Annotated in this window: 57 protein-coding genes (2 of these 57 only partly in view); 31 read left to right on the plus strand and 26 right to left on the minus strand. The window is 45.5% G+C overall.

Features of this window, described 5'->3' with window-relative positions; genetic code table 11:
• From ygjK to LIX84_RS09785, 3 genes are all read right to left on the minus strand, one after another.
• A protein-coding gene (gene ygjK / locus LIX84_RS09775; protein WP_226421181.1) for an alpha-glucosidase crosses the window boundary here: on the minus strand, window positions 1-1,256 show its 5' end (the start). Its footprint begins 1,435 nt before the window's first position; only the first 1,256 of its 2,691 coding nucleotides appear in the window; the start codon lies at window positions 1,254-1,256; its stop codon lies off the left edge, out of view.
• 115 nt (window positions 1,257-1,371) lie between these two features.
• A complete protein-coding gene (locus LIX84_RS09780; protein WP_020841655.1) occupies window positions 1,372-2,139 on the minus strand; it encodes a hypothetical protein in 768 nt (255 codons plus the stop codon).
• A 455-nt stretch (window positions 2,140-2,594) separates the two neighbouring features.
• Window positions 2,595-3,731, minus strand: a complete 1,137-nt coding sequence (locus tag LIX84_RS09785) for an MBL fold metallo-hydrolase (RefSeq protein WP_226421182.1) — start codon at window positions 3,729-3,731, stop codon at window positions 2,595-2,597.
• Between the two features lie 180 nt (window positions 3,732-3,911).
• Between LIX84_RS09785 and LIX84_RS09790 the strand changes: the two genes are divergently transcribed.
• Window positions 3,912-4,157, plus strand: a complete 246-nt coding sequence (locus tag LIX84_RS09790; protein WP_020841653.1) for a Rho-binding antiterminator — start codon at window positions 3,912-3,914, stop codon at window positions 4,155-4,157.
• 96 nt (window positions 4,158-4,253) lie between these two features.
• Here the strand turns inward: LIX84_RS09790 and LIX84_RS09795 are convergent, their stop codons facing one another.
• The 3 genes from LIX84_RS09795 to ompW form a co-directional block, all read right to left on the minus strand.
• The gene (locus LIX84_RS09795; RefSeq protein WP_226421183.1) at window positions 4,254-5,744 is read right to left on the minus strand and encodes an MDR family MFS transporter; all 1,491 of its coding nucleotides are present in this window, start codon (window positions 5,742-5,744) and stop codon (window positions 4,254-4,256) included.
• Window positions 5,741-6,766 (minus strand): HlyD family secretion protein, encoded by a 1,026-nt coding sequence (locus LIX84_RS09800; RefSeq protein ID WP_226421184.1) that lies wholly within the window; start codon window positions 6,764-6,766, stop codon window positions 5,741-5,743. The genes LIX84_RS09795 and LIX84_RS09800 overlap by 4 nt, the downstream gene beginning before the upstream one ends.
• A 214-nt stretch (window positions 6,767-6,980) precedes the next feature.
• The gene (ompW, locus tag LIX84_RS09805; protein WP_005391962.1) at window positions 6,981-7,625 is read right to left on the minus strand and encodes an outer membrane protein OmpW; all 645 of its coding nucleotides are present in this window, start codon (window positions 7,623-7,625) and stop codon (window positions 6,981-6,983) included.
• Window positions 7,626-8,122: 497 nt separating this feature from the next.
• On the opposite strand from ompW, the gene LIX84_RS09810 reads away from it, so the two are divergent.
• The 3 genes from LIX84_RS09810 to LIX84_RS09820 are packed head-to-tail and all read left to right on the plus strand — an operon-like array spanning window position 8,123 to window position 9,752.
• Window positions 8,123-8,773 (plus strand): Qnr family pentapeptide repeat protein, encoded by a 651-nt coding sequence (locus LIX84_RS09810; RefSeq protein ID WP_005460782.1) that lies wholly within the window; start codon window positions 8,123-8,125, stop codon window positions 8,771-8,773.
• Window positions 8,774-8,781: 8 nt separating this feature from the next.
• Complete coding sequence (locus tag LIX84_RS09815; RefSeq protein ID WP_226421185.1) at window positions 8,782-9,093, plus strand: cupin domain-containing protein; 312 nt, start codon at window positions 8,782-8,784, stop codon at window positions 9,091-9,093.
• A gap of 38 nt (window positions 9,094-9,131) precedes the next feature.
• The gene (locus LIX84_RS09820; protein ID WP_048625535.1) at window positions 9,132-9,752 is read left to right on the plus strand and encodes an HAD-IB family hydrolase; all 621 of its coding nucleotides are present in this window, start codon (window positions 9,132-9,134) and stop codon (window positions 9,750-9,752) included.
• Between the two features lie 116 nt (window positions 9,753-9,868).
• Here LIX84_RS09820 and LIX84_RS09825 read toward each other — a convergent pair whose 3' ends face one another.
• On the minus strand, window positions 9,869-11,047 hold the full coding sequence (locus LIX84_RS09825) for a lytic polysaccharide monooxygenase (RefSeq protein ID WP_226421186.1): 1,179 nt from the start codon (window positions 11,045-11,047) through the stop codon (window positions 9,869-9,871).
• A 215-nt stretch (window positions 11,048-11,262) separates the two neighbouring features.
• Window positions 11,263-11,703: an Lrp/AsnC family transcriptional regulator gene (locus tag LIX84_RS09830; RefSeq protein ID WP_031813570.1), complete on the minus strand. Its 441-nt coding sequence runs from the start codon at window positions 11,701-11,703 to the stop codon at window positions 11,263-11,265.
• Window positions 11,704-11,817: 114 nt separating this feature from the next.
• Here LIX84_RS09830 and LIX84_RS09835 point away from each other — a divergent pair, with 114 nt between their 5' ends.
• The 3 genes from LIX84_RS09835 (at window position 11,818) to LIX84_RS09845 (ending at window position 15,565) form a co-directional block, all read left to right on the plus strand.
• Window positions 11,818-12,402 (plus strand): LysE family translocator, encoded by a 585-nt coding sequence (locus LIX84_RS09835; RefSeq protein WP_006740964.1) that lies wholly within the window; start codon window positions 11,818-11,820, stop codon window positions 12,400-12,402.
• 255 nt (window positions 12,403-12,657) lie between these two features.
• Entirely contained in the window at window positions 12,658-14,580 is a 1,923-nt protein-coding gene (locus LIX84_RS09840; RefSeq protein WP_226421187.1) for a S9 family peptidase, read from the plus strand.
• A 211-nt stretch (window positions 14,581-14,791) separates the two neighbouring features.
• The gene (locus LIX84_RS09845; protein WP_226421188.1) at window positions 14,792-15,565 is read left to right on the plus strand and encodes a siderophore-interacting protein; all 774 of its coding nucleotides are present in this window, start codon (window positions 14,792-14,794) and stop codon (window positions 15,563-15,565) included.
• A 99-nt stretch (window positions 15,566-15,664) separates the two neighbouring features.
• Here LIX84_RS09845 and LIX84_RS09850 read toward each other — a convergent pair whose 3' ends face one another.
• Window positions 15,665-16,537 carry a LysR family transcriptional regulator gene (locus LIX84_RS09850; RefSeq protein ID WP_020841645.1) on the minus strand — a complete coding sequence of 291 codons (873 nt, stop codon included), beginning with the start codon at window positions 16,535-16,537 and terminating at the stop codon, window positions 15,665-15,667.
• Between the two features lie 80 nt (window positions 16,538-16,617).
• Window positions 16,618-17,424, minus strand: coding sequence for an arylamine N-acetyltransferase family protein (locus LIX84_RS09855; protein ID WP_046875599.1), 807 nt, complete (start codon window positions 17,422-17,424; stop codon window positions 16,618-16,620).
• 293 nt (window positions 17,425-17,717) lie between these two features.
• Between LIX84_RS09855 and LIX84_RS09860 the strand changes: the two genes are divergently transcribed.
• The 5 genes from LIX84_RS09860 (at window position 17,718) to LIX84_RS09880 (ending at window position 22,191) form a co-directional block, all read left to right on the plus strand.
• On the plus strand, window positions 17,718-18,866 hold the full coding sequence (locus LIX84_RS09860; protein WP_005391984.1) for an S-(hydroxymethyl)glutathione dehydrogenase/class III alcohol dehydrogenase: 1,149 nt from the start codon (window positions 17,718-17,720) through the stop codon (window positions 18,864-18,866).
• A gap of 61 nt (window positions 18,867-18,927) precedes the next feature.
• Window positions 18,928-19,767 carry an S-formylglutathione hydrolase gene (fghA, locus tag LIX84_RS09865; RefSeq protein WP_226421189.1) on the plus strand — a complete coding sequence of 280 codons (840 nt, stop codon included), beginning with the start codon at window positions 18,928-18,930 and terminating at the stop codon, window positions 19,765-19,767.
• 451 nt (window positions 19,768-20,218) lie between these two features.
• Complete coding sequence (locus tag LIX84_RS09870; protein WP_226421408.1) at window positions 20,219-20,674, plus strand: oxidoreductase; 456 nt, start codon at window positions 20,219-20,221, stop codon at window positions 20,672-20,674.
• Between the two features lie 5 nt (window positions 20,675-20,679).
• The gene (locus tag LIX84_RS09875) at window positions 20,680-21,777 is read left to right on the plus strand and encodes a GGDEF domain-containing protein (RefSeq protein WP_226421190.1); all 1,098 of its coding nucleotides are present in this window, start codon (window positions 20,680-20,682) and stop codon (window positions 21,775-21,777) included.
• 9 nt (window positions 21,778-21,786) lie between these two features.
• Window positions 21,787-22,191, plus strand: a complete 405-nt coding sequence (locus tag LIX84_RS09880; protein ID WP_226421191.1) for a hypothetical protein — start codon at window positions 21,787-21,789, stop codon at window positions 22,189-22,191.
• Window positions 22,192-22,299: 108 nt separating this feature from the next.
• Here the strand turns inward: LIX84_RS09880 and LIX84_RS09885 are convergent, their stop codons facing one another.
• A complete protein-coding gene (locus LIX84_RS09885; RefSeq protein ID WP_226421192.1) occupies window positions 22,300-23,103 on the minus strand; it encodes an HAD family hydrolase in 804 nt (267 codons plus the stop codon).
• Between the two features lie 95 nt (window positions 23,104-23,198).
• Complete coding sequence (locus LIX84_RS09890; RefSeq protein WP_005391995.1) at window positions 23,199-24,086, minus strand: LysR family transcriptional regulator; 888 nt, start codon at window positions 24,084-24,086, stop codon at window positions 23,199-23,201.
• 126 nt (window positions 24,087-24,212) lie between these two features.
• Between LIX84_RS09890 and LIX84_RS09895 the strand changes: the two genes are divergently transcribed.
• From LIX84_RS09895 to LIX84_RS09905, 3 genes are all read left to right on the plus strand, one after another.
• Window positions 24,213-25,079, plus strand: coding sequence for an MBL fold metallo-hydrolase (locus LIX84_RS09895; protein WP_047009745.1), 867 nt, complete (start codon window positions 24,213-24,215; stop codon window positions 25,077-25,079).
• Window positions 25,073-25,693: a DsbA family protein gene (locus tag LIX84_RS09900; protein WP_226421193.1), complete on the plus strand. Its 621-nt coding sequence runs from the start codon at window positions 25,073-25,075 to the stop codon at window positions 25,691-25,693. Before LIX84_RS09895 ends, LIX84_RS09900 begins: the two co-directional genes overlap by 7 nt.
• A 117-nt stretch (window positions 25,694-25,810) precedes the next feature.
• Entirely contained in the window at window positions 25,811-27,490 is a 1,680-nt protein-coding gene (locus LIX84_RS09905) for an RluA family pseudouridine synthase (RefSeq protein WP_226421194.1), read from the plus strand.
• 97 nt (window positions 27,491-27,587) lie between these two features.
• On the opposite strand, the gene LIX84_RS09910 is transcribed toward LIX84_RS09905, so the two are convergent.
• Window positions 27,588-28,928 carry an MATE family efflux transporter gene (locus LIX84_RS09910; protein WP_104970335.1) on the minus strand — a complete coding sequence of 447 codons (1,341 nt, stop codon included), beginning with the start codon at window positions 28,926-28,928 and terminating at the stop codon, window positions 27,588-27,590.
• 533 nt (window positions 28,929-29,461) lie between these two features.
• On the opposite strand from LIX84_RS09910, the gene LIX84_RS09915 reads away from it, so the two are divergent.
• A complete protein-coding gene (locus tag LIX84_RS09915; protein ID WP_145472491.1) occupies window positions 29,462-30,610 on the plus strand; it encodes a GGDEF domain-containing protein in 1,149 nt (382 codons plus the stop codon).
• 3 nt (window positions 30,611-30,613) lie between these two features.
• Here the strand turns inward: LIX84_RS09915 and LIX84_RS09920 are convergent, their stop codons facing one another.
• Together LIX84_RS09920 and ppnP are read right to left on the minus strand one after the other, a co-directional pair.
• The gene (locus tag LIX84_RS09920) at window positions 30,614-30,895 is read right to left on the minus strand and encodes a hypothetical protein (protein WP_005392005.1); all 282 of its coding nucleotides are present in this window, start codon (window positions 30,893-30,895) and stop codon (window positions 30,614-30,616) included.
• A gap of 131 nt (window positions 30,896-31,026) precedes the next feature.
• Window positions 31,027-31,311 carry a pyrimidine/purine nucleoside phosphorylase gene (gene ppnP, locus LIX84_RS09925; RefSeq protein WP_005392006.1) on the minus strand — a complete coding sequence of 95 codons (285 nt, stop codon included), beginning with the start codon at window positions 31,309-31,311 and terminating at the stop codon, window positions 31,027-31,029.
• Window positions 31,312-31,636: 325 nt separating this feature from the next.
• Here ppnP and LIX84_RS09930 point away from each other — a divergent pair, with 325 nt between their 5' ends.
• Window positions 31,637-32,140 carry a DUF2850 domain-containing protein gene (locus LIX84_RS09930; RefSeq protein ID WP_054866862.1) on the plus strand — a complete coding sequence of 168 codons (504 nt, stop codon included), beginning with the start codon at window positions 31,637-31,639 and terminating at the stop codon, window positions 32,138-32,140.
• A 369-nt stretch (window positions 32,141-32,509) separates the two neighbouring features.
• Window positions 32,510-35,056 (plus strand): glycosyl hydrolase family 18 protein, encoded by a 2,547-nt coding sequence (locus tag LIX84_RS09935; protein ID WP_226421195.1) that lies wholly within the window; start codon window positions 32,510-32,512, stop codon window positions 35,054-35,056.
• A 174-nt stretch (window positions 35,057-35,230) separates the two neighbouring features.
• Here LIX84_RS09935 and LIX84_RS09940 read toward each other — a convergent pair whose 3' ends face one another.
• Window positions 35,231-36,088, minus strand: a complete 858-nt coding sequence (locus LIX84_RS09940) for an alpha/beta fold hydrolase (protein ID WP_226421196.1) — start codon at window positions 36,086-36,088, stop codon at window positions 35,231-35,233.
• Window positions 36,089-36,218: 130 nt separating this feature from the next.
• Entirely contained in the window at window positions 36,219-36,809 is a 591-nt protein-coding gene (locus tag LIX84_RS09945; RefSeq protein ID WP_005392013.1) for a TetR/AcrR family transcriptional regulator, read from the minus strand.
• 251 nt (window positions 36,810-37,060) lie between these two features.
• Here LIX84_RS09945 and LIX84_RS09950 point away from each other — a divergent pair, with 251 nt between their 5' ends.
• Both LIX84_RS09950 and nhaD read left to right on the plus strand, forming a co-directional pair.
• Window positions 37,061-38,086, plus strand: coding sequence for an acyltransferase (locus LIX84_RS09950; protein ID WP_226421197.1), 1,026 nt, complete (start codon window positions 37,061-37,063; stop codon window positions 38,084-38,086).
• A 420-nt stretch (window positions 38,087-38,506) separates the two neighbouring features.
• A complete protein-coding gene (nhaD, locus tag LIX84_RS09955) occupies window positions 38,507-39,937 on the plus strand; it encodes a sodium:proton antiporter NhaD (RefSeq protein ID WP_005392020.1) in 1,431 nt (476 codons plus the stop codon).
• A 35-nt stretch (window positions 39,938-39,972) separates the two neighbouring features.
• Here nhaD and LIX84_RS09960 read toward each other — a convergent pair whose 3' ends face one another.
• Window positions 39,973-40,368, minus strand: a complete 396-nt coding sequence (locus LIX84_RS09960; protein ID WP_006740934.1) for a GFA family protein — start codon at window positions 40,366-40,368, stop codon at window positions 39,973-39,975.
• A 201-nt stretch (window positions 40,369-40,569) separates the two neighbouring features.
• Between LIX84_RS09960 and LIX84_RS09965 the strand changes: the two genes are divergently transcribed.
• Entirely contained in the window at window positions 40,570-41,178 is a 609-nt protein-coding gene (locus LIX84_RS09965) for a YitT family protein (protein WP_226421198.1), read from the plus strand.
• 79 nt (window positions 41,179-41,257) lie between these two features.
• Here LIX84_RS09965 and LIX84_RS09970 read toward each other — a convergent pair whose 3' ends face one another.
• The 3 genes from LIX84_RS09970 to LIX84_RS09980 form a co-directional block, all read right to left on the minus strand.
• Window positions 41,258-42,076, minus strand: a complete 819-nt coding sequence (locus LIX84_RS09970) for a hypothetical protein (RefSeq protein ID WP_226421199.1) — start codon at window positions 42,074-42,076, stop codon at window positions 41,258-41,260.
• A gap of 100 nt (window positions 42,077-42,176) precedes the next feature.
• Window positions 42,177-42,659, minus strand: coding sequence for a methylated-DNA--[protein]-cysteine S-methyltransferase (locus tag LIX84_RS09975; protein ID WP_005392035.1), 483 nt, complete (start codon window positions 42,657-42,659; stop codon window positions 42,177-42,179).
• Complete coding sequence (locus LIX84_RS09980; RefSeq protein ID WP_226421200.1) at window positions 42,656-44,023, minus strand: AlkA N-terminal domain-containing protein; 1,368 nt, start codon at window positions 44,021-44,023, stop codon at window positions 42,656-42,658. Before LIX84_RS09980 ends, LIX84_RS09975 begins: the two co-directional genes overlap by 4 nt.
• A gap of 194 nt (window positions 44,024-44,217) precedes the next feature.
• On the opposite strand from LIX84_RS09980, the gene LIX84_RS09985 reads away from it, so the two are divergent.
• The 3 genes from LIX84_RS09985 (at window position 44,218) to LIX84_RS09995 (ending at window position 45,895) form a co-directional block, all read left to right on the plus strand.
• On the plus strand, window positions 44,218-44,421 hold the full coding sequence (locus LIX84_RS09985; RefSeq protein ID WP_017633816.1) for a hypothetical protein: 204 nt from the start codon (window positions 44,218-44,220) through the stop codon (window positions 44,419-44,421).
• Between the two features lie 325 nt (window positions 44,422-44,746).
• Window positions 44,747-45,190 carry a DoxX family protein gene (locus LIX84_RS09990; protein WP_005392037.1) on the plus strand — a complete coding sequence of 148 codons (444 nt, stop codon included), beginning with the start codon at window positions 44,747-44,749 and terminating at the stop codon, window positions 45,188-45,190.
• A gap of 9 nt (window positions 45,191-45,199) precedes the next feature.
• Entirely contained in the window at window positions 45,200-45,895 is a 696-nt protein-coding gene (locus tag LIX84_RS09995; RefSeq protein WP_054866741.1) for a pirin family protein, read from the plus strand.
• Window positions 45,896-45,976: 81 nt separating this feature from the next.
• Here LIX84_RS09995 and LIX84_RS10000 read toward each other — a convergent pair whose 3' ends face one another.
• On the minus strand, window positions 45,977-46,870 hold the full coding sequence (locus LIX84_RS10000) for a LysR family transcriptional regulator (RefSeq protein WP_005374436.1): 894 nt from the start codon (window positions 46,868-46,870) through the stop codon (window positions 45,977-45,979).
• 148 nt (window positions 46,871-47,018) lie between these two features.
• Here LIX84_RS10000 and LIX84_RS10005 point away from each other — a divergent pair, with 148 nt between their 5' ends.
• Window positions 47,019-47,372, plus strand: a complete 354-nt coding sequence (locus LIX84_RS10005) for a DUF413 domain-containing protein (RefSeq protein WP_005392041.1) — start codon at window positions 47,019-47,021, stop codon at window positions 47,370-47,372.
• A 154-nt stretch (window positions 47,373-47,526) separates the two neighbouring features.
• On the opposite strand, the gene LIX84_RS10010 is transcribed toward LIX84_RS10005, so the two are convergent.
• Entirely contained in the window at window positions 47,527-47,778 is a 252-nt protein-coding gene (locus LIX84_RS10010; RefSeq protein ID WP_005392042.1) for a DUF3081 domain-containing protein, read from the minus strand.
• Between the two features lie 374 nt (window positions 47,779-48,152).
• Between LIX84_RS10010 and nagB the strand changes: the two genes are divergently transcribed.
• A complete protein-coding gene (gene nagB / locus LIX84_RS10015) occupies window positions 48,153-48,953 on the plus strand; it encodes a glucosamine-6-phosphate deaminase (protein ID WP_006740926.1) in 801 nt (266 codons plus the stop codon).
• 91 nt (window positions 48,954-49,044) lie between these two features.
• Here the strand turns inward: nagB and LIX84_RS10020 are convergent, their stop codons facing one another.
• Both LIX84_RS10020 and gltS (LIX84_RS10025) read right to left on the minus strand, forming a co-directional pair.
• Entirely contained in the window at window positions 49,045-49,911 is an 867-nt protein-coding gene (locus LIX84_RS10020) for a glycerol kinase (RefSeq protein ID WP_226421201.1), read from the minus strand.
• A 157-nt stretch (window positions 49,912-50,068) separates the two neighbouring features.
• On the minus strand, window positions 50,069-51,295 hold the full coding sequence (gene gltS, locus LIX84_RS10025) for a sodium/glutamate symporter (protein ID WP_226421202.1): 1,227 nt from the start codon (window positions 51,293-51,295) through the stop codon (window positions 50,069-50,071).
• A 415-nt stretch (window positions 51,296-51,710) separates the two neighbouring features.
• Here gltS (LIX84_RS10025) and LIX84_RS10030 point away from each other — a divergent pair, with 415 nt between their 5' ends.
• Genes LIX84_RS10030 through LIX84_RS10040 form a run of 3 tightly spaced genes read left to right on the plus strand, consistent with a single transcriptional unit; the run spans window position 51,711 to window position 53,766 of the window.
• Window positions 51,711-52,082 (plus strand): GntR family transcriptional regulator, encoded by a 372-nt coding sequence (locus tag LIX84_RS10030; protein WP_005392046.1) that lies wholly within the window; start codon window positions 51,711-51,713, stop codon window positions 52,080-52,082.
• A complete protein-coding gene (locus tag LIX84_RS10035) occupies window positions 52,079-52,936 on the plus strand; it encodes an ABC transporter ATP-binding protein (protein WP_226421203.1) in 858 nt (285 codons plus the stop codon). Before LIX84_RS10030 ends, LIX84_RS10035 begins: the two co-directional genes overlap by 4 nt.
• Window positions 52,936-53,766 (plus strand): hypothetical protein, encoded by an 831-nt coding sequence (locus LIX84_RS10040; RefSeq protein ID WP_114322669.1) that lies wholly within the window; start codon window positions 52,936-52,938, stop codon window positions 53,764-53,766. Before LIX84_RS10035 ends, LIX84_RS10040 begins: the two co-directional genes overlap by 1 nt.
• Window positions 53,767-53,867: 101 nt before the next feature.
• On the opposite strand, the gene gltS (LIX84_RS10045) is transcribed toward LIX84_RS10040, so the two are convergent.
• Complete coding sequence (gltS, locus tag LIX84_RS10045) at window positions 53,868-55,103, minus strand: sodium/glutamate symporter (RefSeq protein WP_006740921.1); 1,236 nt, start codon at window positions 55,101-55,103, stop codon at window positions 53,868-53,870.
• 865 nt (window positions 55,104-55,968) lie between these two features.
• Here gltS (LIX84_RS10045) and LIX84_RS10050 point away from each other — a divergent pair.
• Both LIX84_RS10050 and LIX84_RS10055 read left to right on the plus strand, forming a co-directional pair.
• Entirely contained in the window at window positions 55,969-56,763 is a 795-nt protein-coding gene (locus tag LIX84_RS10050; RefSeq protein WP_226421204.1) for a DUF4344 domain-containing metallopeptidase, read from the plus strand.
• A 27-nt stretch (window positions 56,764-56,790) separates the two neighbouring features.
• Window positions 56,791-56,866, plus strand: partial view of a thiol-disulfide oxidoreductase DCC family protein gene (locus tag LIX84_RS10055; protein WP_226421205.1) — the start only. Its footprint extends 311 nt past the window's final position; the window shows 76 of its 387 coding nt (coding positions 1-76); its start codon is at window positions 56,791-56,793; its stop codon lies off the right edge, out of view.

Consider the following 56,866-nt stretch of genomic DNA (forward strand, 5'->3'; position numbering starts at 1 on the left):
ACAGGTTTGGTGTACGTCAACACATCCAGCAAATAGCCTTTGTCTTGCGGACGAATCTTGTCATCAGCTTGAACTTGTTCTTGGAATACCGTGCGAATGTTGTCCATCGCAACATCTGGGTTGAAATGCGCCATCGCGTACGCTTGTTTCCACGAATCCCACGGCCACGTTAAGTTACCAGAGAACCAACGCGCAGTGACCGATGGCGTGACTGTCGCTTGTTCAATATCGCCCGCCGCAGAGCGCCAGTTACCGTTTAGGGTTTCCATCGCTTTTACGGCCACACGAGCTTGGTCTGCTGTCGCTTCTTTGTTAATGAGACCATTCGCTAAATAGCCGTCCCAACGCGCTTTCGACGCTTCCATGTATTGAGTTGGATTCGCTAATACATCTTGCAATTTCAACGATTCTGACTGCACTTCTTTCGCATTGTGCAGGTTAGAATACGCCGTATAAACCACCGATGTTTGCTCAGCTGGTAGGCTCATCTCCGCGGTAGAACTGAATGAGGTTTCGTTGGTGAACGTCTTCGTCGGTAGAGAACGAGTAATGCGGAACTCGGCATCGCGATCATTACGGATCGCCCAGTTGTCTTTCATCTCGCTAAAGTTAATTTTAATGCCGCTCTCGATGGTCGAAATCTGGCGCTTGTAATCTGGGTAGTACTGCGCAACGGTTTGGTCTTTGCGCGTCGACAGCGCGTATTTCACCAACTCGCCGTCCCACTCCAACGCCAAGTTCATATCACGATCAGTTTTGTTAGTGATGAGCGTTTCCACCAGCGAAGAGCGATCAGTGACGAAGCGCAGCACCATTTGCACGTGAATATCCTCCAAGTCCAACACCTGCACTAACGCACCTGGAATGGAATAGACTTTCGCTTCTGCGTTCGATAAGTCGTAAGTTTGGCCACTCACTTTGTCGGTCAACGTGAGCTTGTCGAACGTTTGGCCAGACATAAAATGCGCGTACTCTTGCGTCACTTGCATAATACCGCCGAAAGCGCCATAACCCGCCGCATCTTCAGGTAGCAAATGGCCATGCCACGCGCCGTTATCCGTCAACGCGTTGTACTTCAGGTTCGAATAACTGTCGTAATCACGCAGGTAAGTTGGATTACCAGTACGATCAATCACGTTAGTAAATTCCGAAGTTGGCGCCTGTGGTAAACGGATTTCAGTTTTATCATTGGAACCACATCCAACAAGCGAAATAGTAGCCCCGATCAGAATGGCAAGTGTGCTCTTTTTAAACATACTTTTTCCCTATTATTTACGTTATTTTTATATTCTCATTTATATAAATGAGTGTTTTTAGTGTGCAGAAGCCCGGCTCGCACTAAATAAGCACAAGCTTCCGATAATTATTCTTTTATTTTTCTTTAGCGATAGTGATGGCTTTTAATAAATCGCCATTAATATTCGGAATTGTGTCAGCCAAAAATATCTGATTACCAGGTGTAAAAGTGAGTAAAACGTTTTTTAGTCGTTGACTGTTTTCACTGGTTTTATTTTGAACATCAAACTCAATTAATTTGTTGTACACTTCATTTGCCAGCTTTTCTTCTTGTTCTTCGGTAATCGCAATACGTCCAACACAAATTGGGGGTCGAATATCGTGACTAAACACTTCTTCACGAAAGCGCTGTGCAAATAGCGTGTCTAAATTTGAACCTTCTTCAAAAATAAAGCGGCCTGTATCTTTAAATTGATAGTGTTTATCCCCTTTCAGTTCAATGTAATCCATCATTTCTAGTGCACGTAAATAGAGCGCAACGGAAGTATCACTCAGCTGGTATCTCCGTGCGATCTCTTCTAAAGACCACTCAGGTCGACGCAAAAGATAAAGAAAATCAAATAAGTGAGGATATTGATGAAAAATCTCACTGTTGGTGTCGGTGATAAACTGTTCACTCTCTTGCTGCAGCTGCTTACCTCGCATGGATAACTCAACCAAATCCGTATCTAGGTGCGTGGCGTACAACAAGATTTTATCTAAACCAAGAGACGTATTGTGAAGCTGTCTTTTTATAGTAGAAAGCGGGATTCCAAGTCCAATAGAAAGCTCAGAATATCCAATGCCTTTTTCTTTTATTTTTTCTCGTAAAGCAGCAAGTAAATACGTTGCAGAATTATTCATCTAACAATGCCTGTATTTTATTTATTCAGCATCCATGATGATAAATTCAAGAGAGTCCTACTCTTGTGATTTTGGTCTCAATATTCTATCTTGTTGGCGTAAAACATGTCTTATCCATTAGATTTTTTACTTTTCTTTAACTGGATACATTTTACCCATCCAGAACAAGTTATAGCCATTGCTCTATGGGCTTATCAAGATAATAGTCAGTATAATTGTTTTGAAGAGTAAAATTAAGATAGCAAAGATTTTTACTAAAACTTTTCTGATAAGAGCGCAAATTTTCAGATGAAAAGTATCAAAAAATGACACCAATCGATTTATAAAAGCGTGAGATCACAATTGGAAAGTGAATCTATGGAAATTTTTAATTTCAATGACCAGTAAAAACCTTGTTATATTCTGAAAATAACAAGGTTAATTTATAAAATAATTATTGAAGTAAGATCATGTTATTAAGTCAAAATTATATCTGGCTCACATATTTCTTTTTCTCGCCACCATTGTTTATTTATATGTTCTTGATGAACGTAAAAACTCTGCCCCGGCATTGGCGTCAGCAGCGTTATATGTTCTTTTTGACAATGGGTAAGCAAATCTAAAATCGGTTCGTCCCAGCGGTGAGTAAACAGTTCGTATGTAGCCCAATGTACTGGCAACAGTTTTTTCGCATTTAAATCGCGAAACGCTTGCACGGTATGATGAGCCTGCATGTGCCCCCAGTTTTCGACCGGATAACCTTGGCCTTTCACATCGGCAGCCACCTCCAAACAGGCAATGTCGATTGGTCCACATCGCAGTGCGATCTCGGAAAAGTGCGAATCGTAAGCTGAATCGCCACTAAAATAGAGCGTCTCTTCTTTGCCTTTGATGACCCAAGAAGCCCACAGGGTCGCGTTTTTATCGAAATAAGTACGACCCGAATTATGGTTAGCAGGCGTACAAATCAGTTCGATTCCAGCATAGTGCACGCTATCCCACCAATCGAATTCCACGATGTTGTCTGCGCAAACGCCCCACTTTATCAGATGCTTGCCAACCCCTAAGGGCACATAAAACGTCACGGGCTTATCGGCGTAGAAACGTATGGTCGACGCTTCTAAATGGTCGTAATGATCGTGCGAAATCACGATAATTTCAGGAATCGGCAAACAATCTCTGGCGTGAGTATTGGGAATATTGCGTTCAAACCACGCTTTTGCGATGAACGGAGAAGCGTAATCAAATACCGGATCGGTCAGAATTCGAATGCCATCGACCTCCACCAGCATACTAGAGTGGCCCAGCCAAGTAAGGCGCATCGATTCACTTCGCTGCGCAAACTGCGTGGGTTGAATTGGGGAATGTGGCAAATGTTCGTTAGGACTCAACGGCGTTCTACCACCAAGATAACTCCAACACACCTGCCAGAATGATTGCGGACTAGGGACGTTTGGCATCTCGTTTTTAACGCGGCCGTTTTCAAATTGAGGCGAGTGGTGAACACGGTGCGCCAACTGCGCATGGTAGGTTTGAGGCGGAATCAGTGAACTTGGCTTTTGTGTCTTTTGTTCACTCGTTAGGTATGTGCGCTTAAGTATCGTCTCAGACATATCGTTATTTTGTCTCGCTTGTGAACGCTCAACAGTAGGTTTATTAAAACGTGCGTGTATGTCTATTTCGTGACCAAAATGAGGTGTAAGATGAAGATTCAGTTTCAATCAAACGTCTTCTATTTAAGGAAACGGTTCTCAAACCTTCTGAATACTGCGTCGGTTTGAAAGGAGAAAACTATGGTGACTTGCAGCCAATACGATTTTATTGAAATCGCCTGTATGTTTAAGCTCCCGATCGAGATCACACTAAAAAATGGTGAAACTCATCAGGGCAACGCGTTCGACACAGGCTACGACATGCAGCGACAAGAGTGCTTGTTTTTAGATATGGATGGTGAGCACATCGCCTTCCCGACTGAACAATTAGTCGCAATGCGCGCGCTCAAAGCCAATCCGCATTTTGATGAAGTGACGTTTGAGTAAACGTCCGTCTTTCATTGACACCGTCCAATAAAAAACACCTCTCAAGCAAATACAACTTGAGAGGCGTTCTCTGACACGATTCACCGGAACTTGTTGTTATTCACGCGATCGGATGAAAACCAGCATCGGCATCATGATCACGAACATCACTCCTACAAGCTGGAAAGTGTGTACAAACGCAACCATTTGCGATTGCTGCTGCAACATCTGTTGGTATTGGTCTAACGCAACCGGGTCGGTAATAGAAAGCCCCTGATTGGCCGCCCAGTCATGCAAGTTAGGATTATAAGGATTAATACCCTCTCCCAGCGCATGCCATTGCTGCTGACTATCACGATATTGGAACGTGGTGGCGATAGAGATACCAAACGAACTACCAATCGTACGGAACAAATTGTAAATACTTGCCGCCGCGACAGATTGCTCTTTCGGAATCGTTAAATACGCCAAGGTGGACAGCGTCGAGAAGGTTAAACCAAGCCCCATGCCCTGAATCATACTCGGCATCACAATCCAAAATGTATCGATCTGCAGTGAGTATTGCGTCATCAAATAACTACCAATCCCGATGCAGCTCAAGCCAAAGACTATTTTGATTCTGGGATCGAATTGCGGATTGAGTTTAATCACCAAAATCAACATCGCCGCTGACGCCAATCCACGCGGTGCCATTAACAAGCCAGTGGTTGAGACCGGATAATTCAGCAAGCTTTCCAACAACATCGGTTGTTGAGTCGTCAGACCAAACATCGCCATCGACACCACAGCAATCATCAGCGACGAGACCATAAGATTTCGGTCTTTAAGCAGCCATAATGGCGCTATTGGGCTTTTGGTTTTCCAACTGCGATGGATCCACATAACCAATCCCATGACCGCGAGCAATATCGCCGTCTGAATCATGCGTGAGTTGAGCCAGTCTTCTTCGTTCCCTTTATCCAACACAAACTGCAACGCGCCCACACCTAACGCCATGTAACCGATGATCCACCAGTCAAAGTTAGGTTTGGATTTGTTGTCGATGTGGATATAGCGATAAATCAAAGAGGTACAGATCAAACCGAATGGCAAGTTGATGTAAAAAATCCAGCGCCAGTTGATGTTGTCGGTGATCACGCCACCCACGACTGGGCCCAAAATAGGACCAAGCAAAATGCCGATGGAGAAAATCGCCATCGCTTTGCCTTTTTGCTCGTACGGATAAATCTGCACTAACGTCGACTGCGCCAATGGAATCACCGACGCGCCGAAAGCGCCTTGGATAATGCGAAATAGCACCATCTCTTCAAGCGACTGTGCTTGCCCACAAAGCGCACTGGCAATCACAAAACCGATCACGGCAACCAGCATGACTTTGCGTTCACCAAAGCGAGACACCCAGAAACTGGTCATCGGAATGAAGATCGCTTCCGCCATGCTGTAACCCGTCAGCACCCAAGTAATTTGGTCTGCTGTTGCGCCCAACGTGCCCATCATGTGCGATAGCGACACGTTCGCAACGGTCATATCGATTAACACCATGATGGCAGAAAGCATCACGGCGACGGTGGCAATACCCCGTTTGTCTGCCGTAATTTGATGGCTCATTGCACGCTACTTTGCAAATCAATGGTGACTTCTGAGCTCGCACCCACGCGAAGTTGCGGCGCATCGACTGGTACTTCTAATGCCAAACGTACAGGGAAACGCTGTTTGATTTTGACCCAGTTACCCGTTGCGTTTTCTGGTGGCATCAAGGAGAACGATGTACCACTCGCAGGCGACAGTTGTGCTACCGTTGCTTTCCACACCACGTCTGGGTACATATCAATCACCACATCCGCATGCATGCCAGGTTTAATATGAGTAAGATCGGTTTCTTTAAAGTTCGCGCGTACCCAATAGCTGTCTTTTAAAATCAAAGGGAACAGCGTTTGACCCACGCTAACGACCGAGCCTACGTGCGTATTGATTTCGCCGGCAATGCCATCCACTGGTGACGTAATGTCGGTGTAACTCAAGTTCAGCTCCGCTTGCGCTAACTGTGCTGCCGCTTGTTGAACAACCGCAGCCTCTGCGCCTTCTTCACCACGGTTCGCAATGGCTTTTTCTACCGTCGCGCGCGCTTGCTCCAGGCTCGCTTGGGCATTGGCAAGTTTGTTTTTCGCCGTATCTAAATCTTGGTCCGACGCCAGTTTGCGTTTCACCAAGGAATCCGTACGTTTGTACTCCACTTGCGCTTCTGTCAGGTTAGAGCGCGCCGCATCTAAGCCCGCAACGGCTTCAGTTACCTGCTTATCGGCAACGTCATGTTGCTGGACCGCCAATTGGTATGCCGCTTTGGCTTGCTTCACTGCCAACAAATATGGGCGTGAATCTATCTTCAGCAGTAGGTCACCTTTGTTAACAGATTGGAAATCTTTGACATCCACGGAAACCACTTGGCCTTTTACCTGTGGCGCTACCGACAAAATTTTTGCCCTAACGTAGGCATCTTCCGTGCTTGGGTGACTGTCTGAATACTGCCAAGACCAATACATCGCACCAAATGCGATAACACAGAGAGTAAAGAAAAGAGTTTTTACCAGCTTAGCTCTGGAGGAAGAATGCTTCGCGATGTCGCCGCTCATTTATATTGTCCACTTGTTCAATTATGTGATCAGTGTAGGACTTTTCGATCTTCCGACAATAAAATGATCTGCAAGGTAAAGATCCAATTTTGCATGTTGCTAAGTTGAGTAAATGATGTGCAATCAAAACGAGGATAAAAAAGAGGGGCAGTCCCCGTAACCGCCCCCAAAGTCATGCCAATAATAGTAATGTGCGTGTAACTACTGGTTTTTCTTAGAACTTGTAACCGCCGCTGATCATAAATACCCAAGGGTTAATTTTGACGTCGGTTTTTTGCTTCGCTCCACCTGCTTTGTAAGTTGCTTCTGTTTCAATGTTTGCGTACCACGCAGCAGCGTTGAGGAACCATTGATCGTTGATCATGTAGTCCACACCAATATTCGCTGCTAGACCGAATGAGTCATCCAACTTAAGATCTGAAAGGCCAGCGCCTTTACCCGTGCTATTGAAGCCCTCATCAAAGAACATGGTGTAGTTGAGACCTGCACCAACGTATGGACGGAACTTACTTTGTGGCTCGCCAAAGTAGTACTGAACCATAAGCGTTGGTGGAAGGTGTTTGGTGTCCGCGATATCACCAAGACCTAACAAATCTGTTGAGATATCGTGGCTGAATGGTGTTGCTGCTAGAAGCTCTAGGCTGATGTTATCTGTGAACATGTAGCCAAACGTCAAACCAAGCTGCGTATTTGAATCCACTTTCAATTCTTCTTGAGAACCAAGAATCTTATCGCTGCTGTCATTAGGAACGACAGACGCCGCACCAACACGAAGAACGAAGTCACCTTGTTTATGAGCGAAAACACTTGGTGACACGAGTGCAGCAACCACTGCTAGACTGCAGATTGTTTTTTTCATTTTTTATTTCCTTTTATAGGGCTTCGTTATGTCGTACCCAAAGGTGTGCCTGCTGACTGGCCTTAGATTTCAAGTAAACTCAGCGCCTTGAAGCACACGGGCATCTATATTTTTTTGAGCTGCGCGCAATCTAGCACATAGAAACCCTACTATTTTGATGGAAATCAATTTGTGAAAAATATAGGTTTTTTGTATAGAGAAACGCCATACCGATCAACAAATTATGCAAATCGGATACAATTCTGTAATGCAAACTGTGCGTGTGAGAAGCCATGCCTACTCAAAAACACGAATCCTCTCGCTAGGGCCTCGTAGCCAGCAAAAACTTTTTTCTTCCTCTACGTCTTCTATTTTCAAAAAACAACCCACTTAAAACGCTCGTTTGACCCCTTAAAATTGCGATTTGAGGGGTTTGTAAAACACTGAAATACAAGAAGTTATTTTTCTGGAAAATCAGTCACTTGGAGTGCTAGTCTGCTCGCAGCTAAGGAGAAGACATGTTAAAAACCGATCTCATTTTTGAACGAGAAAACTTTTCTCATCACGATTTTCAGAATGCCACCTTTAAAAACTGCCACTTTTATATGTGCAGTTTCGACCATGCCGATCTGCGCGATGCTAAGTTCATCGACTGTCGCTTTATCGAATCCAAAGCGCTAGAAGGGTGTAGTTTTCGCTTCGCGAACTTAAAAGACGCCAGCTTTACGAACTGTATGTTGGCGATGAGCCTGTTTAACGGCGCAAATTGTATGGGCTTGGAGCTGCGTAAGTGCGATCTCAAAGGGGCAAACTTCCAAGGTGCGAACTTTGCTAATCGCGTCAGTAACACCATGTTTTTCTGTTCTGCTTTTATTACTGGCTGCAACCTCACCTACTGTAACTTCGAGCGAGTGTTACTAGAAAAATGTGACCTCTTTGAAAACCGTTGGAACGGTGCGAACCTCGCAGGGGCAACTCTCAAAGGCTCGGATTTATCTCGCTGCGAATTCTCGCCAGAACAATGGGGAACCTTTAACGTTGAGCAGTGTGATCTGACTCATGTCGAACTAGACGGGCTAGATGTTCGCCGCGTTTCTCTGTTTGGTGTTAAAATTTGTGATTGGCAACAAGAGCAATTGCTTGCGCCTTTTGGACTGATCATTCTCTAAGGAAAGGCATGAACCTGTTTAAAGACTTACCGAATAACCTCGACGAGGAAGTGTTCGAAGACCTGCTGATCCACAAAAACCTGCGTATAGAACGCATTGTCTCAACGGGGCAAGCCTCGCCCGAAAGTGGCTGGTACGATCAAGAAGAACATGAATGGGTATTGGTTCTTAAAGGAGCTGGAGAGCTGACTTTTGAATCAGGTGTAGTGAAACGACTTGAGGCAGGCGATCACGTTACGATTCCGGCTCATACCAAACACAAAGTGAGCTGGACTGACCCAACGCAAGAAACCATTTGGTTGGCAGTGTTTTATCAATAAACACAAAACGATCTTAAATCGAAAAATAGGCGCTGAATTTGCTCGATACTACCAAGCCGTCACTGGCACTGTTTGATTTTGATGGCACCATCACCCGAGAGGATATGTTTAGCCTTTTCCTCCACTATTCTGCTTATGGCCTGCGCAAACGAGTAGGAAAGGTCGCTATCATGCCATTTTATGCGCTGTACAAACTCGGAGTGTTACCCGCTCGTCTTATGCGTCCGCTCAGCAGTTTTATTGCATTTTCAGGGAAAGAAACGCAGCAAATTGAAGCGATTGGCGCTCAGTTTGCCCATGAAGTGATCCCGCTGTACTTACGGCCAGAAGCGATGGAAAGGTTGGCGTGGCATCAACACAGAGGCGATACCATTGTGGTGGTGTCGGCATCACTCAATGCGTATCTCAAGCCTTGGTGTGAAGCGAACGGTTACCGCTTGCTGTGCAGTGAACTGATCTCAGAACAGCCAAAACTGAGTGGCTTTTACCAGCAAGGTGATTGCAGTTTAGAAAGAAAAGTCTCGCGCGTTAAGGCGGCGTTTTCGCTCGACGAGTTTGAGTCTATTTATGCCTACGGTGATACACACGAAGACATTCCGATGCTCAAACTGGCAGACTACGCGATGCTCAACTGGATCGAGTGGAGAGCAAGCGAATAACGATATGTGCTCTGATTTTCAAGACAACCACTCCACCAAAGTGGTCGTTTTAGACTGAAAAAACAAACCCTTCTCACATGAGAAGGGTTTTATTGATCAGGGCCCGAATAAATGGCTTAACGCCATACACCCCATTGACCCGTTGTGCCTGGTTCCTCACCAGACGTCCACCACTGAGCGGTCCATTCTTTACCGTTGTGCGTCACCACATCACCTTGGTCGTAAACAGCCGTCTTGTCCCACAAGTTGGTTGGTTCAACTGGTGGCGGTACATCCGCTTTGATCAGTGACAACGCATAACTGAAGTCTGCGCTTGGCGCTAATACTTGGTTCGCATTCACGTTCTTACCATCGAACATGTAGTGGTTCATCTCTTGATGCCAAATGCCCACATACCAATCGCCCGTTTGCTGCGCGTTAAATTGATCCGCAATTTCTGCCGCCCAAGTCGTCGTATTGTTTGCGCTGATTGGCAGTGAAATATCAACAATTTCATTGCCTGTCGCATTAAACGTACGGAAACGCACCGTATCGCCAGACTCTACTGGCCCAAAACCTTGCTGAACAAAGTAGCCTAGAGATGTCAGATTGTTGCCCGGTTCGGTTGGATCAACAGGGTCAGTCGGTGGCGTCGTGCCTGTTCCGTTTAACGTAATGTCACTACAGTTGTAGAAACCTTCACCAGCAACATCAATACGCTGCCAACGAGTGTAAAGTACCGCATCGCCCGAACGATCAGCAGGGAAAGTCACCTGAATACGGTAGCGTTTTTCCGCATCGACATACACATCACCTGCGGTGTCGATCAGCTCTAAATCCCCCCAAGTAAGAGGTTTTGAATCATCATAAGTCGGCTTGGTGAGATAGAATTCCCAGTACGATGGGTTGTGCGGCGCCTTGCCGTAAAACACCAATTCAATCTGGTTATTTGCATCTGGCGTAACATTGGTGCGCTGCCAGTTTGGAGAAGGAATGTTCAAGCCTTTCTTAGCGGCATCGCCGGCAGAACACAGTTCGCCGTCACGGACTACGGCTTTGACATGCTCCATATCTCGGTAATTTGGTACGTTTGCTGCAATTTCACTGCGTTGCACAAACGGGTAAGCACCAGATTCTTCAAAAGCCGCTTTACACGCTTGGTTGGGGATCTCATTGGTCCAAAAACCACCGTCTAAATAACACGTATTCTGACGAGCACTTGGAAATTCTACCCAGCCGTGGGCGTTGACGTTAAATGAGCTCAATGCGGCAACAGCGCTTAAGCTCAAAAGAGGAAGTGTTACATGTGATTTCATCGTTCATCCTTAAATTTGCTGACTCGCCGCTCATGAACACAAGCGGTTTAAGCAAAACTAGCAGGATGAGATTATTTCGAAGGTGAGAATAAAGGTGGAAATTGTAAGAGTGCCATCTGCTTTCCAGCATTTGTTGTGTACTGATCTCATACTCGACTGACTCTTTCGAGTCACTTCAAATTCATGTGCCACAAAACCATGCCATTCTTGACCGACTAACGTTCGTCTTTCGGTGTGTCCATTACCACCATGGTTGTGATCGACTTGACGTGCTCACACTCACCCAGTACATCGGCATGGAACGCTTTATATGCGGCTAAATTTTGCGTTTCTACGCGTATTAAATATTCGTTGGCTCCCGTAATATTGTGACATTCCACCACTTCATCCACAAAGCGCACGTGTTCTTCAAAACCAAGCTGTGCTTGCTTAGAGTGCGAGGCCAAACCAATCGACACATAAGCGACAAAACCCACGCCAAGTTGCTGATTATCCAGCACCGCTCGGTAGCCTTTTATCACGCCTTTACGCTCTAAATCTTGCACTCGACGTAAGGTTGCAGACGGAGATAAGCCAACGCGTTCCGACAGCTCTACATTGGAGATTCTTCCGTCCCGCTTGAGCACTTGCAATATTCTTTCGTCAAATCTATCCATGATGATGTTTCATTGCTTATTTAGTTTCTAATCATCAAATAAAAGCACAATATTGACCTCAGTTCTACTTATAGTTGTTCTCAACTTATCGAGAACTGATTCAAGGAACAATCTATGGAATATCATCAACTGGGCGCTTTGGCGTTGTTCGCTTTTGTCTCCACTTTTACGCCGGGTCCCAATAACATTATGTTGATGACCTCAGGGGCAAATGTCGGCTTTAAACGCACTATCCCACACATGTTGGGCATTACCTTCGGCTTTGGTGCCATGTTAATTTTGGTGGGCATTGGTTTGATGAGTCTCTTCAACGCTTACCCGATTACTCACTCCATTTTGAAAGTATTGAGCTTGAGTTATTTGCTGTACTTGACGTACAAAATCGCCACGAGCGGCAAAACCGAAGCAAAACACGATTTTCGCCCAATGTCTTTTTTAGGGGCGGTGGCATTCCAATGGGTGAACCCGAAGGGTTGGTCGATGGCGTTGACGGCCATTACGGTATACACCAGTGGCGGTTCTTGGCTTGAACTGACTTTTATCGCGGGTATCTTCTGCTTAGCTAACTTGCCATCGGTAACATTTTGGACCGCGGCAGGCATGCAACTTCAACGCTGGTTGACCACATCTAGGCGTGTAAAAGGGTTTAACTATGGGATGGCAGCGCTTTTACTGCTGTCGACTATCCCAATGATATAGAGGACAAAATAGCCGTAAAACCGTGATCTAATACAAAGTTCAGGTAGATACTGAATCAATAATCACAATCTAACGCCACTTTTGGACAATGCCAGGGTCATAGTAGCGAAGCAATGCGCTATTTATTAAAAGCACACTAATCATAAGCCACAGCTATTTTAATGTTCGTTGCTTGCTCGCAGTAACTGCGATGAATCTATCACCCTGGCCAAAAGCTCATGAGCTTAAGGTCCTTTACACAAGGAGCGTTACATAATGCACACTCGCAAGCTTATTCTTGCTGCCACTTTTGGATTATTATTGGCGGGTTGCAGTCAAACATCCACCACAACCAATGCTGAAGTCATTCCACCCGAGTATCCAGTGGATTATTTCTTTAAAAACAGCGAAGTTTCTAGCTATCAAATCTCTCCTGCTGGTGACTACATCTCAATGATGAAGCCATGGCAAGACCGTAAGAACGTCTTTGTTTATCCCACAGATAACCCCGATCAGATAAAACGCGTCACATCCGTAATAGGGCGTGACATCGCATACTACTACTGGGTTGGCGAAGACACCGTAATTTACTCTCGTGATACGGGAGGAGATGAGAACTTTTATCTCGTGACGGTTAATGTCAAAACAGGCGAAGAGAAAACCATCACACCGACATCCGGTGTTGTGGCATACGTCATCGACACGCTAGACAATCAACCCGATGACATTTTGATTTCGAGTAACGAGCGTAACCCGCAAGTCTTTGATGTCTATCGACATAATCTAAAAACAGACGAAAATACTCTCGTCGCGCAAAACCCGGGCAATGTGCGCTCATGGGGTACCGATCACGATGGCAACATTCGTGTCATCACCACATCAGATGGTGTTAATACCTCCGTTTTATATCGCGATACGGTTGAAGATGAATTTAAGCCGCTAAAAAATCTCACTTTCAAAGAGAGCTTTAGCCCCATTTCATTCACGCCGGACAACAAAAACTTATATGTGGCATCACGAATTACGCGTGATAAATCAGCCATCGTTGAATACGATGTAAAAGCCAATAAAGAAATACGAGAAATCTTCTCTCACCCGGAAGTTGACGTGAATAGCGCTCATTACTCTGAAGCGCTTAATAAGCTGGTTTCAGTCTCTTACGTGACAGATAAAAACCACTATCACTTCTTAGATGATTCCTACCAACAAACCTTCGAACGCCTCTCAGAGAAACTGCCAAATGTAGAAATTTCTGTAACCAGTGCGACGCGAGATGAAAGTAAAATGATTGTCGTCACCTACAGCGATGTCGATCGACCAAATTACTACTTCTACGATCGTAAAGCAGACAAATTGGAGAAATTGGCAGAAAACGCTCCATGGCATAAGCCAGAACATATGGCGAAGATGACGCCTATCCAATACACCGCTCGCGATGGAGAAACCATTCATGGGTACCTAACGCTGCCGAAGGGTCGAGAGGCCAAAGATCTGCCTTTGCTTGTGCTCCCACACGGCGGTCCATGGGCTCGTGATCACTGGGGATTTCAGCCTGAGGTACAATTATTCGCTAACCGTGGTATCGCAGTGCTGCAAATGAACTTCAGGGGCTCAACTGGTTATGGTCGCGAGTTTTGGGAGAAGTCGTTCAAGCAATGGGGACAATCCATGCAGGATGACATTACCGACGGTGTCAAATGGGCTACCGAACAAGGTTACGCACAAGATGGCAACGTATGTATTTATGGTGCCTCTTATGGCGGCTACGCAACTCTGGCTGGGGTGACATTCACTCCGGATTTATATAAGTGCGGAATCGACTACGTTGGCGTATCTAACTTATTTACCTTTATGGACTCCATTCCACCTTATTGGGCACCATTCCTTGCAATGTTACACGAGCAAGTAGGCAATCCGAATGATCCTGAAGACGCGAAAATGATGAAAGCCTACTCACCAGTGTTCCATGTCGACCAAATTAAGGCACCCTTATTGGTTCTACAGGGAGCACAAGATCCACGCGTGGTGAAGAGCGAGTCAGACCAAATCGTTAATGCACTGCGTGAACGAGGCGTCGAGGTCGAATACATCGTGAAGGAAAATGAGGGGCACGGATTCCGCTCTTTAGAGAACCGTCTTGATGGTTACCAAGCGATGGATAGATTCCTAAAAACACATTTACTTGAGCAGACTCAGTAAGCCTTTACATCGCTAAGTTCGAAAGGGCATGTTGGCGTGCCCTTTCTTATTTTTTCTACGTATTTTGCTCGCCCCAGTCCCCAGTACCACTTCAATACTCCAATAATCCAGCTCAATTCACAGTGTAAATTTATATAAAGACACTACCCTCTTATGAGAGATCTTGATAACCTTAAATGAGAAAGAGAATAATTATCGAGTAGAGTCAAAGATGAAGAAGAAGCCTCAACCTAAAACGATTGTTGTCACAGATACAGAGACAATTACCCCAAATATGCAGCGTATTACTTTGCAAGGTGAAGCGCTAAGCCAGTTTCCACGCGACTGCGAAGGTAGCTACATCAAGCTATTGTTCAATGAGATGGGCAGTACCGATTTGAGCACGCTAAGCGACGATGACCGACCATTAATGCGAACCTATACTATTCGTCGTTTCCATCCGGAAACACACACCATCGAAGTAGATTTTGTCCGCCACACCACACAAGATTTACAGTGTGGCTTTGCCGCGCGTTGGGCGATGGCCGCACAAAAAGGCGATACGATTAATATCGTAGGTCCAGGCAGTATCTCTAATTTGAATACCGAGGCTGACTGGTTCTTTATGGCTGCCGATATGACGGCACTTCCAGCGCTTTCTGCGAAAATTCGTACGCTACCAGAAGAGGCAAAAGGCTACGCCGTGATCAGTGTGATGTCTGCGGCAGACATCCAGCCTCTGCACGCACCAGCTGGTATGGAGCTAATTTGGCTTACAGAAGGTCAAACCCTAGCAGAAGCGGTACGCGAACAAAAATGGCTAGATGGGGACGCCGCAGTATGGTGTGCCTGTGAGTTCGATTCAATGCGCGCGCTACGCCAATACTTCCGCAACGAGAAAGAAGTCGATCGCGAGAATATCTACATCAGCAGCTATTGGAAGCAAGGCGTGTCGGAAGACGGGCACAAAGTGATTAAACGTGAAGACGCGGAATCCAATCAATAGTGATTCATGTCTTTTCGATTCCAGCTCTCATCCCAATAAAAACGCCCGGCATCACCGGGCGTTTTAGCAACATACCTTGTAATGAGGCACTTTAAGCCGCTAATCAACAAGCTCTTGCGCCAAAAAGTCGATCAACAACCTAACTTTTGGCGACAAATTGCGACTTTGCGGATACAGTGCCCAAATGCCTTCGCGATCGTCGCGGTAATCGGTCAGCACCTCGACCAACTCACCACTGTCTAACGCTTCTTGAACGTAGTAATCCGGCAGCTGCACTAAACCCAGACCGCGTTTCGCTGCGTCCACCAAAGCAAAACCGCTGTTGCATTTAATCCTTCCCGACACGCGCAAAGACTTATCGCGTTTATTTTCTTTAAAGTGCCAATAGTCGACCGAGCCAACCAAGCACTGATGCCGTCCCAATTCCGACAACGTATGTGGCTCACCAAAACGCTCCAAGTACATCGGACTGGCACACACGTAGGTTTGACGTGAGGAAAGACGCTTGGCAATCATGCTGGAATCTTGCAAGCGGCCAAGACGAATCGCCACGTCCACACCTTGCTCAATCAAATCCAGCTTTTGGTTGGTCAGCACTAAATCGAGATCCACACGCGGGTACTTTTCCAAAAACTGATGCAAAAGCGGCGCGAGGTTCATTTCCCCATACGTCACAGGAGCCGTCACGCGCAGTAAACCGCGCGGTTCGGTCTGCATTTGCGTTACGGCAAGCTCGGCCAGTTCTAACCCTTCCACCAAATGTTTACACTGCTGGTAATAGAGTTGTCCGGCTTCAGACAGGGAGACTTTTCGCGTCGTGCGATGCAGCAATTTCACCGCAAGTCGTTCTTCAAGTGCTGATACCCGACGACTGATTTGTGCCACCGATGTTTTCAGCTTAGCTGCTGCTCCGGTAAAACTGTTGGTTTCTGCCACAGCAACAAATTCGCTGACCCCTTCCCAATTCGCCATGCTGTATTCCTGTCGACCTCTTTTAGACAAATAGTGATGAAAATGTTCTCGTCGCGCTACGCTTTGAAAACGGGAGAATTTTACGCATCAGGCAACGGACGAAGATCGCCGTACTGCGCATCAAGCTCAATGCCGAAGTATTCTTTCAATGCATCCAAATAGGCTTGGCCCGGCTCTAACTCCAATTCTGTCTGCTCACCTTGGCTGGTGTATTTGAGTGTGTAGTTAAGCAATGTCACCAACCCACTTTCTGTTGCTTTCGCCGCGACTCTTGCACTGGTAAAACGCGAGTGAGGAGAAGTGGAGGTAAAAAAGTTGCCACACGCGATATCACCCGCAAATACAAACTCTAAATCGAAGCTATAAAGGTTGTTCCACGTGTCCGTTCCGTCCGTTGACAACACTTGAAGGAAGTAACCAAACTGAGCATCTTCGACAAAGCGGAAGGTTTGTAAATCCGTTTGAATCACTTGGTTGAGGATAAACGGCAATGGCGCGCGCGGCGTATTGGAGCCAAAGCCCACATCAACAATCCATGCTTGTTCATCCAGCGTTACCAACGTGATTTGATGACTACGGCCAGTTGGTGTGCCCGACACATGCACACGCCCTAGTAAACTGCGTGCTTCAAATCCGAGAGTATTGAGTACCTCAAGCATTAAACCATTCAATTCAAAACAGTAACCACCGCGAGAGTGATACACCGTTTTTTGAATGATGTCTTCAATCTCAACAGAGATGCCGCGCTGCAACGCAATATCAAAGTTCTCAAACGGCAGGCTGCGGTGCTGTGCCACGTGTACTTTATGTAATGTTTCTAAATCGGCAGGTAGCTCTCTTGGCAAACCGAGCTTGGTTAAATAGGCATTCAGATCCGTCTTGTTCATAATCACTCTTACTTCGCTGATGGGTTGATTGCGTTCTACTCTAGCCCCTCTACCTAACTTCAGGTCAACTGCCTTTTCCGCTTTCCCTTCCGCGTTGAGGAGGCATCACACTCTTATAATCTGCTTACCTTACTATTATTACGTATATGTAAAAATCATTTTCAAAATGGACGGATTATCATTTTTATTGAAACACCTAGAATAGATACCAACAAAATGACGCAGCGCAGTAAGCAAACCTTAACTACGCTTATTACGTCACTCCATATACTGAGAATATAAAGGAAAATCCAATGACTGTTGAAATCAAACCTGGTCAAACTCACATCAAATCCAAGGCAATGGTTGCATGGGCCGCTGGCGAACCACTGAAAATGGAAGAAGTGGATGTACAGCTTCCTAAAGCGGGTGAAGTGCTAGTGCGCATCGTCGCGACAGGTGTTTGTCATACTGATGCGTTCACTCTGTCAGGCGACGATCCAGAAGGCATCTTCCCTTCTATTCTTGGTCACGAAGGTGGCGGTATTGTTGAAATGGTGGGCGAAGGCGTTACCAGCGTTGAGGTTGGCGACCACGTGATTCCTCTTTACACCGCTGAATGTGGCGAGTGTAAGTTCTGTAAATCGGGCAAAACCAACCTTTGTCAGGCCGTGCGTGAAACACAAGGTAAAGGTCTGATGCCCGATGGTACAAGCCGTTTTTCTATCAACGGTGAAACCATCTTCCACTACATGGGTTGTTCTACTTTCTCTGAGTACACGGTACTCCCTGAAATCTCGCTAGCGAAAGTAAACAAAGACGCACCACTTGAAGAAGTGTGTCTGTTAGGTTGTGGCGTAACAACCGGTATGGGCGCAGTTATGAATACGGCAAAAGTTGAAAAAGGCGACACGGTTGCGATATTCGGTCTGGGTGGTATCGGTCTTTCAGCGATCATCGGTGCACGCATGGTGGGTGCAAGCCGCATCATCGGTATCGATATCAACGAAAGCAAATTCGATCTTGCAAAACAGCTAGGCGCAACCGATGTGATTAACCCACAGAAATTCGATAAGCCTATCCAAGAAGTGATTGTTGAAATGACTGACGGTGGTGTTGACTACTCATTCGAGTGTATCGGTAACGTAAACGTGATGCGTCAAGCACTTGAATGTTGTCACAAAGGTTGGGGTGAGTCGGTGATCATCGGTGTTGCGGGTGCAGGTCAGGAGATCTCAACTCGTCCATTCCAGCTAGTAACTGGTCGTGTATGGCGTGGCTCGGCTTTCGGTGGTGTTAAAGGCCGCTCTGAGCTTCCAGAAATCGTAAACCGTTACATGGCTGGTGAGTTTGGCTTGCAAGAGTTCATTACTCATACAATGGGATTGGCTGACGTAAACAAAGCGTTTGATCTGATGCACGAAGGTAAGAGCATCCGTACTGTTATTCATATGGATCAATAATGCTGCCTCAGGCTCTCCTTTTGGGGAGCCTGAATTCATTCTGTTGTTAGAGAGTTTATTCATGACCATTGAAAATGTAAGCCAAACCAAAGTGTTTGGCGGTTGGCACAAACAATATACACACGAATCCAAAGCCCTAAACTGCACGATGCGCTTTGCGATTTTCTTACCACCGAATGCCACTAAATCGAACCCCGTACCCACTTTGTACTGGTTGTCGGGCTTAACCTGCACCGATGAAAACTTTATGCAGAAAGCGGGCGCATTTCGTATGGCGGCCGAGCTTGGCATTGCGATCATTGCTCCGGACACGAGTCCAAGAGGCGAAGGTATCGCTGACGATGAAAACTATGACCTGGGTAAAGGAGCTGGCTTTTACCTTAATGCGACTCAAGCACCTTGGTCACTGCATTACTTCATGTACGATTACGTGACGAAAGAGTTACCAGAGATCATTGAAAGCAATTTCCCTGTCTCAGAAGTAAAATCCATTTCTGGGCACAGCATGGGAGGTCACGGAGCATTAACCATTGGTCTGAAAAACGCAGAACAATATCGCTCAATATCGGCGTTTAGCCCTATCTGTAACCCAGTCCAATGCCCTTGGGGACAAAAAGCCTTTACTGCTTACTTAGGCAAAGATATTGAGAGCTGGAAGCAATACGATGCAAGTGAGCTTCTCAAGCAAAAACCATCACCACTTCCTATTTTGGTTGATCAAGGTGATGCTGATGGCTTCCTTAACGAGCAACTTAGGCCAGAAGCGCTGGTTGCTGCAGCAAAAGTTCATGATTCAAACCTGAACTTAAGAATGCAATCTGGTTATGACCATAGCTATTATTTCATCTCAAGCTTTATTGACGATCATCTCAACTTCCATGCGAAGTATTTGTTTGCCTAATTCATAGAAGTAACTTGATGAATTAAAAAATAAAGTCACCTACCTAGGTGGCTTTATTTTTGGTGCGTATTAACATACCAATCTTAAATAACATTGGAATAAAGATAGAGAACAATGTAAGGATGAAATCGGATTTGCTTGTACCTCAATCATTAACCCTTCTAATTCTCATTCACAATACAATTCATCGGTTGAAAATAGGATTAATTTCCATTAAAAATCTGCGAACTGACACGAATTCGTTATAGAGCGAAATAATAACGAATATTTCTGACCTTTTAATTAAGAAGTCACTTAATAACCTTGACGTACAGTAAACCGACAGTTACTTTTCAAACATAACATATTATAAAATCTCATCCGGTTGGCTCTATTATTACAATTACAAATAAAGTACCGCTAGCACCTTTGTCCTAGCTCAGAAAAAAGAATAAAACTCAAAGGGCATATGATGAAAAAGATAGTCGCGCTAGGTCTGTTTTTTGTTGCGCCATTCTTATCTGCAAGTACGATCGTGTTTAGCAGTAGCCAACAACCTAGTGTCACATTAAAACTGGAAGAGATTCAATCTTTACCAACCACCAGCTACACAACCACGCTGCCTTGGGTCCCTGCTTCTTCTGAATTTCTTGGGGTCAAACTTAGCACGCTCCTCACCCACGTCTATGGCAAAGTGCCAGAACAAGTTGATGTCAGTAGCTTGAATGACTATCACTCGACACTGTCTCGACAAGACATTCTTAGATACCAACCAATACTGGCTTACCAACAAGACCAACACTATATAAAAGTCAGGAATAAGGGGCCATTTTGGGTAATATACTCTCTTAGTCTCTATCCTGAGCTCAACTACAATAAATATCACGCGCAAATGGTCTGGCAAGTAAATGAGATGAAAGCAAAATAATAAGAATGAAGTTATCAGAACCCACCCATCAAAAGCAGAGAGCACCACAATACTCTACAACCAGTAAAATGTTGCTTGTGGTGTTTGCCACTTCTTTGCTTCTCGCAAATGTATTGCTTCTGCAGCAGACACGCGCACTGTCACAAAACTTTAATAATGAGCAAAAACAAGCAACCTGGTTTTTATTCCAACTCTCTAAAGAGCTTTCGGAACTTGTCGGTGAAGCGAGACGAGTCGATGAAAATGTATTAAATATCGACGGTGCAGAGCTACAATATGAATTGGCCTGGAGTAGATTCGATTTATTAATTAGTAGTAATGAAGCCTACACTTTTTTCTCTCGAAATAATATGCATCAGTATTTCATTGATCTTTTTGAGGAATTTCAGGGGCTGGAAGCGCAATTAGTTGAAGCAAGAACTGGCGATAGCCAAGCTGCGGCTCAATTTTATCGATCCACTCAAACACTGTACTTAAGCTTGGTCGATTTCGTTAATCAGAACTTTCGCCTAAGCAGCAAAGTCTATGAGGCTCAGAAAGGAGAAACGCAACGGTTAATGCAAGCGCAGTATATGCTGTTTGCTACGTTCGTTTTGTCGATCCTGTCTCTGACTTATTTCTTTTATCGTGAATCCCATTTCCATAGAAAACTGGCGCTCAGCGACCCACTGACTCATCTTGGAAATCGCAATGCACTATTTATCAACCTGAATGAGCTCACTCAAGAGAAAAGGCCTTTTTCTCTGTGGATTTTAGATTTAAATGGTTTTAAAAGCGTCAACGATACACACGGTCATCAAGTGGGAGACACCGTACTGCGTGAAATTGCTAGACGGCTTAAATCTATGGCGTTGAATGATTTTACCGTCTATCGCATGGGAGGCGATGAGTTCGCCGTCATCCTCGAAGGGGATCATGTTGATGAAGAAGGCGTTCGTGAGCATATCAATGCGGTATTTGATGCGCCAATACTAAACTCCGACAACGTCGCAACACTATCAACCAGCATGGGCTTAGCCCAATACCCAAAAGACAGTAACAATGTTGACTTTCTTATCAGCATAGCGGATAAGCGCATGTACAAAATGAAATTTCAACGTTAAACGGTATTTATGATGAGAAAGTTCATGCAAATACTGCTTCTACTGGCAGTCATTGCGGCAGGTGTGTTGGCTTGGGTATTTATTCCATCGCACGAAACCATCAGGCAAAAAACGCTTGAGCAGGCACTCAACGATGACTACAGCCTCGTTGGGCATCGAATCTACTCAACCGATCCGGATGCTGGCAACCGATTCGGCTACTTCGTATTGGCAACGGGCCAGAGCATTGAAGAGCAAGAGCCGTTTTTGGTCACTTCGGATCAGTTTATTCGCATGGAACAAACGGGTGATAATACCTTGTCTGTGACCGTCAATGGCCGTATCTACCAATACCACAACGACTTGTGGGTGCAAAAACCGGACGGAAAGCTGCAGCATTTTTTAGTCAGCGCAACCGCTAAGTACGTGCGCTAAAAAACGGGAACATTACTACCCCCCCTCCCACCACACAAAAAAACAAAGCCCCGCATACACTGCGGGGCTTTTTACGTTTAGAAGAAAGTACCGTTGAACGGATGAATGTTACTTCGCTAACACTTTCTCTTTAATCACTTTGAGTACCCCAGCCTCTTGGTTGCTTGGCGCAGAATAACGAGCGATTTTCTTAATCTCGTCATGCGCATTGGCAACCGCGTACGAATGCTCACTGACTTGCAGCATTTCGAGGTCGTTGAGGTAATCACCAAACGTCATGGTTTCTGCCGGAGTAAAATTCATCGTCTCTTGAAGGTGCTGAATGGCCGCGCCTTTAGAGGCCTCGGCATTCATCACATCCAGCCAAATTTTTGCACTCACCACGACTTTATGCGTTGCGCCAAACTTCGCGTTCATGGTCGGGAACAGGAGCTCTTCCGAACCGTCAAAGTGGCAAATTGCCACCTTAATAAACTCGTCTTCGACCTCAAGCAAATCCGGCACGTATTCACAGCGGTGGTAGTACTTTTGAAATTCTTCCAGCGATTGCTGATCATGCGTTTCGATGTACGCCGAGCGCTTGCCACACAATACGATGTTCGCCCCGTCAATTTCACGAGCCGCTTTCACAATCTCCGCCACTTCCGCTTTAGGAATGGTGCAACTGTAGAGCTCTTTGTCTTGGTACATCACCAAGGTGCCGTTTTCGGCCACATACAACACTCGATCTTTGATTGGCGCAAACGTGTCACGCAGGCTGTAATACTGACGACCAGACGCAGCGGAGAACAAAATGCCTTGCTCTTCCAGTTGCAAAAACAGGTCGAAAAACTCTGGATCCAAACGACCGTATTGGTCAAGCAAAGTGCCATCCATATCGGAAGCAATAAATTTGATGCGAACTTGTGACATTAACTAAAACTCTAAATGACGCTGCGAAAAATATATCCATGTAAGGTACAGGATCTTGTATGAATCTCAAGTCGGGATGACGACGCCTTTCGCGATTACCAAGGGTGCTGTTTAAAGTAATCTTCACTGTGATCGATGAAGGCTCTCACCGCAGGAGACAAGTGTTTACGCGATGAATAAAGCGCGTAAATGTTGAGATCATTTGGCTTCCAATCCGGCAACACCGACTCAAGCTGACCCGATTGCAGATAGATATTGCTCAAATAGGTTGGCAGCATCGAAATACCCATGCCTTGCAAAGCGCCATGCAATAACGCCGTGGCCTCATTGCTGGTTAGGCGACACTCAATTCCCACCGATTCGAACTGGTCGCCCTGAGACAAATGCCACACGTGACGCTCAAAGTTTTTGTAACCCAAACAGTCGTGTGAAGATAAATCTCGCGGATGCGCGATCGCGCGATGAGTTTGCAAGTATTGCGGTGATGCCACCAACACCGATTCACACACCGCAATCGGCTTACCAATCAAAGAAGGATCGGGATCTGACGCAATTCGGATTGCCAGATCGATACGTTGCTCGGTTAGATCACTCACTGAATCTTGCAGATCTATGTCGATATGCACTTTGGGGTGCTTTTGCATAAAACTGTTTACGGCTGGGATCAACTGTGAAAACCCAAATGAAGTGCTAGACGCGAGACGGATTTTTCCGGACAGCTCACCATCAACGGCAATGTTCGACGTCAACGTATCGGCCTGTTTTAACCAGCGCTCAATCTGAGGCAAGCTGCGCTCCCCTGCGGTGGTGAGTGACACCTTGCGCGTAGTGCGGTGCAACAAACGAGTTTGTAGCCAGTTCTCCATCGCCTCTACATAACGAGTCACCATTGGCCGAGACATGTCTAACCGTTCTGCGGTCGCGGTAAAACTGCCAGAATACACCACATCCACAAATACTTTTGCTGCCGTTACTCTGTCCATACATTTGCTCGAAATAAGAAATAGTGATGCACATTATTGTGTATTTTTCCGAGCGTATCAATTTTCTAATATAGCTCCCGTTCCCAAGCCATCGTCGCTTGGCCCCAAATTCTTTAGGAGCTTATTATGAAAAAATTCACTTTGATTGCTGCATCCATTTTAATGGCAAGCCCTGCTCTAGCGGCAAACCACTCTCCCCTTACTCTTGAGGTTTACAACGCCGATGGTAACAGCTTCCACGTTAACTCAACCTTGGTATACGGTGAGACTGATGCCATGGTCATCGACACTGGCTTCACCAAAGCTGACGCGATGCGCATTGCCGCCAAAGTGTTGGACTCAGGCAAAACGCTTAAAACCATTTTCATCAGCCAAGCGGACCCAGATTACTACTTTGGCGCAGAGGCCTTACACCAACAGTTCCCTGATGCGCAGATCATCACAACGCCAGCGGTTCAAAAAATTATTAAAGAGAAGTTGGCTGGAAAGCTGGCGTACTGGGGACCAAAACTTGGCGCAAACGCACCGGTAAAACCAGTGATCCCTGTCGCATACGACAAAGCATCATTAGAGCTAGAAGGTCATAAGATTGAAATCCGTGGTAACCATGGCACATCAGCACACCGCCCTTACCTATGGATTCCAGATAACAAAGCGATTCTAGGTAACGTAGCCGTGTACTCAAACGTGCATTTATGGATGGCAGATGCCGCTGACCAAACCGCTATCAATGCTTGGGAGCAGCAGCTTAGCGAGATGCTTGCGCTTAAACCTCAAGTGGTCATTCCTGGTCACATGAAAGCAGGCACAAAGCTGAACGCAGACACCATTCGCTACTCGCAACAATACTTGCAGGATTTTCAGCAAGCGAAAAAACACAGCAATAACAGTGCTCAACTCATTGACACCATGTCAGCGAAATATCCAGAAGCTCAATTGCCAATCGCGTTAGAAATCGGTGCGAAAGTGCATACTGGTGAAATGACATGGTAACCGTGCATTACTTCTTCGATCCCATGTGTGGTTGGTGCTACGGGGCATCACCACTTATCGAAGCCTTGATGGACACCTCTCAATTTAAGGTGGTGCTTCATCCCGGCGGTATGATTGAGAAACGCGCGATTGAGCCTGAATTTCGTCAGCACATCATCAACAGTGACGCTCGTATCGCAACCGAAACGGGAGCAACGTTTGGTGAGGCATATCTGCAACGCGTGAAAAGCGAAGATGCGTTTGTTCTTGATTCTTATCTACCAACACAAGCGATCTTGAGTGCGGAGAAAATGGGGCTGAATCCATGGCACATGCTAAAGGCCATCCAATCCGCGCATTATCAGCTCGGGTTAAAAGTGAATGATGCATCGACGCTCAAAGCCATTGCAGAATCGCTAGGTTTAGCAAACGATGCGTGGGAGCAAAACATGACGTTAAGCGAAGCCGAGCTAAACGAGAGAATTCGCTCTAGCCGACAGTTGATGCGCCAGTTACACGTTGGTGGTTATCCAACCCTGATTGCAGAAGTAAATGGCGAGTACTTGACCTTGCCGCACTCGGCCTACTACGACAAACCGGCACAGTGGAAGCTTGCATTACAAAAACTGCAATAAACTCTTCCCCACTCGCTCTTGTCCTTAATCCAAGAGCGAGTGCACACACCGACATGGCAATCCTGACTCAAACAGGTACAATCCTCGCTCGAATTTTTACTCGCGCGGATACCCACCATGCACTCGCCTGAACATTGTTTTACACGTTTTACTGCTGATACTTCTGACTATGAATTACCAACGCAGTTTACGTTTCCGTTCTACTACACGCCGCATCCTCTTTGCGTTATGGCCGCAAAGCAATTGCAACAGCACTTATTAGCGCAAACCGACTTCGAACACGATTTTGGTTTGGTTAATGAAGAAACGGGGCGAGGCAAAATGTTTGGCGTATTGCTGGTAAAAAGCCCTCAAGGCGAGCTCGGCTTTTTAAGTGCGTTTTCTGGCAAAATTGCCGACCAAAACTTGATTCCAAGATTTGTCCCTCCTGTGTACGACATGCTGACCGATGAAGGCTTCTTCCGCGCAGAAACGGATGCCATCAACGCCGCCAATGCGGAGTACAAAACCTGTGCTGCGAATCCGGAATTGGCAGATCTTAAAGCGCAAATCCAAGCCGACCGAGCCGCTTATCAGCAAGAGGAGCAAACACAGCGCCAAGTGATGATTGATGGCCGCGCCGCACGCAAACGACAGCGCCAACAGGGCGAGCAAACGCTCAATGCCGATGATCTCAAAATCTTGTTGGATGAGTTGGGTAAGCAAAGTGTCGCCGAGAAAAATGTTCTCAAATACTTAAAGCAAGCGTGGGATGAAAAGCTTGCAACCAAAGAAGCACGATTGGCCGAGTTAGAGCAGCAACTTGCTCACCTGAAAGAGCAGCGCAAGACGCTCTCCAACGCTTTACAGCACAAACTGCATAAACAATACCGCTTCCTAAACAGCCATGGCGAAACACGCGACTTGGTGGACATTTTTGCGGACACCACAAACCCAATCCCACCAGCAGGTGCGGGGGAATGTGCTGCGCCAAAACTGCTCCAATACGCATTTAAACACAGATTCAAACCGCTGGCGCTGGCAGAATTTTGGTGGGGTGTTTCGCCAAAGTCTGAGGTTCGCCAACACAAAAAATTCTACCCATCGTGCAACAGCAAATGTCAGCCGATTTTAGGCCATATGATGCAAGGGCTGGATGTCGAACCCAACCCATTGGCGGAGAATTGGGCAGAAGACAAAGAGCTAGAGATAATCTACCAAGACGACGCTATGGTCGTCGTCAACAAGCCCTCGGGCTTACTTTCAGTGCCGGGTAAAACCATCAAAGACTCTGCTTATACGCGCCTACAAGCGATGTTCCCTGATGTGGAAGGGCCGTTTGTGATTCATCGCCTCGACATGGCGACCTCTGGCATTTTGGTGTTTGCCTTAACTAAACGCGCGAACAAAAGTCTGCAAAAACAGTTTATGGCTCGCGGCGTACAAAAACGTTATATGGCACTGCTCGAAGGCGTATTGAACGCGCCGGAAGGGGAAATTTCACTGCCAATGCGTGGCGACCCCGACGATCGCCCACGTCAGTTGGTGTGTTTTGAACACGGTAAACATGCAGAAACCTACTGGCAACTGATTGAAGTCAAAGATGGACGCAGCAAGGTATACATGTATCCGAAAACCGGGCGAACTCACCAACTACGTGTACACAGTGCTCATCACATGGGGTTAAACATGCCGATGGTTGGTGATGGTTTATACGGCGAAAAAGCGAATCGCTTACACCTGCATGCTGAGATGCTAGAGCTGGATCATCCATACAGCAAAGAGCGCATGGTGTTCAGAGCTGAGTGCGAGTTCTAACTTCTTCCAGATTTTAAATAACAAAAAGGCACTGACTAACAGTGCCTTTTTGGGTTTCTAACAACAGAATAAGCGTGATGCGCGATACCGAAAACCGTTAGCTCACCTTAAACTTGGTCCACACCTGAGAGCGCCAACGCCTTGCCATGATGATACCACGCACCCATTCATCGAGAGCGATTGCCATCCAAGCCCCTAAAACGCCATAACCCATGTGGATGCCAAAGATGTAGGAGAAAAACACGCCTAGTCCCCACATACTCAAAATCCCCATTTGCACTGGGAACTTGATGTCACCCGCGCCTTTGAGCCCCGCGATAAAAATCAGGTTAAACACACGTCCGGCCTCGAGCAAAATTGAGCCCATGACTAACGAGCCTGCCAATGCGAGTATTTCTGGTTGATCGGTAAATACGCGCAGAATCTCTTCTCTAAACAGGTAAATCAGCGTGGTTGCCGCCGTTGATGCCACAAATCCCACTAAGAAGTAGATTTGTACACGTTTTAAAATGCTGCTCACCCAACCTTTACCGATGTAGTAACCAGTCTGAATTTGCGCTGCCTGACCAATTGCCAACGCGAAAGCAAACGAGAAACGGGCAATGTTTTGCGCATAAGTGAAAGCTGCCAACGATGCCGTCCCCATTTGCACCACAAAGTACACAATGCAGATTTGCGCCACGTTGTAAGACAGCACTTCACCCGCGTTCATACCGCCGATTTTTAAGATCTTTTTGTAAATTTCTGCGGGCACTTGTTTCATGGTCGACATTGGTAGTTCAATGCTGCTGCGAGCTAGAATAAACCATAACATTAACGTACCGATGACTTGGCTGACGACGGTTGCTATTGCTACACCTTGCACACCATACACAGGTAAACCGAATGGCTGGTAAAGCGCAATATAGTTACCAATGATGTTGAACACACCCGAGATCAAGTTCACCACCATTGGAGAGCGTGAATAGCCATGGCTACGCAGAATGGTCGTAAAAACAACGCCAATCGTAACGTTAAACGTCATCGCACCGCTGATCAGCAGATATTCACGTGCGTATTGCTCGACTTGTGCCTCCAAACCGTAATACGGGAGCAGGAATATCGCGCCAAGCACGGCAATCACACTCAAGAACGCACCGACAATCACGGACAGCGCAATACTTGCAACGCCGACGTTCACAGACTCTTGCTCGCGCCCAGCGCCGTTGTATTGGGCAATCAAAATCCCCGTTCCGCTGCTGACAAACGTCGAAACGATGATTAAGAAAAAGGTAATCTGCGTGATCACACCAACAGCGGATACCGCTTTGTCTGAGTAGCCACTCAGCATGAACACGTCACTGGTTCCTAAAGCCGTCCGTAGCAAAATTTCGACAAGAATCGGCCAAGCCAATGCCACGATGGACATTCGTTGGTTGATGTTTTGGCTTTTAGGCATGTTTTTAACCTTTCCTACAACTAAAAACTGCCTCACAAAATGTGTGAAGCAGTTTGGAAAAAGAGTAACTCGAATGAAGCTCGATATGAGGTCGTGATTTAGCGCGGATTCTAGTCGCATATTGGTCACAACGACAACAATATTTCGCTCTGTTTCGGAAAAATATTTCTAATGCTTTTTCACAACGAAAAACTCATTGACGGAACTTAGAGATCATCGATTGACGAACAATGAGCTCAATAGGTAGAAGGCGCAGTTCATGCTAGTCCCAACAGAGTTGAGTCAGGATAGATCCTGCAAATACAGCGGTGGAAATGCATTACTTTGAGTTATTAATCGAACCATCTGAAACCATAAAGATCCGCCATGGAAAACTTTATAAGCCTTTGTTGTGCTTTGAGCACTCTCACCAAACCACACTTCTAGGCCCATACTAAAAATGACTGACATCACATTTGGAAACTTTGTTGTTCTATTTATCGCTAAAATACCGCCTAGAATAAGCGTACACGTTAATTAAGCAAGGATACGTAATGTCGACATTGGCTGGAGCACGCTTAGAGGAAATGGCGGATATCCGCTCAACAAGAAAAAAGAAAATTGTCTTTTTATGCTCCAGTATTGCCGCGGCATGTTTAACTTATGGCTCCATTGCTCAATTGTTTGAGGATAATTGGGGATTAAGCTTTTTCCATGCTCTGTGTGCCTTAGCCTGTTTAGGTATCAGTTATGTGATAAAGGTTCAACGACATCATCAATATGCCGACCTATGGCTGAGTGCAGTTTTGATGTTCGAAGGGTTATTGCTACTTCTGTATAACGATGCCCCCTCAGGCAAACTGCTATGGCTATACCCCATTGTCGCCACTCTGGTGCTGATCAATGAGTTTAAAGTCGGTCTGCTGTTTAGTGGCACCTATATCTTACTGATCTTTTTTGGCGTCGTTTTTTTAGATCGGCTACCAACAGCCAGTGACATCATAGAACGACGATTTATGCTGACCCTGATAGCAACTGCATTTGTGTGTCACACATTCTCGTATTACTACACAAAAGTCCTCAACTACATTCAAACACTTTATCGTGAAGGGATTGAAGAGTTGGCGTATTTTGACCAACTCACAGGGCTTGCCAACCGCTGGAGCTTTGAAACTTGGGCACGTGCAAAGCTCGATGAGATCAACCATTCATCTGATGACAGTATCACTGCTCTGGTCTTCCTAGATATTGATAACTTCAAACATATTAACGACACCTACGGACACGATATTGGTGACCAAGTGCTTCAAGCCTTTGCAACTCGATTAAAAAACAATGTTCGCCATAAAGACAGAAAAACCGACAAACACGACTACTCCATCGCTCGATTTGCGGGCGACGAGTTTGTGCTCATGCTCTACGACATAAACAGTAAAAATGACCTCGATAGCATTTTGAAGCGTATTGTGAATCTATTCCCAAAAGGCTACCGAAGCTACGATATGATTAACGAGTTAACGATGAGTGTGGGCGCTGCTATCTACAAACAAGATGCGAAGGATTTATCTGAATTGACTCGGTGCGCAGATAAAGCAATGTATGCGGCTAAACACACAGGGAAAAACCAATACGCGTATTACGAGCACTGCAATACCGAAGAGAAGTCAGCCTCTGAAACACCGACTGTATCAGAAGCTTGCTAATGGTTAAGCGAATACATGCATCACCCATAGCCCCAGCACCAGAAATACGATTAGCCACACAGCTTGCAACACTCTGCTCGGCTTATCTTGCTGGCGACTGAATTGGCCTTTAAACGCACGGTCCTTCACTTTGCCCATTAAGCCTTTCCCTAGAGCACGTCGATAGAATTCACGTCTCTTATGGGCTGCATTGGCGACCTCGGTAAAACGATGTCTTTGCTCATTGGTGAGATCTTTGTCCTCGTAACGAGGAGGGAGATCAGAATGCTTGCGTTGTACTGCCATCACTTCCTCCCTGGTCGATGGGTACATTTTTATTAAGTATATACCCAAATAACCAAAAGATGCGTTATAAGTGAAGGACATAGACGAAAAAACCACCCGAAGGTGGCTTTATTACAGGCAAAAAGGACGCTTTAGAAGTACTCACATAAATACGCAGTCGCGTCTTTCACTTGAAGCTCAAACGAAGAGTTCCCTTCCACTTCAAAAAACTCACCACTTTGGTAAGTCGTCCAATCACTCTCGCCGACACGCTTGACCACAAGTGCACCTTTTACAACCGTCATACGCTCAGGCGCTTGAGTGCCGAACGTGTATTCACCAGGAAGCATTACACCAACGCTAACGTCCTGATCATTCTGGTTAAAGCCTAGTGATTTTACACTACCTGCAAAATAGCTATTTTCCTTAATACTCATTATTGGTTTCCTTATCAAAAGTCCGCTCTTTTTTACCTTGTTTCTTCCTGTTACTCAAGCTCTGAAAGCCATTAAGCCAACGTTATAAAGCACATCCTTTGCTACTGAGCGAGGCTACCTTTTTCTAGGCTTAACCAGACGACGTAATTAGTGAGATAAAGTCGGTGAATTAGTTAACGCTAGCAAACAATAAAACCATCAATAAGAGTGTATCCGAATGTAAAAGTGGACATTAGATCATAATTTCTTAGTCTTAATGACGGGATTGTTTGTTTTTGAGAAGGAAGGTTTCCACCATATTAAAAAAGGGAAGAAAAGTAGACCAATGACGGACTCAGCTCGCCGAAGGCGGAAAACAAGACAGGAACCAAAACTTTCATTTTGGGCTCGCCACCAATCCAAAGTCCTCAAAAGCGCATTTGCCGTTTTCGGGGTGGGTCTTTTGACGTTTTTCAGCTATCAAATCCACCTATCCTATCAAGACCATATTGACCCGGAAAAAGTCTACGGCGAGTGGATTGAGATCGGCGCGCCACCCTACCAAACAGAACGTCTGACTTTCACAGAGGATGGGGTATATCGAAACCATCGACTCATCACGACAGAATTTGAATTCGATGGAAAGGTCATCACGTTGAACACTGGATTAGGAAAAACCGCGTACCAGATCTCGGGCTCTCACCTTTCACCTCAGATTCGCCGTATTGAGCCTCTTATTCCAGATCAACGATTCATCCGTAAGGGGTTTGAGCATACCGTTCAAGGCTCAGAAACCGGAGCGGCTTCAAAACGTCGCGCTGCATTAAGTGAACATTTCAGCCGTGACTAGCACGTCTTCACGGCTATTTCTCCTTTCAATTCTCTTTCTACTTCGATGAAACAAAACCTTAATAAACAATGAAATAAGGTATTCATCGCATTTATCCCACCCGATACTGAGTAAACAATAATTTTAGTTTCTGCTGAGATTTTATAAATTATTGACTCAGTCTGACACTTTCTGTGTAACAGAGTGCGAGTTTTAGTTAAGTTCTCTCAAGTGCCTCGAAAACCGTCTTAATTTTTTTTGACGAAAAAAAACTCTCTGAAATGCTGAGTGTGATGCTTTTGCACATGGAGTAAATCCAATCATCTTATCTGGTGCAAGAGCAGCCTATGTTCTAGGTAGAACATGAATCCAAGGATTGAGAGAGAAGTTATGATTCGATTTAACCTATGTGCAGCTGGCGTTGCTTTAGCACTATCAGGTGCTGTAGTTGCGGCTCCAACCGCACCAAGTATCGATATGTACGGTTCCAACAACCTTCAGTTTTCTAAAATTGAACTCGCGATGGAAACCACGTCAGGCTACTACGACATGGTGAAATACCATGAGCAAGCGAAGATCACTGTTAAGTTTAACCAGTGGAGTGGCACGCCAGGTGATACTTACAACGTCTATTTTGATGGTGCAAAAGTAGCAACCGGCCCAATCACTGGTAGCCAAACAACAGCGACATTTGAATATGGTCAGGGCGGCCTATACCAAATGGAAATCGAGGCGTGTGATGCGACAGGTTGTGCGAAAAGCGCACCAGCTGAAATCACGATTGCAGATACCGATGGTTCTCACTTGAAGCCACTGACGATGAACGTTGATCCAAACAACAAAACGTACAATACCGATCCAAGCGTCGTGATGGGTACGTATTTTGTTGAGTGGGGCATCTATGGTCGTGACTACACGGTCGATAACATGCCAGTCGACAACTTGACTCACATCCTTTACGGTTTTATCCCAATTTGTGGCCCAAATGAGTCTGTGAAGTCTGTTGGCGGCAACAGCTTCAATGCACTACAAACCGCTTGTACAGGCGTGCCTGACTACGAAGTCGTGATCCACGACCCTTGGGCTGCTTATCAAAAGAGCTTCCCACAAGCTGGTCATGAATACAGCACACCTATCAAGGGTAACTACGCAATGCTAATGGCATTGAAACAACGTAACCCTGATCTAAAAATCATCCCATCTATCGGTGGCTGGACGCTGTCTGACCCATTCTTCGATTTCGTAGACAAGAAAAACCGAGACACATTCGTCGCATCGGTTAAGAAGTTCCTGAAAACTTGGAAATTCTACGACGGTGTTGATATCGACTGGGAATTCCCTGGTGGTGGCGGTGCAGCCGCGGATAAGGGCGACCCTGTAAACGATGGCCCAGCTTACATCGCACTGATGCGTGAATTGCGCGTAATGCTTGATGAATTAGAAGCTGAGACTGGCCGTACTTACGAGCTAACGTCAGCTATCGGTGTCGGTTACGACAAGATTGAAGACGTAGACTATGCAGATGCGGTTCAATACATGGACTACATCTTCGCGATGACTTACGACTTCTATGGCGGTTGGAACAACGTTCCTGGTCACCAGACTGCGCTTTACTGTGGTTCATTCATGCGCCCTGGTCAGTGTGACGGTAGTGGCGTTGATGAGAACGGCGAACCGTACAAAGGTCCTGCTTACACAGCAGATAACGGCATCCAGCTTCTTCTTGCTCAAGGCGTTCCTGCGAACAAGCTAGTACTTGGTACAGCAATGTACGGTCGTGGCTGGGAAGGCGTCACTCCAGATACGCTAACCGATCCAAATGACCCAATGACAGGTACTGCTACAGGTAAACTGAAGGGCAGTACAGCGCAAGGTGTTTGGGAAGATGGCGTAATCGACTACAAAGGCATTAAGTCATTCATGCTAGGTGCAAACAACACTGGCATTAACGGCTTCGAGTACGGCTACGATGCACAAGCAGAAGCACCATGGGTATGGAACCGTACAACGGGTGAGTTGATCACATTTGATGACCATCGCTCAGTGCTAGCAAAAGGTAGCTACGCGAAATCTCTGGGTCTTGCGGGTCTATTCTCTTGGGAAATCGACGCGGATAACGGCGACATTCTCAACGCAATGCACGAAGGTATGGCTGGCGGTGTGGTTCCTCAACCAAACCGTAAACCAACCGCAGCTGCTGGCGCAGATCAATCTGTAACTGGCCCTGCAAGTGTGGTTCTAGATGGCAGCCTATCGAAAGACTCTGACGGCACTATCGCAAGCTACGCTTGGGAGCAAGTCTCTGGTACAGCAGTGGTACTAGCAGGTGCCAGCACTGCGAAAGCAAGCTTTGATGCAGCAGAAGTTACTGTTGAGGAGCAATTAACTTTCAAGCTGACAGTGACTGACAACGAAGGTGCAACGGCATCTGACCTTGTTGTAGTAACGGTGAAGCCAGCAGGTGTGGTTGACCCAGCGAACAATGCGCCAGTAGCGCAAGTTGTTGCTCCAGCAACAGCAAACGCTGGTGACGTTGTGGTTGTAGATGCGTCAGCCTCTAGCGATGCAGACAACGATACTCTTACTTTCAACTGGACGCTTCCTCAAGGTTTGAACGCAACGGTTGAAGGTTCTAAAGTCACGTTCACTGCTGCTGAATACCCGCAAGACACTAGCCTAAGCTTTACCGTAAGTGTGAGCGACGGCAAAGCGTCTTCAACGGCAAGCGCAACTGTTGTTGTTGCACAGCATACAACCGACCCAAACCCTGGTACCTGTGACAACGCATGGGATGCAAGCGCAGTGTACACAGGCGGCAACCAAGTCACTCATGCAGGTAAAACTTGGGAAGCGAAATGGTGGACTCAGGGTGACGATCCTAGCCAATCTGGCGAATGGGGCGTTTGGAAAGAAGTTGGCGTGGCTAACTGTAACTAAGCCCAACCTTGCAGACTTTCTGTAAAGTTAACGATCAAAGGACAGCTTCGGCTGTCCTTTTTTGTTTTTATCTCATAACGAGAAAAGAGATACCATAGACGAAAAACAATCCGAGGTATTGATTTCAAATCGAATTAGCCCAAAACGGACCGAGCCAATTAGCAAGCATGAAGATTACCAAGAACGATCGAGTAAACGGTCAAAACTACTGAAGACTTGTGCACACTTCATCACTCGGCCATGGCCTTGACCTTGCGTTGTCACTAACTCAACATTTTCAATCTCTTCAGCGGCTTGTGCAGAAATACTGTACTTAGTGAACTTATCCTGCTCATCATGAACAATGATGGCTGGAGACGAGCGCTCAGCCAAACGCTTTAGCGGATCAATTGACTGTAATGGGTAACCAAATTGATCTTCAACTTCAGAAACTACGGCATTAAAAAGCTTCATCGAATAACCTGAACGCGCAATGCTACCGAATAGGTTCTCTACGTAATTCAATACCGGTGCAATAAGCAGTAAAGGCTTGTTTTCTAATTTGCTATGTCTGCACTCAAGAGCAGAAGCGGTGCCCATGCTGTGCCCAACTAGACCAACAATATCGTCTACCGTATCTAACACATCTTCTAACCCTTTGACAAAACCCGGAATGTGCCCATACTGCCCTTCACTCTCACCATGTGCTGGATGATCGTATGCCAAAGCGGTGAAACCTTTCGACGCAATATGTTCCATCAACGGATAAAACTGACTTGCGATACCAGACCAACCATGAGTTAACACCCAAATAGGTCCAGAGCCCAAAGTGTAGGTTTTGATAATGCCTGCATGCCCTTTAATTTCACCTTTGGCAAGTCCTTGAGGTTCGGTGTTTTTAGGTGCTGTGCGAGCAGGTGTCAGGAGCAACTTACGCGCGGTATTCTTTGCATGGGAAGGGGCCAGCGTATGGTGTAAACGCGTACTGATGTTCACCAAACTGCGCTTAATACTGAAACGTTGCGATGTATTAAAGTAAATTTTTTCACTCATGATTATGTCCTTAACTATCAGCTTCGCACAAAAAATAGAACGGTCGTGCTTTTTATACTGATAAGAAAGAGCGAACTCAGCCGCTCTTTATGATTTTATGTCTACAAATCTGGAAAGCGAATAACTGGTATCAGCCTTTCCAGCGAGAAAATAAGTTGTCGATCCCTTGCCAAAACAGACGCAAGCTTTCTTCCTCACCTTTAATTGAGTAAAAAACATGCGCACTCAAATAAAGACCGTATAAATCAAACGTTGCTTGGCGTGTATCTAAGTCTGCTGCAAATTCTTGCTTCTCTTTGCCTTTCGTTATTTGGATCTCCAAATAGCTCAGCCAAGTGTCTATGGATTTACGCAGTCCGGCCTGAAGCGGGCAATCTTTATCTGCAGTGTCATTCCAAGCGTCTAGAAACATACAACTTCCTTGAAATGCGTGGTTCCAAGTCATCCAAGAGTCGAGCAACCCTCGAATTTTACGTTCGATATTGCCATCCCCTGCTTCACGAACAGGCTCAATAACCCGAGCAGCGAACACTTTATTGGCGTGCTCCAATACCGATAGTTGTAAATTCAACTTCGAATTGAAGTGAGCAAACAGACCACTTTTCGACATACCGCATTGCTTGGCTAACTCACCAATCGTAAGACTTTCTAATCCGTCTTCGCTGGCGATCTCAAAAGCCCGTTGCAGAATAAACTCTTTTGTCACTTTTCCTTTTTGCATAATCTTATTTTTAGCACGATCGTTCTTTTTTGCAATCTAGAGTTAACTGGTCTAACCATACATTAGTGTCATTTTCGACTCGCTAATCACGTATTGAGTTGGTTAATGGGTTAATAATTAAGAAGTTTGAAGTAAGTCTTAAATTTAAACACAGCTTCAGTGTAAGCGCGAGTCTGTTGACTTTTTCACGCATTAATTCAGCCACAACCTGCTACTTTCACCTAAGTTTTTTTATTTAGGTAAGTAATGTAATGGCAAAGAAACAAAAAATAGCCAGCTTAGAGTTTGCGCGTATTATTGCGATGTTTGCAATTATAGGATTGCACTGCCAGATGGCCCTGACATACTGGCAATGGGATGGAATACCGTGGGTTGGCTATATGCTCAACCAATTGGCTCGTTTTGCTGTGCCACTGTTTTTTCTCATTTCTGGTTATCTTATCCAGCCCAAGCTAAGCCGCGCACCTATCGAAACACTAAAAAACTACGCCAAACCACTGATGAAGGTTTGGCTCATTTGGAGCGTGATCAGTTTATTGATGCCATTCCAGTGGCAAACTGTCGCTGAGGCGGGGTATCTCGCCGAAAGGCAGGGCTACTGGGGCTACTTAATGTCGACCCCGTTCAATTCACTCGTCGAAGGCGGGCTCGTTCACCTGTGGTTTATTCCAGCTCTGGTCATTGCCGTTGCCTTAATTGCCTTCCTCGTGCGTATCAATATGGCTCAATTGGTACTGCCAACCGCCGTATTGCTATACATATACGGCGTGTTTGCTGGCAGTTATTTGACCATTACCGATCTGCCAGCGCCTTTCTTTACTCGTAATGGGCCGTTTTTCAGTACTTTGCTGGTAACACTGGGTTATCTAGCACGAGAAGAACAGTGGCGATGGTCGCGAAACAATACGATTCGATGCATTCTTCTTGGTATGGCGCTGCATTTTGGTGAAGCTTATTGGCTAATGCAACACGAGGTCGCTTTTAATTCTCACGACTTCCTGTTTGGTACTGTTATCTGGGCCCTGGGTGTCTTCATGTGGCTGTTAGTCCACCCACATTTTGGCGATATGCCTTGGGTATTCAAACTATCTCCTAGCGTGTTAGGCATTTATGTTAGCCATCTGCTTGTGATAATTATAATGATGAATGTCGCTGGATTTATCGGGTTGCAACACCTCGCGAAAGACGCATTTATTTATCCTGCAACGATTGTCGCAACCATAATACTTGTGAAAGCAATTGAGGCTTCGCCGTTGAGAAAATGGCTGCTGCGCTAAATCCATTCAGCGCTCGATATAGCTAGCTCTAGCTCAAAAGGGTTAGAGCTAGCCAGTTAAAAATGAGATTTCTCTCTCACTGACCAATTTTTGACTTTCTAATCCTTCAGAATTTGCCGTCACTCACAAAAAACATTGTTCATTTCCTTTAAATTGGCTCGACTATTACAACATTGCTCATTAAACGGAGGCTGTATGTGGGCAGGTCAAGGACTCGTTCCTTTTTTAGAGATTAGCCATTGGTTAACTTACGGTTTGTATGCCGCTGTGGTTTTATTTGGCGCAGCAAGCATTGCGTCACTCAGAAAATAGTGGCGCACACTATCATTTCCTAACTCCTACTGTTAATTCGAGCTCTCTCACAACTAACTCATTAATTTGTGGCTAATATTTCTCCAACCAGACAAAGGAGAAATGTCTATGCCAATCTATCCAATTGTGGCTTTCTGCTGTTTGTTGTTCTCTAGCGCCACCTTTGCTGCCCCCACCAATGAACTGAACCTTGTTAATTCTGGTGTCGGTTACGCGGCTCTCATTATCTTTTCGATTGCTTACATACTGGTTATGTTGGAAGAGTATCTGAAAATGAGAAAATCCAAGCCTGTGCTGCTCGCTGCAGGGTTAATTTGGATTCTAATTGGCTACACCTTTGCTCAACACAACCAGCCAGAAATCGCCAAATCCGCACTAGAGCACAACTTGTTGGAATACGCGGAACTGCTGCTGTTTTTGTTAGTAGCGATGACTTACATCAATGCTATGGAAGAGCGCAAACTCTTCGATGCCTTACAGGCGTGGATGGTCGGCAAAGGCTTTGGCTTCAAAAAGCTGTTTTGGCTGACGGGGTTTCTCGCCTTTATTATTTCACCGATTGCCGATAACTTAACCACAGCCCTCTTGATGTGTGCTGTGGTGATGAAAGTCTCTGGTGATAATCCTAGATTCGTGAATCTTGCCTGTATCAACATTGTTATCGCTGCCAACGCTGGCGGTGCATTCAGCCCATTTGGTGACATTACGACTCTGATGGTGTGGCAAGCCGGGCATGTCAGCTTTGCTGAATTCATCCCGTTATTCGTCCCGTCACTGGTGAACTATTTGGTTCCTGCATTTTTGATGTCACTCTTTGTTCCAAACACCAAACCGAATACGATTCACCAACACGTAGAACTGAAACGCGGCGCGAGACGTATTGTCGCACTATTCATTCTGACGATTGCCACCGCAGTCTCTTTCCACGCTTTGCTGCACTTCCCACCCGTTATGGGCATGATGATGGGCTTGGCCTACTTACAATTTTTCGGCTACTTCTTACGCCAAACACTCAAACATTCCTTGGCAAAAAAAGCGGCCATGGCAATTGCCAATGGCGACGATCACGCATTAAAACGCTTAGGTTCAGTCGTTCCGTTTGACGTGTTCCACCGTGTATCTCGCGCAGAATGGGACACCTTGCTGTTCTTCTACGGCGTAGTGATGTGTGTCGGCGGTTTGAGCTTACTTGGCTATCTCGAACTGGTTTCAAACGTCATGTACAACCAATGGAACCCTGTCTGGGCCAACGTGATGGTTGGTGTTCTATCTGCCATCGTCGATAACATTCCGGTTATGTTTGCTGTACTGACTATGGAACCAAGCATGTCGATGGGGAACTGGTTACTTGTCACATTGACTGCGGGTGTGGGGGGCAGCTTGCTTTCAATTGGCTCTGCGGCAGGTGTCGCATTAATGGGAGCCGCGCGTGGTCAATATACCTTCTTTGGCCACCTAAAATGGGCTCCCGTCATCGCCTTGGGTTATGCCGCCAGTATTGCAGTGCACTTGTGGATGAATAGCGGTTTATTTACCTAAGCATCGTAACTCACGCTCTTCACTTGCTATGCGACCTAACGGTCTGATGGGTGGTTAACGCCATCCATCACTTCGATAGTTCCCAATTCATATGGGTTGACGCCCTCTAAACAGCCGACATTATAGCCGTACTCACTCGGGTCAGAGCGACGCTGATGGTGCGTATAAATACCACATTCGCCACAGAAAAAGTGCTTCGCTGTGCGAGTGTTAAATTGATACAGCTTCAAAACGTCTTCGCCTTGCACGATACGAATACCATTCAGAGGCACAGATGCCACAATCGCGCCGCGACGTCGACACATGGAGCAATCACATCGTCTCGGCTTCTCAATACCATTAGGTAATGCAAGTTCCAGCTCAACTTTTCCGCAGTGACAACTCAGTCGATGTAATGCGTTGATTTGGGTAGTGCCGACTTTCTTAATCATAACTTTTCCTTGTTGTTTTTCTACCTGTGTACATTATGTTAAACAGGCTAGCGTCAGCACAATCTTGTCCAAAAACTCGACATTCATCACTTTTCGCGACATTTTATTGGCCGATTTGTTAGTTGCTATTTTGGCAACTGTTTATCTCGTTGGATGGACGTGTTGTCTCCGGCGCGGTTTTTAAACCAAGGAAAAAATTTTATGGATAAAGATCATAGCCTAAGAGAGAACCTCTTGGCTCTGACGCTCGGCAGTGCGCTAGTGTCGCTTGGGGTAATATTTTTCAGCAAAGTAGGATTGCTCACCGGCGGTACGGCTGGTTTGGCGATCTTCCTTACCAAAGTGAGTGACTTCAGCTTTGGTCAGATATTTTTCGCTCTCAACCTCCCTTTTTACATTTTGTCTGTAATGCGCATGGGATGGCGCTTCACCATTAATACTTTCATTGCAGTCTCGATTGTTTCTTTTGCGGTCGATCATCTGCACCATGTGATTGAAATTTCACGAATCGAACCTTTCTATGCAGCACTTCTAGGTGGTGGGTTAATTGGAATAGGTATGTTGGTGATTTTCCGTCACAAGATGAGTTTAGGCGGTTTTAACATTCTAGCGTTGTACCTTCAGGAACGTTTGGGGATTCGAGCTGGTAAAGTTCAGATGGCGCTCGATTGTGCCATCGTAGTGATGTCGCTGTTCATTGTGGATGTGCACCTTATCGCTCTATCCGTCCTAGGTGCTGTGGCGACAAACTTGATTTTGGCGATGAACCATAAACCAGGACGATACCAGGCAAAAGCGCAAATAGCTTAATCAACATCGTGTAATGAGTGAACTTACAAAATATGAGCCCCGAGCCATTCGCTCGGGGCTTTTTTATTCAACGTTGAGATCATGTCAACGAACTCGTTGTGCAGTATTGCTGCATCCCCACATCCACTTGAGCTTTATATTTCTGGCTAAGATGGAAGTGCACTTGCATCAGCAAATCATGTGCATGGAACAGCTCAAACGCGTCACCACCATTTTGCTGACAAATGGCTTCGCAGCGCTCGGCATGCTGCTTGGCTTGTCCGGCTTCACCCGCTTTGAGTAAACTCATCGCTAAGCGATACTCAGCACGTTCTTCTTGCATCCAACCACCCGCCACTTTCCAGTAATCCAACGCGAGCTTCGCCGCTTCTAGCATCCTCGATTTTTCCACATCCGTGCGCTCAGCCAGCGCTTCATACTGGCACGCCAAGTTGTTTGCTGTGATTGCGATAGAGCGCGCTAGCGGCCCTTCAGCATCTTGTGGTGTCATACCTAGCGCGGCTTTCTCCAACCATTGGCTCGCCAGTTCAAGCTGAGCAAGCGCAGAAAGTTCATTCGAAATCAGAGCGTAAACTCGGCGTTGGTCTTGCTCTTCCAATAATTCCATATTGTCAGTGCCATCTACGAAGTAGCGCGCAACGGCAATACTGCGTTGCAATGCCGAACTCTCGGCAACCTTGCGTTCATCAAAGCGCTCTAAACAAGCAAGAAACGGTTCTGGACGCTGGAGGTGCCCAATCGCGGTGTGCAGCATCAATGCGAATATTCGCTCGATGTGGCTAACGTTTTCCACCTCACTCAGAGCCGTTTCCAATTGAGCATAAGTTTGTTCGGGCTGTGCTTCGTGATGCTGCCAACACTCACTCATGAATGCATCAAAATCCGTTTTAAAAGGCATGTCCTTATTATCCTTTTTCTATTCGTATAACGAATATGAAACTCTACACTATCGTTTCCCCTGTGTAGCACGCTTAATCACAATATGAGAATCGCCTCACTTAAAGTGGTGTACCTTGCTCCAACGCAAGTAAACGTTGCTTGCGCTCTACTCCACCAGCATACCCTGTCAATTTACCGCTTTTGCCAATAACGCGATGACAAGGCACCACGATAGAAATAGGATTTTTTCCGTTTGCCAACCCAACAGCGCGCACAGCTTTAGGGTTGCCAATCGCGTTGGCGAGATCTTGATAGCTCCACGTCTCGCCGTATGGAATGGTCGTTAGTGCCTGCCAAACTTGATTTTGAAAATCCGTGCCTGTAGCCGCCAAAGGCAGCTCAAATTCATTACGTAGGCCAGAAAAATATTCATTCAACTGGGTAACAGCTTGGCGCAAAATCGGGTGTTGATCGTCTCGCGCTCCCAGTTCACTCGGCTTAGTGGTGCATGTTTCAAACCAAATGCCAAGCAAGCCCTCAGTGTTAGATTGGATGGTCACCGTTCCTAATGGGCTCGGCATTTCGGTATAAAATGTTTTCATGATTGATTCCATAAGTGAAACGTCGCGTAGCTTCCCCAGGGGGCCGCAGTGTGCATATTCAGTGATGGGTAACGTTGCATCGCCTTTTTCACCACTAAGTCTTTATCTAAAAAGCAATCGGGTTGAGATTGCCCTCGCAGTTGAGCATAACTGACTGTCCAAGGTCCAATGCCTTTCAAAGCTAGCCACTGCTGGGGGTCGGCTTCTGAGTTGTCCTGCATGAACTGGGCGAAGCGCACTAGCGTCTCTTTACGGCTTTGCGGCATGCGCAAAAAGCTCACGTCGGTATTCGCTATCGCATCTGGTGTCGGGAAAAAGCGTTTTTCTGACTCTCCACTAAGTGTGGTCACCAATAAGTTAAGTTGACCAATCGCCGCTTTAACCGACACTTGTTGGCCTAAAATCGCTCGAACTCCAGCCTCCCATGCATTCCATACACCAGGAATCCGAATACCTTTACTCGACACAAGCCCCGGTGCAACATAATCCAAATGCTGCTCGACAGTACAAATATCGGCGTCAAGATCGAACATACGACGAATGTCAGACACCAAGTTTTGCAGCTTCGTTACATCTTCAATTTCAAACGCTAGCTCTAGGTACCCTTCACCTTTGGTCGCTTTAAACCATGCTTTACTGGTATCCAGACAAACGTTGCGCTGATAACTCTCATCACTCACCAGCTCAACCCCCTCAATCGCTCGTAAACGGTAGAAGTTCAACATGTGCTGCCAATTCAATTCACCTCGATAAGGCAAGGCAATTCGATTGCTACCCATACCGTCAAACTCTTTGCGACGGACTTGAGAAGGCGTCAATTTGAGAAACTTTTGGAAAGCATCGTTAAAGCGGCGTGTACTATTAAAACCGGCGGCGAAGCCTACTTCCGTGACCGACATAGAACTGGAATGAAGTAACTGTTTGGCGAACATTAATTGTTGATATTGCGCATACTGCTTGGGTGACATGCCTAGATACTGCTCAAACAACATACGTAAGTAGCGATCCGAAATCCCAACACGCCCTGCTAGCTCAGACACCGAGTGGTGATGCAACTCCCCTCGATCAATTAACGAAATCGCTCGTTGAAAGGTCGTTTCTACGCCTTTCCATGCCCAGGAACCCGGCGCGCTATCAGGTCGACAGCGCAAACAAGGACGGTACCCCGCTTGGAGAGCTTGCGCTTTATCGGTGAAGTACTCTACATTTTCTTCTTTAGGTAAATTAGCCGGACAAATTGGGCGACAAAATATCCCCGTTGTTTTCACTGCCACATAAAATCGCCCATCAAAGCGGCTGTCTCGCGCGACTCGCGCCTTATGACACTGCTCGAAAGTCAGTGAGGTATGGGGGTGAATAAACATAGTGCTTTCCTTGCTCATGCCTTTTGTCATTTATTGTTCATAGGCATCGTTCAATATAATGTTATTGTAGCTTGCTTAAGCGCCTACAATTAGCCATTTTCGGAACTCAATATTGAGATTTATTGGCATTAGCGCTTTTGTACACTAAAGTTAGATTCAGAACATCACAACAACGTCGGCTAAAGGGAATTGGCATGGACTTACACACTTGCGTAATTGTACTAAGAAACCAAAAGGTTATTACCAGTAAATCCGTAGATCATTCAATTGGAATTATCGAACGAGACTCAGATAACGAGATCTCAGAAATTCAAATTAATGCCACGGATGGACGTAATATTCGAACCTATCACTACAACAATGTAGAGGAGTCACTAGAGAGCTTAATGAACCTCTGACGGTTTTCTTTAACACACCTTTCTCCCTTGTTAATAGCGAAAGCAATAGAGCACAGCAACCTGTGCTCTTTTTTTGTTTAACAGCAAAAATGTTTATCGAAAATAATGATGGAGCCTGATTTAAAACACGACAAAACTGGCATAAAAAACTCATAAAAAACACTCAAGCAACTGATTAAAAATAACAAAAAGCTGTTATTCAATTTTTTAGAACGAGTTTATCAAAATACTCCCGTTATTTTTATTCTCACCGCCACCTAAACTGTTCTCAACAGCACGGGAGCACACGCTTCCCACTCATTGAAAAGAGTCAGAGGACAGAATCATGAAAGCACTATTACAGAAAATTACCACATCAAACGCAGGTTACAGCGCACTATCACTTCGCGTTCCAATCGGCATTATCTTTATGGCGCACGGCGCACAAAAGCTGTTTGGCTGGTTTGGTGGCTACGGGCTAGAAGGCACAGGTCAGTGGATGGCATCTATCGGTTTAGGTCCTGGCGTGCTCATGGCATTCCTTGCGGGCAGCGCAGAGTTCTTTGGCGGCTTGTTCATTTTACTTGGTCTGCTAACTCGCCCAGCCGCCGTTGCTTTAGCGTTCACGATGGTGGTAGCGATATTCTCCGTCCACTTTGAAAACGGTTTGTTCATGGCAAACAACGGTTACGAGTTTGGCTTAGCTTTACTGGCAGCAAGTGTTTCACTGGCGTTTTCTGGCGCAGGTAAGGCCGCGCTAGATAACTTCTTGAATAAAAAGCTCTCTTAAGGAGGCCCCATGATTACGGTAAGACATGCAGCAGACCGAGGTCGAGCAAACTTTGGCTGGCTTGATAGCAAACATACGTTTTCTTTCGGTAGCTATTACGATCCTCAACATATGGGCTTTTCTGAGCTGAGAGTCATTAATGACGATGTAGTCCAACCTGGCGCAGGTTTTGATACACATGGCCATCGTGATATGGAGATCATCAGCTATGTGCTGGAAGGTGTTATCGCGCACAAAGACAGCGAAGGTAACGTGAAAACATTACCTGCCGGGGAATTCCAACTCATGTCGGCAGGGAAAGGGATTTACCACAGTGAGTACAATGCGTCGAACCGCGACACGCTGCGCTTTCTACAAATTTGGATTCAGCCAAATACATTTGGAACCAAGCCAGGTTATCAGCAAAAAGACTTTGGTCGCACGCCTGGACTAACAACTATCGCGACTCCAACAGGAGAAAACGGTACGCTACTTATTAAGCAAGATGCCACATTACATCAGTTAATTCTTGAACCAAATAGCGAACTTAACTTTGAGATAGAATCGGGTAGAAACTTATTCGTTCACCAAGTAACGGGAAGCCTTAGCATCGACAATACCACCTTGACGGCGGGCGACGGCGCGAAGGTCGAACAGCAAAGTAAGGTTGTTTTACGCAATACATCGAACGAGAGCACAACCGCCCTGCTATTTGACTTGCCATAACTATCGATTCATCGAGATAAAAAGAAAGCCGCCTGGATTTTCCAAGGCGGCTTTTTAATTTCTCTGACTTTTCACTCAACGCTATTCGTCGGAAGTGCCGGAACCAATTTGCTGAAAACTGTAAGCCGTCAGTGGATCAATCTCTTTGACAATTTCTTCCACTTGCTTAATCGCGTCTACAGACGAGCTAGCTTTACGATAGCTCAAATAGATAGGGCGACACCAATCTTCTACGCCAGACACCTTGTGAAGCTGCCCATTGGCGATAAAGGGCTCTACCAGAGAGATGGGTAAGTAAGCGGCACCGCCCTTCTCCAAAATAAAGTCCAATGCTATACGCGCTGTTGACGTGCGTAGATACGGAGCCGGGATCTTAGGGTGACGCTCAGAATGCTCTGAGGAGAAGCGCGTTCCCCAATCCACATACACGTATTTGTTTTCAAAAACGGTGTCTAAAGAGTCTTTCTCAGTCGATACCAAAACGAGAACAACATCGGCCACTTTTTTGCAGTTAAGCTCATCAGCTTTGATTTGGTCGAACGCAAATGCCATATCTAACGTGCGCTCTAGCAAGCTGCGACTGAGCATTTCCCGCCCCATCACTTCTGCCATAAAACCATAACCACCAAATGAATCTGTGACGACACTTAAACAGTTTTGCAAGTAGGCGTCCCAAATATTTGGCGTACCACCTAACGTTAATTGCAGCGCTTTGCCATCTTCAAGTGATAACTCTAGCTTCGCTTGTTGCAATGTGGTGACCATCACCTCTGCATAACTGATTAAGCGCTCACCTGCAGAGGTCAACTTTATGTTATTTCGATCACGAATAAACAATTGCGTATCGAAGTAACTTTCCAATTGTTTGATACGTGCGCTCACTGCAGCTTGGGTAATATAAAGATTCTCAGCGGCGCGCCCGAAGTGACGAACCCTTGCCAGCTCTAAAAATGTTCGAAAGACTTTTACATCCATAAACCATCTCCTGGTTAATATAAAACCAGATTAACAACTAATTAAAATCATGACGACAAAAAAGTTTTGTTTTTCTTTTGTTAGCTTTACGCCTAATTTTCGCCGTAGTTCACTACATTCATCAATAACGGTTACAGAGGCTGTTGACATGTCTGACACTGAATTCCGTCATGGCAAAAAACGTTTTTACGACAACGTAAAATTCCCACGCGGCTTTGCAAAGTCTGGCGATTTTACTCTCTCGGAAGAGGAAATCCTAACAATTTATGGGGATACTATGCTTGGCTTAGAGTCAGGCGAATTAACACCTGAAAATAGCGAAGAGAAACACTTCATCAAGGTGCTAGAAAACCCAGGCAAAGCAAAAACAAAACTTGAGCGTACGTGGCTAAAGTACACCCAACTTGCTCGTGGTCGCAAGCGCTTCCACACGCTAAATGGTCGTAATAAGCCTGACGCGACAGAAGATTACATTGAAGAGAGTTTGGTCGAAGACGATTAATAACCAAATAAACTAATTCTCGCCTTTTTCTAGCAGTAGGTAATAGGCGAAAGCTCGTTTGGTTTGACTGAGCGAGCAAAACAAGCTCATTTCTTCTCCTAAAGCCCAAGGGCGCGTTCTCCCAAGGGCTTTTTTAGTATTTAGTGCTGCCAGTCTACTTTGCAAGCATCGCGATCTTTTTCAAAAAGCTCTCTTTCAAGTGCTCTTGGTCGTACTCCAATTGATAGGTATTGTGGAAGCCAACCTTTAGCTCAACACCATTCCCTCGTAAGAAAACGTTGTACCCGTCGTAATCGGAAAACGCTTCTACACCTTCATACATTTTGCCAAATTCGGTTGGTGTACCGTTGTTCATCACACATTCGTAAGCCTGTAGTACTTTGCTCGGATCTAACTCATTTTTCATACCGAATTCCTCACTGGTTTACACATTTCAATTATGGTTAAGGAATGAGCGTCGTGCCATGTCCATCCCATAATATTTGAAGTTCGTGTGCGATTTCACACTCTGTAGGTTGTTAAAAAACAAGGTTAAGTGCGAAGACAGAACTTAATTTAGATCATAAATTTTATCTATCAATTCGTCAGTTTCATAATGCAATTTCTTTGTAAAAAATCGGCTTATAAAAGCATTTAGATATAAAAACAGTCGATAAAATCAACACTGGTTAAAGAAAAAGCAAAATTTTGACCTAAAACAATAGCAGTTCTTCATTACTTATTTTATAATGCGAATTAATGTTTCGGTACATCGTAAATTCCAATAACTAGGGGCACAAAATGAGACTTATCCCGTTAACTCGAGCAGCACAAGTAGGTAAGTGGGCAGCTGCGCATATCGCTAAGCGTATCAACGACTTTAAACCTACTGCTGAGCGTCCATTCGTTCTGGGTCTACCAACTGGTGGCACTCCTCTAGCAACCTACAAAGCCCTAATCGAGCTTTACCAAGCCGGCGAAGTGAGCTTCAAAAACGTCGTGACTTTCAACATGGATGAGTACATTGGCATCCCTGCAGATCACCCAGAGTCTTACCGCTCGTTCATGTACAACAACTTCTTTAATCACATTGATATCCAAGAAGAAAACATCAACCTACTGAACGGTAACACTGACGATCACGACGCAGAATGTAAGCGTTACGAAGACAAAATTAAGTCTTACGGCAAGATCAACCTGTTCATGGGCGGCGTGGGTAACGACGGTCACATCGCGTTCAACGAGCCAGCGTCATCTCTGTCTTCTCGTACTCGTATCAAGACACTGACTGAAGACACTCGCATTGCGAACTCTCGCTTCTTTGACGGCGATATCAACCAAGTGCCTAAATACGCACTGACTATCGGTGTGGGTACACTGCTAGACGCAGAAGAAGTGATGATTCTGGTAACAGGTCATAACAAAGCTCAAGCACTTGAAGCAGCAGTAGAAGGTTGTGTAAACCACCTATGGACGGTTTCTGCACTTCAACTTCACCCTAAAGCAGTGATTGTATGTGACGAGCCAGCTCAACAAGAACTGAAAGTGAAGACAGTGAAGTACTTCTCGGAGCTAGAAGCGGAAAACATCAAAGGTTTTTAATCCATAGGATGACAGCCTAGATGCACGCTAAAAATACGAAACCCGTGATCAATCACGGGTTTTTTCTTATCTGAACAGCGGGCTTAAGTCGTTAATAAGCTTTAATACCAAACTGACGAAGACGCTTAGGCAGCACTTCATCTAACTTGTCTAGTTCACTCGGTTCGACTTCGATAAGGTTAAAATGATGCTGCTCATAAACAGTACGAATGGTTTCACGGTCAGCCTCAGCCATCTCCCCAGTATCACTTCCCCAAAACTGTAAATAGACTTTACCGCCTGGCAAATAAAAATCACTGGTGACATCTTGGTCAATCGGCAGCTGACGTTCATAAGCGTGCACCACACCAGCCAAGTACAGCCAGTTGTCGATGAGCAACTCCCCCTTAGAGCGCACGTAATGCCCATCTAATGTTCGGTGTTTGGCTTCAAACTTTTGGCGAAAGCTTGAGTACGATTTATCCGTGGAGTGTGACTCCGCATCTTGCCCTAAAAATTCAATGACAGACTGCTTAAGACGCTTATTACGCAGCACCACATCGTGCCATACGACAAAGGTATTTTGTATCTCTTTATCGGTTCTTTGCTGGCCACCAGCGCGTATACCAGCTTCAGTGACACTCCAACCTTCTTCAGATTTGGCGATCCACCCCAACTCACTCAACAGTTGGTTCATGCGCTTCGCATTCAGTTTCAGCTTTTCACCCAGCTGCGTGGCGCTTAATGTTTTCCCTGAGCTGGAAGTCAGCTCAATATGTAAATTGGTCGGCCAGACGATGAACTGGCCAAATTTAGGGTGATCCACATACTCGCCGCCAAACTTGGCGCCTTCTTCCGTCATAATCCATTTTTCGTCTTGGCGAACAATGTAGCCAGCACGTTTGAGATCGGCAAACAACAGCTTGGCTTCAACCTTACGCATTTTCGCTAATGCCGACGTCGATATTTTTTCAGACATGTGGGTACCTCATGCTGCTGTAAAACTGAACACTATGTCATCATAGTAACGTATTGATTTCACGGCTTGAAGTCAGAGAAACAAGATTTCGTGTGACAAATAACAAAGCCAATCTCAAGGGACTGGCTTTGTTATGTTAAGTTGAAAGAAGCGGGGGCTATTTAATAAAAGCAATGCAGCCTTGCAAAATCACTAAGTTCACAATGTCGATGAAGAATGCACCGACAATTGGTACTACCATAAATGCTTGTGGTGATGGACCATAACGACTCACGATAGAGCCCATATTCATGACCGCAGTCGGTGTGGCACCTAAACCGAAACCACAATGTCCACTGGCGATCACCGCGGCATCGTAATTACTGCCCATCATGCGGAATGTTACGTAATAAGTGAACACCGCGAGTACGGCAGACTGAATAGCAAGAATAATAAGGAATGGGATCGCAAGATCAAAGATATTCCACAATTTCAAGCTCATCAGAGCCATGGCAAGGAACAGCGATAGCGAAACCGTACCAAGAATATCAACGGTTTCTAAATCAACCTTGCGCACCTTGGTCACTTCCATGATGTTGGTGATGACAACACCAATAAACAGCGCATAAACAAAATCTGGGATCATCAACCACTTGATGCCAAAACTGCTCACCCAACTCTCCAGATAGCTCGCGCCTGTCACGCAAAGCAAAATAATGGATAAGCTTTCTACAACTCTTTTCGCCGTGACACGATCTTCTTCATGTTCGTTATAGGTCACCAACTCAGGGAAACTCTGATGGCTTTGGTTGGTGCGTCCGTATTCCGATTCTAAGTTGTGCTTGTTGAGTAACTTTTGCGCGACAGGGCTGCCAATAATCCCGCCCATGACCAAGCCAAACGTAGCAGAAGCCATCGCCACTTCTAGGACATTGTGCAAACCATACATTTCTTGAAAAGTTTGCGACCACGCCGCACCAGTTCCATGTCCGCCAGAAAGCGTAATAGAGCCGGCGATCAACCCCATGAGTGGATCTAACCCCAATGCGGTTGCTAAGGATACGCCGACCGCATTTTGGATAAGAATGTAGACCGATGCCACAACAAGGAAGATGAAAACCTTCGCACCGCCTTTAATCAGTTGGGTGTAATTCGCGGCTAAGCCAACCGTCACAAAAAACATCAACATAAAGGTGTTTTGCAGTGGCAAATCAAATGATACATCCACACCATTTAAGTGCATCGTCGTGATCACGCAAGCCACAACTAGACCACCAACAATTGGCTCTGGGATATTGAATTTCTTTAAGGTTGGTAATTTGGTGTTAATGAACTGCCCTAAAAATAACACGCAAATTGCGACGAGAAACGACTCTTGTGGGCCGATAGATATTACCTGATTCATGAGACCTCTTTACTCTCCTCTTTCTCATTCATTGAGCAAGCGCTCAACGTGAGATAGGTGCCTAAGTCAATCAGATTGCCTCTCGAACCTTTTGTTTTCTAGGGTGTATTTGCCAAAAATTCTCATCAAGTAAGAAATGGATGTTCCAAAAATCCCACTGATTATCATTATATGAGAATACCAATACCAAGCTGGTGGTAAATACCTTGATTGGATTAGAAAAATAACACTTCTCAACTTATGAGAAGTGTCTAATTTATGTTCACACTAAAGTCTTCAAAATAGCTATCACATAGGTAGATATTTAGGGAAAGCGAAGGCTGGAACATACGCTTAATTTTAAATTATTACTTTCTCTCCGGCACACTAGGTGTTATACCTATATATAACACCATTTCAGCCAAGAGATTCACTCATGACCAATTGGCATGATCGCCAACCGATTTTTCGACAGTTGGCTGACCAGATCACTCAACAAATACTGCAAGGTATCTGGCAAGAAGGCGATGCTCTACCCTCAGTTCGTAGCATCTCTGCGGATATGAAAATTAACCACCTCACCGTCATGAAAGGCTATCAATTGCTTGTTGATGAGGGGTTAGTAGAGAAAAAACGCGGTCAAGGTATGTTTGTCGCTTCAGGGGCAAAACTAAAATTGCTCGCAGACGAGAAGGCACGTTTTCTTCAACAACAAATTCCGCAGATAGCCGACACAATACAGCGTCTGGATATGTCACTCGACGAATTCATTCAACAACTAAAACCACATTTGAAAGGTGACCAATGAGCGCATTAGTCAGTGTAAACAACGTCTCCAAGCAATATCAGCAACAAGGAGAAGCACTGCATGAAGTGAGTTTCGACCTACATGCAGGACAAGTACTTGGCTTACTCGGCCATAATGGCGCAGGTAAATCAACGCTTATTAATGCCCTACTCGGCGCACATGAATATCAAGGCACTGTTCGTATCAACGGATTTGAACCCATTATGCAACGCGACAAAATAATGCAGAGCTTATCCTACATCTCGGATGTGAACGTTCTGCCAGATTGGATGACTGTCGCTCAACTGCTTAACTATACCGAAGGCGTGCATCCAGGGTTCAATCGCGCTCAAGCAGATACGCTGCTTCGTCAAACGGACATCAAACCTCGTGCGCGCATCAAATCTTTATCCAAAGGGATGAAGGTGCAATTGCACCTCGCGATTGTAATCGCGACTAACACCCAAATCCTCATATTGGATGAACCGACACTCGGGTTAGATCTCGTGTATCGTGATACGTTTTATCGTCACTTATTGGAATGGTTTCACGACGGCGAGCGCGTGTTGCTCATCGCCAGTCATGAAGTATCAGAGATTGAGCACTTGCTGACAGATGTTCTGATTCTTAAGCATGGTCGCCCCGTTCTGCAAACCTCGATGGACACTATCAGTGAAGACTATTTCATTCTTGAAGCCAACGAAGAGCACCGCACACAAATTGAAGCGATGAACCCACTGTCGTCACAAAAAGGACTCGGTTCAACGAAATGGTTACTCACTGCCCAGTATGCCCAACAAGCAGAAACAATGGGGGCCATCCATGGGGTGAAGTTAGCGGATCTATTTTTAGCATTGCAGAAGGAGGCAGCGTAATGCGTTCAGTTGTCGCGATGTTGCAAAAAGAGTGGTTGGAAAACCCTCTTGTTTTACGTATTCCACTGTTTGTGTTGGCATGTGGACTTATTCTCTTTGTCAGTTTAATGAGCAACGACACTCTACAACACAATATGTTTTTCCAAATGAGCTTTGGTGGCGATGTCAGTGACATTCACAAAGAGCTTGGTGACGATGTAAACATGTTGATCACCGGCGGGGCGGGACTGCTGTCTATCTTATTAGCCGTTCAATACTTCCCGAGAACACTGCGCAAAGAACGCGCGGAGGGCAGTATTATGTTTTGGCGTAGTATGCCGGTCAGCGACATAAAAACTCACTTAGTGAAGCTAGGGTTTGGCTTATTGGTGATTCCGCTCGTTTGCTCGGCGCTTGTGCTCGCAGCAGATTTGATGTTGTGGTTGCTGAACATCTCTACCGATCACCAATTGGCTTTATTGTACCGCCAAGCCTCGTTAGGTTACGTGCTGCTGCATTGGGGAGAGTTTTTAATCAGAATGTTGTTCGCCGGTATTCTACTGTTACCGCTGGCATTAACCGCAATGGCTATTTCTCAGAAAGTGAACTCACCACTGGTCATTTTGTTTATCGCCATTTATGCGCTGCGCTGGATGCCAATCGCACTATTTGGCTATTACGGCCTAGATCAGTTCTTCTCCGAAGTGCTTTACCTTCCACTGCACGCCATTGTTGCACCAAGCCCATTTAATGCAATTCCTCAAGCGGGTTGGTTAAACGTTGGCATTTACGCTTTCGTCGGCGTTCTTGGTTGGACAGCTAGTCTCAAGTTCAGCCGAACCATTCAATAATCCGTCGTTCGATAAACGGCCAAAATCGAGCCATAAAAAAACGGTCACAACCTGTGTTGTGACCGTTTTTATTTCGACCTCAGGAGATCATGAACTTAAATTTAACCAAGGAATGAAATGTAACCTTGTAAAATGATTAAGTTAACGATGTCGATAAAGAAAGCCCCCACAATTGGCACCACCATAAATGCCTGCGGCGACGGGCCAAATCGGTTAACGATAGAGCCCATGTTCATCACGGCTGTTGGGGTTGCCCCCAAGCCAAAACCACAGTGACCACCCGCAATAACCGCAGCGTCGTAATTGCGTCCCATCACTTTGAACGTGACGTAGTAAGTGAAGATAGCTAAGACCACAGACTGCACAGCCAAAATGACCAAAAATGGAATCGCTAAGTCAAAGATATTCCATAACTTCAAACTCATTAATGCCATCGCCAAGAACAATGACAAAGAAACAGTACCGAGCATATCGACGGTTTCTGCATCTAACTTACGAAGCTTGGTCACCTCTAAGAAGTTCGTGATGATCACACCAATGAACAGCGCATATACAAAGTCTGGAATCATCAACCATGAGATTTCATACGTGCTGACCCATTGCTCGACATACTTGGCCCCTGTAACACAGATCAGTAGGAAGAAGAGTTTCTCCACCACTTTTTTCGCCGTTACTTTATCTTCTTCGTATTCGTTGTAGGTCACCAACTCAGGGAATTTTTCGTGAGTTTTGGCATCTCGACCACCACGACCATACTCCGATTCAATGCTGTTTTTTTCTACGAGGCGCTGTGCCACTGGGCTACCAATGATACCGCCGATGATCAAACCAAAAGTGGCTGATGCCATCGCAATTTCCAAAACGTTATCCAATCCATACACGTCTTGGAAGGTTTGTGACCACGCTGCACCTGTACCATGGCCACCAGACAGAGTAATCGAGCCAGCAATTAACCCCATCAAAGGATCTAAACCGAGCGCCGCCGCGAGTGAAACGCCAACGCCGTTTTGTATGATGATGTAAAACGATGCGACAGCTAAGAAGATAAAAACCTTCGCACCTCCTTTCATCAACTGAGTGTAATTTGCGGCCAAACCAACCGTCGCAAAAAACATTAACATAAACGTATTTTGTAACGGCAAATCGAACTCCAAGTCGATGCCGTTGAAATGAAGAGCAGTAATCATGCAGGCCACAATAAGGCCACCTACAATCGGCTCAGGTATGTTGAACTTCTTTAAAATCGGTAGCTTAGCATTAATAAAATGCCCCAGGAAAAGCACACTGATTGCGACCAAGAAGGACTCCAGTGCACCTACAGATATTAAATGATTCATATCGCCTCTTATTATTGTTCTCTTCATCCTCCGTAATGATCGAGTGTTAATTTAACCTTCATTCAATAGCAAATGTTCTCGCTTTACTGTTTCGAAAATACTCAAAAGTTGGTGTAGATGCGCCTTAGGCTAGTTTAAGGGACGCTCCTTTAGCGATGTGTCAGTTTTCCGCTGTTAGCCAGCCCTTAAATGTGAAAGGAGCCGATATAGCTCCTTCAAATGCCCCCTCGCAATACCTGTGCGTTACTGCTTGGGGTATAGTGTTGTGAGTAAATTCTGGGTGACACTTTCTGAACCACATTGGGCTCCCTTACTTAAACAGAATGTGTCAATTACTATCAAACAAAGTTCCTTCCCGTTGTAACCTCTAAACGCCGAGATCGCGTTCAAAACAATTGGGTTTGCTTGTTCCTGTCGTAGTTTTTTAACTCTGGCTCATGGTGTGTAAACGAGCCGAATCCAAGGAAACTCTCAAGCTGCAACAAACGTTTTCGTCACAACGGAGCCGGATTATAACATATTGCTGATAATTTTCTTCAATTCAGTGACATTCACCAACCCCATGGTTTCTTTCCATAATGATTAACTGCTGAATAGCATTTTTACAGACAAAAGAGCGAAGCGAATTCAGCTTAGCCTCACCAAGAAATAAACCTTAAAAGCCAATCACTTATCTATCGTCTCCTGAGTAAAACGTGTTTTGATAGGCTTTCTTGAGGGTCCAGCAACCAAAATGTACGGTGTTGTCATGGTAGTCTTTCGAGGCTAACTACCCGGTTCTGGGTGATAAAAACAATCCCAATTATGCATCACACAAAAACATGTATAATTTTTATGTAAGTTATTAAAATAACAAGAGCCCTACATGAAAATTCATTTGCTTTTCCCTGTGCTATTACTCTGTGCCATCTCATCTGCCACTGCAGCGGAAAATATCCGTATTGAATATTCTCCCGTGGAAACAACCCATGAAAAAATCGCCCTGCAATCTATCCAAAACAGCGATGTAAGCCCAATTTTTCTTGAGCTATCTCAGATCCACTTTCCATTTCGCAAACCACTCACACTGGTTTACGGCGGAGAAGATGGCCCAATGTACGATCCCGATACGCACACGATACACATTCCTTACACTTTTTATTTGGAATCACTCAATTACTTCTCCAATAACCAGTATGAAGAACGCCTTGGAAAATCCCCAAAAACAGGGGCGTTAGATACGTTATTACACACCTTGCTTCATGAAGCCGGGCATGCTTACATCGAAGATCAAAACATCCCTGTTCTCGGAAAAGAAGAAGATGCCGTCGATAATTTTGCCACGATCTTAATGATTGACTTCCTAGAAGATGGCGCAGAGATGGCCATTAGCGCCGCCGACATGTTCGCATTTGAGTCCGATGACAGACCGGACTACTACGACTTCGGTGAGTACATTGATGAGCACAGTTTTGATTTGCAACGCTACTTCTCTACCTTATGTTTGGTGTACGGCAGTGATCCGGAACAGTACAAGTCGCTTCTCGATGAAGTTGAAAAAGACTACCTACGAGATCGCAAAGACTTTTGCCAATACAACTACGAGAACATACGCGCGAATTGGAACCACTACCTGCAACATAATGAACCAAAAGAAAAATCGCCACGTAGAACTCAGTAAGCCAAATCAAATAATAAGACGATCGCAATGACAAAACTCACCATATTTTATGACGGAACTTGCCCACTGTGCGCCAAAGAAATGCACGCACTTAAGCGACGAG

The organism is Vibrio sp. E14, assembly GCF_020515785.1.
GTDB lineage: Bacteria > Pseudomonadota > Gammaproteobacteria > Enterobacterales > Vibrionaceae > Vibrio > Vibrio diabolicus.

What these genes read in the sequence shown, in the direction of transcription:
- nhaD (WP_005392020.1), top strand. Translation starts at nt 38,507, where the DNA reads ATGCCAATCTATCCAATTGTGGCTTTCTGCTGTTTGTTGTTCTCTAGC.
- LIX84_RS10040 (WP_114322669.1), top strand. Translation starts at nt 52,936, where the DNA reads ATGCGTTCAGTTGTCGCGATGTTGCAAAAAGAGTGGTTGGAAAACCCT.
- LIX84_RS09960 (WP_006740934.1), bottom strand. Translation starts at nt 40,368, where the DNA reads ATGATTAAGAAAGTCGGCACTACCCAAATCAACGCATTACATCGACTG.
- LIX84_RS09815 (WP_226421185.1), top strand. Translation starts at nt 8,782, where the DNA reads ATGAACCTGTTTAAAGACTTACCGAATAACCTCGACGAGGAAGTGTTC.
- LIX84_RS09870 (WP_226421408.1), top strand. Translation starts at nt 20,219, where the DNA reads ATGAAAAAGATAGTCGCGCTAGGTCTGTTTTTTGTTGCGCCATTCTTA.
- LIX84_RS09980 (WP_226421200.1), bottom strand. Translation starts at nt 44,023, where the DNA reads ATGTTTATTCACCCCCATACCTCACTGACTTTCGAGCAGTGTCATAAG.
- LIX84_RS09795 (WP_226421183.1), bottom strand. Translation starts at nt 5,744, where the DNA reads ATGAGCCATCAAATTACGGCAGACAAACGGGGTATTGCCACCGTCGCC.
- LIX84_RS09930 (WP_054866862.1), top strand. Translation starts at nt 31,637, where the DNA reads ATGACGGACTCAGCTCGCCGAAGGCGGAAAACAAGACAGGAACCAAAA.
- LIX84_RS09970 (WP_226421199.1), bottom strand. Translation starts at nt 42,076, where the DNA reads ATGCCTTTTAAAACGGATTTTGATGCATTCATGAGTGAGTGTTGGCAG.
- LIX84_RS09950 (WP_226421197.1), top strand. Translation starts at nt 37,061, where the DNA reads ATGGCAAAGAAACAAAAAATAGCCAGCTTAGAGTTTGCGCGTATTATT.
- LIX84_RS09940 (WP_226421196.1), bottom strand. Translation starts at nt 36,088, where the DNA reads ATGAGTGAAAAAATTTACTTTAATACATCGCAACGTTTCAGTATTAAG.
- ppnP (WP_005392006.1), bottom strand. Translation starts at nt 31,311, where the DNA reads ATGAGTATTAAGGAAAATAGCTATTTTGCAGGTAGTGTAAAATCACTA.
- LIX84_RS09840 (WP_226421187.1), top strand. Translation starts at nt 12,658, where the DNA reads ATGCACACTCGCAAGCTTATTCTTGCTGCCACTTTTGGATTATTATTG.
- LIX84_RS09985 (WP_017633816.1), top strand. Translation starts at nt 44,218, where the DNA reads ATGGACTTACACACTTGCGTAATTGTACTAAGAAACCAAAAGGTTATT.
- LIX84_RS09800 (WP_226421184.1), bottom strand. Translation starts at nt 6,766, where the DNA reads ATGAGCGGCGACATCGCGAAGCATTCTTCCTCCAGAGCTAAGCTGGTA.
- ompW (WP_005391962.1), bottom strand. Translation starts at nt 7,625, where the DNA reads ATGAAAAAAACAATCTGCAGTCTAGCAGTGGTTGCTGCACTCGTGTCA.
- LIX84_RS09990 (WP_005392037.1), top strand. Translation starts at nt 44,747, where the DNA reads ATGAAAGCACTATTACAGAAAATTACCACATCAAACGCAGGTTACAGC.
- fghA (WP_226421189.1), top strand. Translation starts at nt 18,928, where the DNA reads ATGACCATTGAAAATGTAAGCCAAACCAAAGTGTTTGGCGGTTGGCAC.
- LIX84_RS09965 (WP_226421198.1), top strand. Translation starts at nt 40,570, where the DNA reads ATGGATAAAGATCATAGCCTAAGAGAGAACCTCTTGGCTCTGACGCTC.
- LIX84_RS09785 (WP_226421182.1), bottom strand. Translation starts at nt 3,731, where the DNA reads ATGTCTGAGACGATACTTAAGCGCACATACCTAACGAGTGAACAAAAG.
- LIX84_RS09995 (WP_054866741.1), top strand. Translation starts at nt 45,200, where the DNA reads ATGATTACGGTAAGACATGCAGCAGACCGAGGTCGAGCAAACTTTGGC.
- LIX84_RS10020 (WP_226421201.1), bottom strand. Translation starts at nt 49,911, where the DNA reads ATGTCTGAAAAAATATCGACGTCGGCATTAGCGAAAATGCGTAAGGTT.
- LIX84_RS09830 (WP_031813570.1), bottom strand. Translation starts at nt 11,703, where the DNA reads ATGGATAGATTTGACGAAAGAATATTGCAAGTGCTCAAGCGGGACGGA.
- LIX84_RS09790 (WP_020841653.1), top strand. Translation starts at nt 3,912, where the DNA reads ATGGTGACTTGCAGCCAATACGATTTTATTGAAATCGCCTGTATGTTT.
- LIX84_RS09915 (WP_145472491.1), top strand. Translation starts at nt 29,462, where the DNA reads ATGTCGACATTGGCTGGAGCACGCTTAGAGGAAATGGCGGATATCCGC.
- LIX84_RS09900 (WP_226421193.1), top strand. Translation starts at nt 25,073, where the DNA reads ATGGTAACCGTGCATTACTTCTTCGATCCCATGTGTGGTTGGTGCTAC.
- LIX84_RS09880 (WP_226421191.1), top strand. Translation starts at nt 21,787, where the DNA reads ATGATGAGAAAGTTCATGCAAATACTGCTTCTACTGGCAGTCATTGCG.
- LIX84_RS09825 (WP_226421186.1), bottom strand. Translation starts at nt 11,047, where the DNA reads ATGAAATCACATGTAACACTTCCTCTTTTGAGCTTAAGCGCTGTTGCC.
- LIX84_RS10010 (WP_005392042.1), bottom strand. Translation starts at nt 47,778, where the DNA reads ATGAAAAATGAGTTAGATCCGAGCAAAGTACTACAGGCTTACGAATGT.
- LIX84_RS09895 (WP_047009745.1), top strand. Translation starts at nt 24,213, where the DNA reads ATGAAAAAATTCACTTTGATTGCTGCATCCATTTTAATGGCAAGCCCT.
- LIX84_RS09850 (WP_020841645.1), bottom strand. Translation starts at nt 16,537, where the DNA reads ATGGCGAATTGGGAAGGGGTCAGCGAATTTGTTGCTGTGGCAGAAACC.
- LIX84_RS09845 (WP_226421188.1), top strand. Translation starts at nt 14,792, where the DNA reads ATGAAGAAGAAGCCTCAACCTAAAACGATTGTTGTCACAGATACAGAG.
- LIX84_RS09860 (WP_005391984.1), top strand. Translation starts at nt 17,718, where the DNA reads ATGACTGTTGAAATCAAACCTGGTCAAACTCACATCAAATCCAAGGCA.
- LIX84_RS10005 (WP_005392041.1), top strand. Translation starts at nt 47,019, where the DNA reads ATGTCTGACACTGAATTCCGTCATGGCAAAAAACGTTTTTACGACAAC.
- LIX84_RS09905 (WP_226421194.1), top strand. Translation starts at nt 25,811, where the DNA reads ATGCACTCGCCTGAACATTGTTTTACACGTTTTACTGCTGATACTTCT.
- LIX84_RS09810 (WP_005460782.1), top strand. Translation starts at nt 8,123, where the DNA reads ATGTTAAAAACCGATCTCATTTTTGAACGAGAAAACTTTTCTCATCAC.
- nagB (WP_006740926.1), top strand. Translation starts at nt 48,153, where the DNA reads ATGAGACTTATCCCGTTAACTCGAGCAGCACAAGTAGGTAAGTGGGCA.
- LIX84_RS09910 (WP_104970335.1), bottom strand. Translation starts at nt 28,928, where the DNA reads ATGCCTAAAAGCCAAAACATCAACCAACGAATGTCCATCGTGGCATTG.
- LIX84_RS09945 (WP_005392013.1), bottom strand. Translation starts at nt 36,809, where the DNA reads ATGCAAAAAGGAAAAGTGACAAAAGAGTTTATTCTGCAACGGGCTTTT.
- LIX84_RS10035 (WP_226421203.1), top strand. Translation starts at nt 52,079, where the DNA reads ATGAGCGCATTAGTCAGTGTAAACAACGTCTCCAAGCAATATCAGCAA.
- LIX84_RS09935 (WP_226421195.1), top strand. Translation starts at nt 32,510, where the DNA reads ATGATTCGATTTAACCTATGTGCAGCTGGCGTTGCTTTAGCACTATCA.
- LIX84_RS09885 (WP_226421192.1), bottom strand. Translation starts at nt 23,103, where the DNA reads ATGTCACAAGTTCGCATCAAATTTATTGCTTCCGATATGGATGGCACT.
- gltS (WP_226421202.1), bottom strand. Translation starts at nt 51,295, where the DNA reads ATGAATCAGGTAATATCTATCGGCCCACAAGAGTCGTTTCTCGTCGCA.
- LIX84_RS09875 (WP_226421190.1), top strand. Translation starts at nt 20,680, where the DNA reads ATGAAGTTATCAGAACCCACCCATCAAAAGCAGAGAGCACCACAATAC.
- LIX84_RS10050 (WP_226421204.1), top strand. Translation starts at nt 55,969, where the DNA reads ATGAAAATTCATTTGCTTTTCCCTGTGCTATTACTCTGTGCCATCTCA.
- LIX84_RS09855 (WP_046875599.1), bottom strand. Translation starts at nt 17,424, where the DNA reads ATGAACAAGACGGATCTGAATGCCTATTTAACCAAGCTCGGTTTGCCA.
- gltS (WP_006740921.1), bottom strand. Translation starts at nt 55,103, where the DNA reads ATGAATCATTTAATATCTGTAGGTGCACTGGAGTCCTTCTTGGTCGCA.
- LIX84_RS09920 (WP_005392005.1), bottom strand. Translation starts at nt 30,895, where the DNA reads ATGGCAGTACAACGCAAGCATTCTGATCTCCCTCCTCGTTACGAGGAC.
- LIX84_RS10000 (WP_005374436.1), bottom strand. Translation starts at nt 46,870, where the DNA reads ATGGATGTAAAAGTCTTTCGAACATTTTTAGAGCTGGCAAGGGTTCGT.
- LIX84_RS09835 (WP_006740964.1), top strand. Translation starts at nt 11,818, where the DNA reads ATGGAATATCATCAACTGGGCGCTTTGGCGTTGTTCGCTTTTGTCTCC.
- LIX84_RS09975 (WP_005392035.1), bottom strand. Translation starts at nt 42,659, where the DNA reads ATGAAAACATTTTATACCGAAATGCCGAGCCCATTAGGAACGGTGACC.
- LIX84_RS10030 (WP_005392046.1), top strand. Translation starts at nt 51,711, where the DNA reads ATGACCAATTGGCATGATCGCCAACCGATTTTTCGACAGTTGGCTGAC.
- LIX84_RS09890 (WP_005391995.1), bottom strand. Translation starts at nt 24,086, where the DNA reads ATGGACAGAGTAACGGCAGCAAAAGTATTTGTGGATGTGGTGTATTCT.
- LIX84_RS09780 (WP_020841655.1), bottom strand. Translation starts at nt 2,139, where the DNA reads ATGAATAATTCTGCAACGTATTTACTTGCTGCTTTACGAGAAAAAATA.